Source organism: Marinimicrobium sp., assembly GCF_002695945.1.
Taxonomy (GTDB): domain Bacteria; phylum Pseudomonadota; class Gammaproteobacteria; order Pseudomonadales; family Cellvibrionaceae; genus Marinimicrobium; species Marinimicrobium koreense.
Genome location: NZ_NZQP01000033.1, coordinates 1 through 57,671, shown reverse-complemented (window position 1 = coordinate 57,671; position 57,671 = coordinate 1). Strand labels below are relative to the sequence as shown.

31 protein-coding genes and 2 pseudogenes (1 of these 33 running past the window's edge) are annotated in these 57,671 nt (G+C 57.4%); 17 read left to right on the top strand and 16 right to left on the bottom strand.

The window, feature by feature from the left end; translation table 11 throughout:
* Positions 1 to 352: the final stretch of a YbgF trimerization domain-containing protein gene (locus CMG77_RS08130; RefSeq protein ID WP_123638816.1), read on the top strand. It extends 395 nt beyond the left edge of the window; 352 of the gene's 747 nt are visible here — the last part of the coding sequence; its start codon lies off the left edge, out of view; its stop codon occupies positions 350 to 352.
* 369 nt (positions 353 to 721) lie between these two features.
* Here the strand turns inward: CMG77_RS08130 and ppnN are convergent, their stop codons facing one another.
* Positions 722 to 2,140 (bottom strand): nucleotide 5'-monophosphate nucleosidase PpnN, encoded by a 1,419-nt coding sequence (gene ppnN / locus CMG77_RS08125; RefSeq protein WP_123636971.1) that lies wholly within the window; start codon positions 2,138 to 2,140, stop codon positions 722 to 724.
* 415 nt (positions 2,141 to 2,555) lie between these two features.
* On the opposite strand from ppnN, the gene CMG77_RS08120 reads away from it, so the two are divergent.
* A complete protein-coding gene (locus CMG77_RS08120; protein ID WP_286806877.1) occupies positions 2,556 to 3,221 on the top strand; it encodes an alpha/beta hydrolase in 666 nt (221 codons plus the stop codon).
* Between the two features lie 13 nt (positions 3,222 to 3,234).
* On the opposite strand, the gene mgrA is transcribed toward CMG77_RS08120, so the two are convergent.
* The 4 genes from mgrA to dkgB form a co-directional block, all read right to left on the bottom strand.
* Positions 3,235 to 4,251, bottom strand: coding sequence for an L-glyceraldehyde 3-phosphate reductase (gene mgrA, locus CMG77_RS08115; RefSeq protein WP_286806878.1), 1,017 nt, complete (start codon positions 4,249 to 4,251; stop codon positions 3,235 to 3,237).
* 176 nt (positions 4,252 to 4,427) lie between these two features.
* Positions 4,428 to 4,706, bottom strand: a complete 279-nt coding sequence (locus CMG77_RS08110; protein ID WP_024459695.1) for a high-potential iron-sulfur protein — start codon at positions 4,704 to 4,706, stop codon at positions 4,428 to 4,430.
* Between the two features lie 131 nt (positions 4,707 to 4,837).
* Entirely contained in the window at positions 4,838 to 6,421 is a 1,584-nt protein-coding gene (locus CMG77_RS08105; RefSeq protein ID WP_286876325.1) for an enolase C-terminal domain-like protein, read from the bottom strand.
* 178 nt (positions 6,422 to 6,599) lie between these two features.
* On the bottom strand, positions 6,600 to 7,415 hold the full coding sequence (gene dkgB, locus CMG77_RS08100) for a 2,5-didehydrogluconate reductase DkgB (RefSeq protein WP_286806883.1): 816 nt from the start codon (positions 7,413 to 7,415) through the stop codon (positions 6,600 to 6,602).
* A 323-nt stretch (positions 7,416 to 7,738) separates the two neighbouring features.
* On the opposite strand from dkgB, the gene CMG77_RS08095 reads away from it, so the two are divergent.
* Both CMG77_RS08095 and CMG77_RS08090 read left to right on the top strand, forming a co-directional pair.
* Complete coding sequence (locus CMG77_RS08095) at positions 7,739 to 9,943, top strand: alpha-amylase family glycosyl hydrolase (protein ID WP_286904036.1); 2,205 nt, start codon at positions 7,739 to 7,741, stop codon at positions 9,941 to 9,943.
* Positions 9,944 to 10,093: 150 nt separating this feature from the next.
* Complete coding sequence (locus CMG77_RS08090; RefSeq protein WP_502691795.1) at positions 10,094 to 10,930, top strand: glycoside hydrolase family 43 protein; 837 nt, start codon at positions 10,094 to 10,096, stop codon at positions 10,928 to 10,930.
* A gap of 161 nt (positions 10,931 to 11,091) precedes the next feature.
* Here the strand turns inward: CMG77_RS08090 and CMG77_RS08085 are convergent, their stop codons facing one another.
* The 7 genes from CMG77_RS08085 to CMG77_RS08055 form a co-directional block, all read right to left on the bottom strand.
* Entirely contained in the window at positions 11,092 to 11,889 is a 798-nt protein-coding gene (locus tag CMG77_RS08085) for a DeoR/GlpR family DNA-binding transcription regulator (RefSeq protein WP_286904032.1), read from the bottom strand.
* Positions 11,890 to 11,991: 102 nt separating this feature from the next.
* Positions 11,992 to 12,786: a triose-phosphate isomerase gene (gene tpiA / locus CMG77_RS08080; RefSeq protein ID WP_502691797.1), complete on the bottom strand. Its 795-nt coding sequence runs from the start codon at positions 12,784 to 12,786 to the stop codon at positions 11,992 to 11,994.
* Positions 12,787 to 12,852: 66 nt separating this feature from the next.
* Positions 12,853 to 13,509 carry a LutC/YkgG family protein gene (locus CMG77_RS08075; RefSeq protein WP_286904028.1) on the bottom strand — a complete coding sequence of 219 codons (657 nt, stop codon included), beginning with the start codon at positions 13,507 to 13,509 and terminating at the stop codon, positions 12,853 to 12,855.
* A complete protein-coding gene (locus CMG77_RS08070; RefSeq protein WP_286904027.1) occupies positions 13,502 to 14,950 on the bottom strand; it encodes a LutB/LldF family L-lactate oxidation iron-sulfur protein in 1,449 nt (482 codons plus the stop codon). Before CMG77_RS08070 ends, CMG77_RS08075 begins: the two co-directional genes overlap by 8 nt.
* Complete coding sequence (locus CMG77_RS08065) at positions 14,947 to 15,765, bottom strand: (Fe-S)-binding protein (protein WP_286904026.1); 819 nt, start codon at positions 15,763 to 15,765, stop codon at positions 14,947 to 14,949. Before CMG77_RS08065 ends, CMG77_RS08070 begins: the two co-directional genes overlap by 4 nt.
* A gap of 78 nt (positions 15,766 to 15,843) precedes the next feature.
* Positions 15,844 to 17,136, bottom strand: a complete 1,293-nt coding sequence (rhaI, locus tag CMG77_RS08060) for an L-rhamnose catabolism isomerase (RefSeq protein ID WP_286904024.1) — start codon at positions 17,134 to 17,136, stop codon at positions 15,844 to 15,846.
* A gap of 23 nt (positions 17,137 to 17,159) precedes the next feature.
* Positions 17,160 to 19,259 (bottom strand): bifunctional rhamnulose-1-phosphate aldolase/short-chain dehydrogenase, encoded by a 2,100-nt coding sequence (locus tag CMG77_RS08055; protein ID WP_286904022.1) that lies wholly within the window; start codon positions 19,257 to 19,259, stop codon positions 17,160 to 17,162.
* 1,986 nt (positions 19,260 to 21,245) lie between these two features.
* On the opposite strand from CMG77_RS08055, the gene CMG77_RS08050 reads away from it, so the two are divergent.
* From CMG77_RS08050 to CMG77_RS08040, 3 genes are all read left to right on the top strand, one after another.
* The gene (locus tag CMG77_RS08050; RefSeq protein WP_286904020.1) at positions 21,246 to 22,655 is read left to right on the top strand and encodes an FGGY-family carbohydrate kinase; all 1,410 of its coding nucleotides are present in this window, start codon (positions 21,246 to 21,248) and stop codon (positions 22,653 to 22,655) included.
* Positions 22,656 to 22,713: 58 nt separating this feature from the next.
* Complete coding sequence (locus CMG77_RS08045; RefSeq protein WP_286904018.1) at positions 22,714 to 24,714, top strand: rhamnogalacturonan lyase; 2,001 nt, start codon at positions 22,714 to 22,716, stop codon at positions 24,712 to 24,714.
* Between the two features lie 38 nt (positions 24,715 to 24,752).
* On the top strand, positions 24,753 to 26,072 hold the full coding sequence (locus CMG77_RS08040) for a BNR repeat-containing protein (RefSeq protein ID WP_502691794.1): 1,320 nt from the start codon (positions 24,753 to 24,755) through the stop codon (positions 26,070 to 26,072).
* A gap of 416 nt (positions 26,073 to 26,488) precedes the next feature.
* Here the strand turns inward: CMG77_RS08040 and CMG77_RS08035 are convergent, their stop codons facing one another.
* Positions 26,489 to 29,401, bottom strand: a complete 2,913-nt coding sequence (locus CMG77_RS08035; RefSeq protein WP_502691796.1) for a TonB-dependent receptor — start codon at positions 29,399 to 29,401, stop codon at positions 26,489 to 26,491.
* 788 nt (positions 29,402 to 30,189) lie between these two features.
* On the opposite strand from CMG77_RS08035, the gene CMG77_RS08030 reads away from it, so the two are divergent.
* Positions 30,190 to 34,083 (top strand): rhamnogalacturonan lyase family protein, encoded by a 3,894-nt coding sequence (locus tag CMG77_RS08030; RefSeq protein WP_286904013.1) that lies wholly within the window; start codon positions 30,190 to 30,192, stop codon positions 34,081 to 34,083.
* 124 nt (positions 34,084 to 34,207) lie between these two features.
* Here the strand turns inward: CMG77_RS08030 and CMG77_RS15860 are convergent, their stop codons facing one another.
* Positions 34,208 to 35,461 (bottom strand): class II aldolase/adducin family protein, encoded by a 1,254-nt coding sequence (locus CMG77_RS15860; protein ID WP_353743466.1) that lies wholly within the window; start codon positions 35,459 to 35,461, stop codon positions 34,208 to 34,210.
* A gap of 187 nt (positions 35,462 to 35,648) precedes the next feature.
* On the opposite strand from CMG77_RS15860, the gene CMG77_RS08025 reads away from it, so the two are divergent.
* The 7 genes and pseudogenes from CMG77_RS08025 (at position 35,649) to CMG77_RS15855 (ending at position 49,880) form a co-directional block, all read left to right on the top strand.
* Positions 35,649 to 38,354, top strand: coding sequence for an exo-rhamnogalacturonan lyase family protein (locus CMG77_RS08025; protein WP_502691793.1), 2,706 nt, complete (start codon positions 35,649 to 35,651; stop codon positions 38,352 to 38,354).
* A 48-nt stretch (positions 38,355 to 38,402) separates the two neighbouring features.
* The gene (gene bglB / locus CMG77_RS08020) at positions 38,403 to 39,509 is read left to right on the top strand and encodes a beta-galactosidase BglB (RefSeq protein WP_286904009.1); all 1,107 of its coding nucleotides are present in this window, start codon (positions 38,403 to 38,405) and stop codon (positions 39,507 to 39,509) included.
* A gap of 65 nt (positions 39,510 to 39,574) precedes the next feature.
* Positions 39,575 to 39,889 (top strand): L-rhamnose mutarotase, encoded by a 315-nt coding sequence (gene rhaM, locus CMG77_RS08015; RefSeq protein ID WP_286904007.1) that lies wholly within the window; start codon positions 39,575 to 39,577, stop codon positions 39,887 to 39,889.
* Between the two features lie 10 nt (positions 39,890 to 39,899).
* A pseudogene (locus CMG77_RS08010) lies at positions 39,900 to 40,679 on the top strand (DUF1961 family protein).
* Between the two features lie 52 nt (positions 40,680 to 40,731).
* Positions 40,732 to 43,239 (top strand): annotated as a pseudogene (locus CMG77_RS08005) (glycoside hydrolase family 31 protein).
* 61 nt (positions 43,240 to 43,300) lie between these two features.
* Complete coding sequence (locus CMG77_RS08000; protein WP_286904006.1) at positions 43,301 to 46,006, top strand: exo-rhamnogalacturonan lyase family protein; 2,706 nt, start codon at positions 43,301 to 43,303, stop codon at positions 46,004 to 46,006.
* 1 nt (position 46,007) lies between these two features.
* Positions 46,008 to 49,880, top strand: a complete 3,873-nt coding sequence (locus CMG77_RS15855; protein ID WP_353743465.1) for a glycosyl hydrolase 115 family protein — start codon at positions 46,008 to 46,010, stop codon at positions 49,878 to 49,880.
* A gap of 33 nt (positions 49,881 to 49,913) precedes the next feature.
* On the opposite strand, the gene CMG77_RS07990 is transcribed toward CMG77_RS15855, so the two are convergent.
* Together CMG77_RS07990 and CMG77_RS07985 are read right to left on the bottom strand one after the other, a co-directional pair.
* A complete protein-coding gene (locus CMG77_RS07990; RefSeq protein ID WP_286904004.1) occupies positions 49,914 to 50,774 on the bottom strand; it encodes a sugar phosphate isomerase/epimerase family protein in 861 nt (286 codons plus the stop codon).
* A gap of 46 nt (positions 50,775 to 50,820) precedes the next feature.
* Positions 50,821 to 52,350 (bottom strand): rhamnogalacturonan acetylesterase, encoded by a 1,530-nt coding sequence (locus CMG77_RS07985; protein WP_286904002.1) that lies wholly within the window; start codon positions 52,348 to 52,350, stop codon positions 50,821 to 50,823.
* A gap of 253 nt (positions 52,351 to 52,603) precedes the next feature.
* On the opposite strand from CMG77_RS07985, the gene CMG77_RS07980 reads away from it, so the two are divergent.
* Together CMG77_RS07980 and CMG77_RS07975 are read left to right on the top strand one after the other, a co-directional pair.
* Positions 52,604 to 54,481: a DEAD/DEAH box helicase gene (locus CMG77_RS07980; RefSeq protein WP_286904000.1), complete on the top strand. Its 1,878-nt coding sequence runs from the start codon at positions 52,604 to 52,606 to the stop codon at positions 54,479 to 54,481.
* 159 nt (positions 54,482 to 54,640) lie between these two features.
* Positions 54,641 to 56,797, top strand: a complete 2,157-nt coding sequence (locus CMG77_RS07975; RefSeq protein ID WP_286876313.1) for a glycoside hydrolase family 20 zincin-like fold domain-containing protein — start codon at positions 54,641 to 54,643, stop codon at positions 56,795 to 56,797.
* Positions 56,798 to 57,671 lie beyond the last annotated feature (874 nt).

Below are 57,671 nucleotides of genomic sequence, written 5' to 3'. Positions count from 1 at the left end.
TCGCGACGCTTACCAGCTGTTACGCGATCGGGAAATCGAGCAGTCCATCGAGGCGTTCAACGCTTACCTCGACGCCTATCCCCAAGGTAATTTCGCTGGCAACAGCCATTACTGGCTGGGTGAGATCTACCTGCTGAACGAGGATCTGGATGCTGCACAGGAGTGGTTTGAAAAACTGTTGCGCGAGTTTCCGGACGATCGAAAACGTGCCGATGCCCAGTACAAGCTGGGCCGCGTTTACCATCAGCAAGGTGATGAGCAACGAGCCCAGCAGCTGCTGCAGGATGTTGCCTCGGGTACCAGCGATGCGGCCCGTCTTGCTCGCCAGTACCTGCAGGACAATTTTCAGTAGGCAAAGCAGCGACAGACAGCCGGGTTGATTGTCTTTCGAGGCATCATAAAAACGGGGGTCAGTGCATGGCACTGACCCCCGTCCGGCTCGTCCTGAGCAAGCTCCCTTGACGCTCGAAGAGCGCTCCCTGGCCGGCGCTCCGCGCCGATATCCCTGACGTCCTGTCCCGAGCCCTCCCGGCCCGGTGAAAATAGGCGCTTCCCTTGACCCTTCCTGGTCGACGTCACGTCACTGTGTACCTCCCTGTTGATGAGTATTCTCTCGAATCACCCGCTCTGGCGATAGTCGCCATCGTCGGCAATGTTTGTGAGACATTGACCATGGTTTGCGGCGGCTCTTTCGGACACGCGACGGCAATCGGCGGCGTAATCAGATGATCCGGTAACAGGGGCGATAGGTCCGTCCCGGCAGTTTCATACGGTTTTGCGCCACGAAGGAGGCCAGCAGTTCGTCCACCGGGAGCATCACCTCCGGGTCGCCGTGAATTTCAAAATGCCCGTGTTGCTCAATCGCGCGGATGCCTTCATCCTTCACATTGCCGGCGACGATGCCGGAAAAGACCCGCCGCAAATTGGCCGCCAGTTCGTGGGGGGCCTGATTTTTATGCAACGCCAGTGAGCGCATGTTCTCGTGGTTGGGCACGAAAGGACGCTGGAAGTCCGGATCAATTTTCAGTTGCCAGTTGAAATAAAAGGCGTCATCGGTGTGCCGGCGGAACTCGCGCACATGCTTGACGCCCTCAAGCATCTCCCGGGCGACTTTAGGCGGATCATCCACAATAATCTGGTAGCGTTGCTGGGCCTCTTCTCCCAGGGTGGTGCCAATGAACTCATGGATGCGCTCGAAGTAGGCGGCCGAGTCTTCCGGTCCTGTAAATATGACCGGAAAGGGAATGTCACGATTGTCCGGGTGCAACAGAATCCCCAGCAAATACAGGATTTCTTCCGCCGTACCTGCGCCGCCCGGAAATACCACGATGCCGTGGCCAGAGCGAACGAAGGCCTCCAGACGCTTTTCGATATCGGGAAGAATGACCAGCTCATTGACCATGGGATTGGGCGCTTCGGCCGCGATAATGCCCGGCTCGGTAATACCCAAGTAACGGCCGGCCTTGATGCGCTGCTTGGCATGACCGATATTGGCGCCCTTCATGGGGCCCTTCATCGCACCAGGTCCGCAGCCGGTGCAGATATCCAACCCGCGCAGGCCCATCTGGTAGCCCACCTCCTTGGTGTAATCATACTCCTCGCGACTGATGGAGTGGCCGCCCCAGCACACGATCAGCTTGGGTTCCACGCCGGATTGCAGCGCCATGGCGTTGCGTAACATATGGAACACGGCATCGGTGGTGCCCTCCTGGGTGTCCAGGTCGAACTTTGGATTATTCTGAATCTCCGCGCTGGCGTAGAGTACATCGCGCAATACGGCAAACAGGTGCTCGGTAATCCCGCGAATCATCTTCCCGTCGACAAATGCGCTGGCCGGCGCCCCTTTGATATCAAGTTTTATGCCCCGCTCTTCCTGCAGCACACGGATGGAAAAATTCTTGTAGCGCTCCAGCAACTCCTTGCCGTCATCCATGTAGTTGCCGCTGTTCAGTACCGCGAGGGCGCAGCTGCGAAACAGGGAATACAGGCCGCTCTGACTGGCGTCCAGGAGTTTGGCCATTTCCACTTTGGATAGCACCTTCAGTGGCCCCACCGGGGACACGACGGCATCAATGGTCTGGTACTTTCTCTGCGAGTGGTCCAATACGGACCCCTGATACGGCTGCTGAGAATGAGTCATAAAATTGTGTATTCCTTGTTATCCATGGTTACCCTGAGTGTAGCGGGATTTGGCGGCGTGTGGGTAGGGCTTATTCTGTTTTTGCCAGACGCGTATACTAGTGTACCCCGTCACTAATACTGTGACATTCAGAGCGAGCCTAAAACGTCAGGGCTAGACGCGTTCCGCAGTGAAGGGTGGTTCCCTTTGCAAGGGACGCAACGACGCCCTGGCGATTTAGGCCCGCTCCCTGCGGGCGGGCCGGAAAGGGGCCATCCGCCGCGTTATGCCTTTTGGAAAGGGAGCCACCCTTCCCTGCAAGGCATGCCTTGCGGCTAGCCCCTTTCCGGCCCGCTGAATGTCACAGTATTAGTGACGGGGTACACTAGGCGCTTTGTCTGAAACCCTGCGCCGTCAAAGAATCAGGAACTGTTTTATGAGCTATTTACCCTGTGTGGAAATTGAACCCAACGCGCCCGCCAACAGCGCGGTCATCTGGCTGCATGGACTGGGGGCCGACGGTAATGATTTCGCGCCGCTGGTCCCGCAACTGCAGCTGCCGGATTCGTGTCATACCCGGTTTGTATTTCCCCACGCGCCGCAGATACCGGTGACCATCAACGGCGGCATGGTCATGCGTGCCTGGTACGATATTCGTGAAATGAGCATCGACCGGAAAGTGGATGTCGAAACGCTGAAGGCGTCGGCGGGCGACGTCCATCGCCTGATTGAGCGGGAGTTGGAGCGTGGCATTGCGGCCGAGCGCATTGTGCTCGCCGGCTTTTCCCAGGGCGGTGCGGTGGCCTATGAAGCGGCGCTCAGCTATGAACAACGGCTGGGAGGGCTGTTGGTTCTATCGTCTTATCTGGCCACAGCGGACTCACTGGTGCGGGCGCCGGCCAACCAGACCCTTCCGGTACTGATTCAGCATGGTGTCCACGATCCGGTGGTGCCTGAGGTGTTGGGGGAGCGCGCGGAGGTGCAGCTTGAAACCTGGGGCTATCCGGTCCGCTATGAGCGCTACTCGGTGGAGCATGGTGTCTGTGCGGAGCAGATTCCGGTAATCAGCCGCTGGCTGGGCCAGCGGCTGTGTGGGGAGTGAGGGGTACACTGTCTCAGGCGCCCAGAATGCCCTCAATGGTGGTTAGTTCGTCATCGGAGAGTTCCAGGTTGTCCAGAGCCGCCACCGAGTTTTCAATCTGCTCGGGCCGACTGGCGCCAATGATGGCACTGGTCACGGCGTCGTTGTTCAACACCCAGGCCAACGCCAACTGGGCCAGGGACTGGCCTCGGGCCTGCGCCACCTCGTTGAGTGCCTGGACCTTGCTCAGGTTCTCGGCGCTGATGTCGTCCTCACTGAAGTAAATCTGTTCGCTGCGCGAGGCCCGCGAGCCCTCGGGGATGCCGTTCAGGTATTTGTCGGTGAGCATTCCCTGAGACAGCGGTGAGAACACGATAGAGCCAACGCCCTCGTGTTTGAGCACATCGGTCAGGCCGTCTTCAATCCAGCGGTCGAGCATGTTGTAGCGCGGCTGGTGAATCAGCAGCGGGGTGCCCAGGGATTTCAGGATGGCCACCGCTTCACGGGTCTTCTCCGGCGAATAGTTGGAGATACCAGCATAGAGGGCTCGACCGGAGCGGACAATGGTGTCCAGGGCACCCATGGTCTCCTCAAGTGGGGTGTCCGGGTCCATACAGTGGGAGTAGAAAATATCAAAGTACTCCAGGCCGGTACGCTTCAGGCTCTGATCGCAACTGGCGATCAGGTACTTGCGCGAGCCGCCGATTCCGTAGGGCCCGGGCCACATGTCATAGCCGGCCTTACTGGAAATGATCAGTTCGTCGCGATAGGGCGCCAGGTCCTGCTTCATGATCTGGCCAAACGTGGTTTCTGCGGAACCGTAGGGGGGGCCATAGTTGTTGGCCAGATCGAAGTGGGTGATGCCCAGGTCGAACGCCCGCTGAACCATGGCTCGGGCATTGCTCAGTGAGTCCACGCCGCCAAAATTCTGCCACAGGCCCAGAGACAGGGCCGATAACCGCACTCCACTGCGCCCGCAGCGCGGGTAGGGCATGTTCTGGTAGCGTTCGGGGTTGGGGCGGTAGACCGGATTGGGTTCTGTTGTCAGCATAATATCGCTCTTTTTTGGTGTTGACCGAGCGGACTATGGTAACGCAAAAGCAAATTCGTAGGGTAACGAGCGGGTGGGCTGGTTATACCCGGTAAGCGAGTTGAAGTGGGGCGAGTTGAAGCAGGAAAGTACAGAGGGACGGCCGGAGCAAGCAGGCTCCGGCCTTCGGAACGACCTCAGCCGCGAGCGGCCCAGACATTACACCAGCCGCTGGCCTTGACCTGTTTGCCCGGGAACAGGTTGCACCCCACCCATTCGGCCTCCAGATCACCCTTGGCGTGGATGCAGTTATTACAGCGCTGGCCCTCGGTTTCGCTGGTCTCCATGTAGTTCAGCGCCTTGGCCTGCGCATCATCCGGAGATAGCTTTTCGTCCTGAGCCGACACGGTGTGTACGGGGATCAGGGTGGCACCGGCTGTCGCTGCCGACAGCTTCAGAAAGTCTCTGCGCTTCATGGTCTTCTCCTGTTAGTACGGTTAATCACGGTTTTGTTTGATATTGTCTGGCGAACTTTAGCACAGTTAATGTATTCAGGTTCTACGTGACGCGGATGTCTTTGGATCCGTTGCGCCCCTGAAAAGGCGGCTTACCGGGGCTCTTGCATAAATTTCCGTGCCAACTGTGCAAAGTGATCGCTGGCGAGCCAGGCATCGCCGCCGGGCAGGGTGTAGTCCTGCTTGCCTCGGGCGCTGTAATCCACACCCACACCGGGCTCCCGACCCATCTGGTAGTAGCCATTTTTGACGATCGCCGGATTGGTAAAGACGCCCTCGTGGACACTGCGCTCCTCCTCGGCCACAAACTCCAGAATATCCGGCACCCCGGCCAGGTTGTCGGGCCCGAACCAGGCCTGCTTGATCGCCTGGACGTTGCGCATCCCCTCGCACAGGCCGATACCGCCGGTGTGAGGGCAAATGCGCACATCTCGCCCCTCCTCCCGGGCTTTCTGGGCCATCAGCAGAATCGCCAGGTTGTCGCCGATACCGCCCACCCGGGAGTAGTCCATCTGGATCACGTCGATGGCGTATTTTTCCCGGGTTTTACCGCTCAGATCCGGGGCGTGCAACAGGTCTTTGAAGGTGGTGGGGGAGGCGCCCTGCTCGCCGGTGGAAATGGGCATTCGCAGGGGCGGGGCGTAGTCCTCGAAGGCGCGGTCCAGCGCCTGTTGGAGCTCCACATGGGCCATGGGGCTGTGCTGGTTGCAGGGCTCCTCAAACCACTCTACCCGGTAGTCCGGGCTGGCCTGGTAGAGTTCCAGGCCAAGCTGATGCGCGAAAATGAAGGCCGAGCGGGTATCGAACACCTGATTGCTGTCGATGGCCACTTTCATTTTATCTGCTCGAGGGTCTTCCCGCTCAATGGTCTGGTACACCAGAATCATCCGCTCGGCATCCTCGTTGGCCGCTTCCAGGGCCATACGATCGATATCCTCCCGGGTCAGCAGGGTGCGGGCCTCGTCGGCCTTCATCCGCGCGGCGGAATAGCTGGCGCCCACCTTGATTTTGATCTGGGGCCAGCCCGCCTGCAGCATTTTGCGGGTCTGATCGACCAGGCCTTCCTTGCTGATTCCGCTCCAGCCGGCGGTGTTGTATGCCAGCAGCCCCTGTTGATAGATCGTGTGAACCCGCTCCTGTTTGCCGCCCTGGGCCCGCTGGAGCAGGTCCAGGGCCTCGGCCGGGCTTAACACATCGCCAATGGGTTCGAAATCGATGAATTCGAGCAGGTCCCGTGGCTCCATATCCACAATCAGTTGCCAGGCCGGTACCTGCTGGATTTTCGCGCTCAGGTCCCAGAGGGCGTTGGCAACGGCCCCGATGGCCATGCGTGAGACGCCCACACCGCCCAGCCAGCTGTAGTCGGAGTCCTGCAGCATACGCTTGCAGAAGCGGCCCAGATTGCCGTTTTTATGCAGCTCGGTGGGCGCCGGTAGCCAGTCTTCCTGGAGCAGGAAGCGGTTGGCCACCATCCGGGTGACTTCGCACATTTCCTTGAGGCCATGGCCGTTGGTGAAAATCACGCTGGTACCGCGCAACTCCGGGTGGTCGGTGAGAATCTCCAGTACCGCATTGGCGTAGGTGGGGCCACCCTGGGCAATATTGCGGGCGTCACCGCCAAAACCGGTGGGTGGAGCGCCGATGGGCTGAACGTCGATGCCAGTGATAGCAACCATGCGATTCATCTCCTGGTTTGGTTGATTGATGGAAGTATTGTCGTTGTCCGTTTCAGTATAGTCCGGGAGGCGGGGCTTGCGGGTAGCCGGGTGCTCGGACCCCAGCAGGGGGTAAAGGGAGTGAATAAAAAAGGCACCGCCGGGGTGCCTTTTTGAGTGTGGTCACAATACTGTGGGGTTACTGGTCCCACTGGGGAGCGAAATCCGGGTTGGCAATCCGCTCACCGGCGTCCAGGGCATTGATTTTTTCCATCTCACTGTCACTCAAGCGGACATCCAAGGCGGCCAGATTGGCTTTCTGGTGCGCCGGCTTGGTGGAGGAGGGGATGACCACGATGTTCTGTTGGGCCACCCATGCCAAAGCGACCTGAGCCGGTGTCACACCGTGGGCCTTGCCGATGTCTTCCAGTACCGGGTCCTTCATCACTTTACCTACCGCCAGGGGCATATAGCCGGTGACCTGCAGTCCTTTGTCCTGACAATGTTTGACCAGCTTTTTGTTCTGCAGGTAGGGGTGAACCTCAATCTGGTTGGTGACGATGTGTGCGCCACCGGGGGCTGACAGGGCCTCGTCCACCTGGGCGATGGTGAAATTGGATATCCCGATATGCTTGGTCAACCCCAGTTCCCGTGCTTCGTTTAGCTTGCCGATATAGTGCGCCATGGGGACCGCATTGTCGGGTGAGGGCCAGTGGATCAACGCAAGATCGACGTAGTCTGTGCCCAGTTTCTGCAGGCTTTCCTTGAGGCTTTCGACGGGTTTATCGCTGTCCAGGAAGTCGTGCCATACTTTGGTGGTAATGAACAGTTCGTGCCGGGGAATCCCACTCTCGCGAATGGCCTCGCCGACGGCTTCCTCGTTGTCGTAAAACTGGGCGGTATCGATGTGTCGATAGCCCAGATCCAGCGCGGATTTCACCGCGTCTTCCACCTCCTGATCTTTCAGACGGAATGTGCCCAGACCAATGGCGGGTAACACGGGTGCCTGACTCATGCAGATCTCCTCTCGATTCGTTTTGGGGTGTACTTGTCGCATGTCGCTTAAATGGTTTGAAAGACCTTATCTTGTGTCGTGGCGTCGGGATTTCAACCGGAGTTTGCCAATCATCTCCATAGCGTGAACTTATCGAACGATGGAGCCGTGTCTTCCCAGGCTGGGTCGCGGGGTGAGCAGTATGTGCACTGTCAGGAAGGACGGATTTGCTGCATACGTATTCATCCCTATGCATACGTATGCAATGTGTTGTTCGCCCCGAGCCGCCCACCTACCATCACTCCGGATAACAGCTCATAACATAAAATCCTGGAGTGAAAATAATGAAAACCCTATCAAGACAGTGGTACGCCCTGGTGCTCAGCGCCCTGGTGTTATCCTTTTCCGCATTGGTTGGCTGTGGTGGTTCCTCGTCGGGGGATTCCGGTCCCGATGTGGTCAATCCCGATCCTGACGACGACAACGACGATGATACTGGTGGCGATGACTCCGACGGGGATGATACCGACGGCGATGGTGACCACACCGCCGAGCCGCTCACCTGTGACAACCCCACCTACGCCGAGGCCATGAACCTGCGCATTTATCAGGTGATGACGGAGTCCTTCATTGATGGCGACCCGGGCATTGGTCATGGGGTGGGTTATGGAACCAGCCACCACAGCGGTGATATTCGCGGCATCATCGACAGTCTGGAGTACATCAAGGGCCTGGGCTTCAATGCCATCTGGTTGACGCCGGTTTTTGACAGTGTGCCCCTGTCCGGCCAGGATCTGGCCGCCGACCGACTGGATGCGACCGGCTACTACGCGACCAACTACTTTGCGATTGATCCGAACTTCGGCTCCATGGACGACGCCCGGGAGCTTGTCGAAACGGCCCATGAGCTGGGGTTGTATGTGTTCTTCGATGGTGTGTACGGTCACTTTAAAAATAACGCGGAAGACTATCCCTCCATTGACGGTCAAACCGTCAGTACCGGTGGTGCGAGTGTGGCCGGAACCGGTCGTATTGCCGAGTATCCGGATGATCTGGAATTTTTCAAAGAGGTCGCTACCTACTGGGTGGAGGAACTGAAAATCGACGGCTGGCGTCTGGACCAGGCCTATCAGGTGCCCCTGGATGCCTGGGTCGAGATTCGCCGCGCCGTGGAAGAAGCCTCGGCATCGGTCACCTATACCAACGCCGACGGTGAGGCAGTGAATCCACTCGGCTATATGGTCGCGGAAATCTGGAAAGGCGAAGCGGACATTGCGGCCGAGGCCTATGGGTCGGATGACAACCCTGCGCTNTGCTCGGCGTTTGATTTCCCNGTGCGGTACGCGCTGGTTCAGGCCCTGGCGGTGGAGGAGAGCGGGGCAAATAACCCGAGCGCCGCGCGNCTNAGAAGCGGCTTCAATTCNTACGACNCCTATCCCGATCACGCCATNCCCAATGGCTTTATGGGCAATCACGATCTGGTGCGCTTCGGGGATCTGTTNCAGCGCGGCGANATTGCCGANCCGCAAGANGATCTTTATTGGGCGCGTCACAAAGCGGCCTACAGTTTCCTGGCGGCGTATACCGGACCCATCACCCTCTACTACGGGGAAGAGATAGGTGAGGAGGTGCCGGATTACGCCGATCAGGTTACCGCTAACTGTGCCGACCAGGGGCTGTGCGATGACCACGTTGCCCGCACCAGCGGAAAGGTCGAAGGTCTGCCCAGCGGGACTGAGCGCGAGGTGTTTGTCGCCAATGAGAAACAAGCGGAGCTGCGCGATTATCTGACGGAGCTGATGGAACTGCGCGCGGCGCAACCGGCACTGTATCGCGGTGAACGCACGGCTATTGTTGCGCCCATTGACGTGGCCGGTGCGCTCTATGCGGATTACAAAACCTATGCAGACGATGCGATCCTCTACCTGCTGAATGTGAGTAATGAACCCATCGAGACGACTTTTGAAGCCTGCGCGCTGGGAAGCACCGGAACCTTGACCAACCTGCTCACCGACGAAACCATCAACGCTGACGAGGAAGGGCGTTATCAGATCCAGATTCCGGCCAGCGCTGCACTGTTTCTGAACGTTGAGTCACCTACTGAGGACGGACCGGGTTGTACCACCAGCGATGGGCCGGTCGGGTCTGGCCCCCTGGCAGCGTGCGATACGCCCGATGCGGACGGCACCGGCCCACTCGCATCCGACATGTACATTCGCGGTTCTTACGCGGGAGGCGACGGGTTTGGNGCAACCCCAAGCGATCGTCGCTTTGGCTACAAAGGCGATAACCTGTATCAGGTTGTGGTGAACGAACCCTCGGCAACCAGCTACGGCTTCAAGTTCGCGAACGCGGAGTGGACCTATGAATTCGCCGTTGCAGGCAGCGCCGATGTCGTTCTGGGGGCAGAGCAGGCCATGGCGGTTGCGTCCGGGCCCGGAACTGAATCGTCTATCGACATTCCCGAGTCGGGGGACTATGTGTTCAGTTTTCAGATCAACGACGCACTCGACGGNGGCACCATGATGGTCAGTCAGTGCGCTGAGTGACCGCCGTTCGAATCATGGCAAAAAGGGCGCTTCGGCGCCCTTTTTTGATTATTGACAGAGTCGAGNGAGTCATCGGGGTATCGGGGTAGACTTGCGAGTTGGATCGCGTAAAATTCAGATTCATACTACAAATAATTGCAAGGACCTTTCATGACTTTTCGACACGGTGGTATTACCCTCGGAATCTTGTTAGTCGTTTTACTGGCCGGCTGCGAATCAACCCCCACTTCTGATGATGCTTATGTCTTTTCCTCTTTTCGGGGCAACGGNGAGGGCGGTTTGCACCTGGCATACAGTCACGATGGGCTGACCTGGAAGGCGTTGAAAAACGATACGACGTTCCTCGAGCCNGAGGTCGGTCAGGGGCTGATGCGTGACCCCTGTATCATTCAGGGCCCCGAGGGNACTTTCCACATGGTGTGGACCACCGGTTGGTGGGATAAGGGGCTGGGGGTGGCTCACTCCGATGACCTTGTGAACTGGTCCGAACAACAGTTCGTNCCGGTAATGGCTCACGAACCAACGGNGAGAAATACCTGGGCGCCGGAAATCATCTGGGATGATCAGAATGCTCANTATGTGATTTATTGGGCCAGCACCATTCCGGGACAATTNCCNGAAACCGCCGATAGCGGCGACGACGGNCTGAACCACCGGATCTATTACACGACCACCAAAGATTTTCAGACCTACAGCGACACNGAGTTGTTCTATGAGCCCGGGTTCAANGTGATTGACTCCACCATCATTCCCGATGGGGATGGTTATGTCATGATCCTGAAAGATGAGACCCGTCACCCCGCCGAGAAAAATCTGCGGGTGGCTCGCAGTGACAGTCTNTATGGGCCCTGGACGGAGCCGTCCGAGCCNTTCACGCCCGAGGGNGTATGGGTGGAGGGGNCAACCCTGCTCGATCNGGGNGAAGACGGTTANCGTCTATTACGACGAGTACACCAACAAACGCTACGGCGCGATGCGCACCCGTGATTTCGATACNTGGACGGATATTTCAGACGAGATCAGTTTCCCGGAGGGAACCCGACACGGGACGGTACTGCCGATATCAAAAGCGACGTTGGAAGCGTTGTTGGAAGACGTAGAGTAAGGTTGGCGGCACCCCTGTGGTGCCGCCGCTTGTTGCTAACGTTTTATTCCGNCTGNCTCACATCAACCAGAATCACTTTGATGTTCTGATCTTCNAAAAAGCGCACGGTCTTCGGGTCGGCTTCACTGTCCGTGATCAGAATGTCCACATCCGAGAGCGGACACAGAATGAAGTTGCTNCGNTTGTTGAGCTTGGTNCTGTCCGCCAGGATGATCAGCTGATCCGCCTGCTTTTTCAGCTTCTGCTCGGTCTGGATCAACAGCGGGTCTGATTCCATGACCCCAAACTCGCCAATCCCCGGCGTTCCCATGAACATTTTGCTGGCGTGGTAATACTGGATGGTGTCGTTCTCAAANGCGCTCAGGATGATGCCCTGTTTCCGGTAGAGCTCCCCGCCGGGCANCGTAATCTGGTTGTCACTGACTTCCGACAGGTCCTGGGCNAGCACAAAGGAGTTNGTCAGCACGTTCAGGTGACGGTCGGCCAGAAACTCCTTCATCATGTANGTCGAGCTACCGCCGTTGATGATGATGAATTCNCCGTCCTCACACAACTTCACNGCTTCCTGTGCGATCAGCCGTTTGACGTCGGCCCGCTGTTCNTTGGCCGCGAGAAACGCCGAGCCTGAAATGTGCGGGCGACGGACTTTCCGGTCCTGGACTTTGAGCACCTCGGCCCCACCCCGGATTTTGCGCAGCTGGCCCTGATTGGACAGCTTGGTGATGTCCCGCCGGATAGTGGCTTCAGAGGCGTTCAGTTGCGTGGACAGGTCGTTGACACTGACAAACTGTTGTTCGTCGAGAATGTCCAGCAGCAGTTTGTGGCGTTGTTTTTCCAGCATGGAAGTCGAGGCCCCGAGATGAAATGATCATGTAAAGGAAATTTGACGAAAAACTAGCATAAAATTGCCGAAAAAACAAACAAAATCAGTCATAACCTTTCACTAAAAGTCTTGGTAGCGGACGTTATTCGTGGATTTCATTTCGGGCTTGGGCGGCCGGGTCTGAGCGGCCCAGCAGATGTCCAGAAAGTCGGCGGCTTTCAGGGAGGCACCGCCAATCAGACCGCCATCGACATTGGGCAATGAAAAGATCTCCTCACTATTGCCGGGTTTTAGACTGCCGCCATAAAGCAGGGTGACGTCATCAGCGTCCAGGCCGTTGTCGGATAATTGCGCTCTGATCACGGCGTGGGTGGACTGAATGTCCGCCAACTCCGCGGATACCCCGGTACCAATCGCCCACACCGGCTCATAGGCGATGACCGCGTTGCGCAATGCGTGCGCACCACAACGATCAATCACCGTCTGAATCTGGTGGGAAATGACCGATCGGGTCTGACCCTGTGCCCGCTCCTGTTCCGTTTCACCGACACACAACACCGGGGTCAGCCCCGCAAGGGAGACCAGCTTGAACTTCTCGGCAATATCCGCGTCTCGCTCTCCCATGCGGGCCCGTCGCTCGGAGTGGCCGACGATCACATAGCNGCACTGGAGCTCCTTGAGCATGTTGACACTGATTTCACCCGTGAAAGNGCCAATACACTCGGAGCTTACATCCTGGGCGCCAAGCTGTACGATATCGGGCAGTATTGAACGAATGGATTGCAGGTAAGGAAAGGGAGGGCAGACGGCGACCTCCACGTCCTGAAGNGTCTGGGATTTCANNCCGTGGCGAAAGTGGGTCGCCCAGAGAATATTGTCGGCCAGGCTGCCGTTCATCTTCCAGTTGCCAATCACCAGGCGTTGTTTCACGGTCTACTCCAAAATAATTCAACGGATTCGATATCAATCAATAGGGTTTGGTCACTGGGGCAGGGACTCAACAATCAGGTAATCGGTCCGGCGNGGTCCNTGGGCGCCAATCTGAATCTGNTGCTCGATATCGGCGGTCCGGGANGGGCCGGTNANCAGGTTGACNGTTCGCGGCAGNGGCTGACCNTCNTGCAGNCTCTCCCAGGCATCTTCNTGAAAGCGCACNATGTCCCGCTTGTCGATCAGCACGATCAGCCGTTCNACCAGAAACAACAGCCTGCTCGGGCAGTCCCGACTCAGGGACAGGATGGTCCCGGTTTCNGCCATCGCCGAGTGGGCNCGCACCAGNCCCCAACTCTGAANCGGCTGTGGTGTGTCNTCGGAAAGGGTCAGTGATCCCCAATCGGATTGGCTCGCGGCGATTTGGGGGGACAGCGACAGGGTGGGGGGAACGCTCTGACTGTCCGCTTCGCGCTCCAGCCAGNGCTGAACCTGCTCCAGACTTTCCAGCTCGGTCACCACAGCGCCGTTGCGCTGGGCTTCACTGATAAAGCGNGAGACGGTTTCCACATGGCTGAGTGCCGGTTGGGCCGGCGTGTCGGCCTGCGTCTCACACAGTGTTTTGAAGNCCGCTTCCAGGTCCTCGCCCGCGTGGTCGCTGCCGATGGACTGACGAATGCGCTCGATAATACGGGTGCGACTATCCATGACGACGGTTCTCCGGGTGTGATTGACGCTGCTGTTGCCGCCACTGAGTCTGGAAGCTGGACCCCTGCGGNGCAGAGAAATCCCGNTACCGGGTCCAGCCGGACATCATCGGCAGTGAGCGGAAGCGTCCCCGGCTGCCTGCCAACCANCGCAANACCNTNACNGCNGGACTGGTCAGCCGCCGGTAAAGTCCGGGGCGGCGGCTGAGTCGGCAAAACAGTTTAACGGCCATCGTTGATGCCTTGGAACGGGTCGCTTCACGCTGCTCTTTGTCCCGTAACTTGCGCATCAGGCCGGGCAGGGGAATGCGCACCGGGCANACCGATTCGCAGCGACCGCAGAAGGTACTGGCATTGGGCANCTGATAGTCATCNTTGCCGTGGCGCAGCAGGGGGGTGAGCACGGCGCCCATGGGNCCGGGGTAGACGCTGTTATAGGTGTGCCCGCCCACAGATTGGTAGACNGGGCAGTGATTCATNCAGGCACCGCAGCGAATGCAGTGCAGCATGTCCTGGAATTCCGTGCCCAGAATNTCCGTGCGNCGGTTGTCCATCAGGACAATATGAAAATTCTCCGGCCCGTCTTTATCCTGGGCGCCCTTGGGGCCGGTAAAAAAAGTGGTGTAGGTGGTAATGTCTTGCCCGGTGGCGCTGCGGGCCAGTACCCGGAGGATGGCGCTGGCGTCTTTCCAGGTGGGAATCACCTTGTCGATGGACGTGGTCACGATATGGGTTTTGGGCAGCGTCGCCGTCAGATCGCCATTGCCTTCATTGGTCACAATCGCGGCGGTGCCGGTCTCGGCAATCAGCATATTGGCGCCGGTGATACCCACATCCGCCTGCAGGAACCGCTCGCGGATCACGTCCCGGGCTTCGTTGACGATNGACTCGACNGCGTCAAGATCCCGCTCGCCCAGCGGATGATTGTCCCGGAACAAGGCCTGAACCTGNGCCTTGGTTTTGTGCAGTGCCGGGGCGACGATGTGGCTGGGGCGTTCATGTGCCAGTTGGATGACATATTCGCCCAGGTCNGTTTCCTGAGGTNCGATGCCCGCNTCTTCGAGCGCCTCATTCAGCTCGACCTCTTCGCCCACCATGGACTTGCCCTTGGTGACAGTTTTGGCCTCGTACTGACGACACAGTCCGACGACGGTCTCGCGCATCTGTTCGGGGGTTTCGACCCAATGGACCTGTCCGCCGGCNTCCTGCACTTTCTTTTCAAAGTGCAGCAGGTAAATATCCAGATTTTTCAGCGCACGCTGGCGTGCGCGCANGGCGCGATCGCGCATGGCNTCGAAGTTGGGNACGCGCTCGATCGCCGCCTGGCGTTTGTGCACAAAGCCTGAGCCGGCCTTTTCCAGGGCCTGCTGCAGGTTGTCATCATCCAGGGCGCCCCGGGAGCGGGCGATGAAGTCCGGTTCCTGTATCTGGACGCCGCTCATGATGTTTCCCCGGAGTCGNCGGCGGCTTCGCCGATAGCGGGCGCGGCGAGATCACCCGCCAGCACTTCGGCAATATGACGCACCTGAACCACAGAATTGCCGGAGGCCGGGTCGGCATCCCGTTGCAGCTTGCCGGCAATATTCAATAGGCAGGACAGATCCCCGCCCAGTACCATGGAGGCGCCGGATTGTTGAATGTTTCGGGTTTTGTCGCCGACCATGCGGTTGGAGACATCCGAGTACTTGACGCAGAAGGTGCCGCCAAAGCCGCAGCAGACATCGGTGTCGGCCATCTCGGTCACCTCGACCCCTGAGCACTGCTTCAACAGGCGACGCGGCTGCTGCTTGATGCCCAGCTCGCGCAGGCCCGCGCAGCTATCGTGATAGGTCACTTTCTGTGAGCTCAAATCGATGTTGGGTGTGTCCGGGGTGTAGTCCAGCACATCCGTGAGAAAACTGGTCAGCTCAAATACCTTGCGGCAGAAGGCCTCGACTTCGGCACTTCGGGGATCCCCGGCGAACAGTTCGGGGTAGTGCTCCCTGATCATGCCACCGCAGGAGCCGGAGGGCGCAACGACGTAATCAAAGTCTTTGAAACTCTGCACAATGTTCCAGGCCAATGCGCGGGTCTCGTCGGGAAGCCCGTTGTTGAACGCGACCTGTCCGCAGCAGCTCTGTTCCGGCACGCTGACGGTGCAACCGGCCTGCTCCAACAGCTTTACGGTCGCAAAGCCGATGCTGGGCCGTATCAGGTCCACCGGGCAGGTAATAAACAGGCCGACATGAGGGCCTTGTGATGACTGGTTATTCGACATAATTATCCGTCTGATTCACAGCGACCGGGAAGGGTAAAAACGGTGCCGACCGACACATTGAAGCCGGCACCCAATGCACTACACAATACCGGAACGGCTGCCACCGGTATCAGGGCGAGCCACCGCCGCCTGCTCGCGGTACTGGGAGGCCCGGTAGGTGGCGAGCGGATTGATCGCAGCGTTTTTCCGGAAACGGGCCATGGCCAGGATCGGAGACACGTCGACGTTGAACGCTTCTTTCAGTGTGTTGCTCGCCATCAGGGCATCATTGTCCTGCTGGTAACCTTCCAGTGCTGTGCGGTCAACCAGCAGGGCCTTAATGTAAGAGCGCTGCACCTCAATCGCGGAATTGATCAGACTTTCGATCGGGTCGGTGACATTGTGCGATTGATCGAGCATATAGGCCGGTGAAAAACCGGGCTGTTTGCGGTGCTCGGCATCCACCAGTTCGTTGAATATCAGGAACTGCTGGTAGGGATGAATGGAGCCGCTGTCCAGATCATCATCGCCGTACTTGCTGTCGTTGAAGTGGAAGCCGCCCAGCTTCTTGAACTGAATCAGGCGCGAGACGATCATCTCGATGTTGACGTTGGGTGCGTGATGGCCCAGGTCCACCAGAGACTTGCACCGCTCGCCGGTTTCCATGGCCGCCAGGATGTTGCTGCCCCAGTCCTGAATGACTGTAGAGTAGAAGGCCGGCTCGAACATCTTGTGTTCCAGGTGCATTTCCCAGTCACCGGGCAGGGCAGCGTAAATGGCCTTGGCGCTGTCCAGGTAGCGCTCAAACGCGCGCTGGAANTGTTGNTGNCCCGGATGGTTNGAGCCATCNCCNACCCAGACCGTCAGGGTGTCGGAGCCNAGCTTTTTNCCCCACTCAATCACCTGGATGTTGTGGGCGANGGCCTGCTCGCGTACCGCCGCACTGGTATGNGTGAGGCTGCCGTACTTGTAGGANTGCGCCTGGTCCGGCTGATCCTGNAAGGTATTGGAGTTCACTGAACTCCAGCTCAGGCCGTAGCTGTCGGAGTGGGCTTTCAGNTCACTGAAGTCATCCACCACGTCCCAGGGAAAGTGGGGCGAAATGGCGCTGGCACANCCCGAGAGCTGATGGATGACCGCGCAGTCTTCCACNTTCTCGAAAATGTTNCGCGGTTCACCGACGCCGGGAAAGCGGGCAAAGCGGGTGCCGCCGGTGCCGGTGCCCCAGGAGGGCACNGCGATGTCGAAGGCCTGNGCTTTTTCGGTCAGGGCNTTGATATCAACTCCCTTGCGGGAGAGCTGCTCNCCCAGAACCTCGAAATCCCGGTTGAGATNGGAGGCCAGTTTNTCGTTGTGCGCCGAGACGACGTCAGGCTGAATGGCGTATTTCATGATTATTTTCCTGCTGGCTCGGGTTATCGGGTAAAGGACGGCGCGTGACCGGCATCGACGTTGATAATATTGCCGGTGGACTTGGCCGACAGATCCGCNGCGAAGAAGTAGGCGGCCTCGGCGATGTCTTCCGGCAACACCGAACGCTTGAGCATACTGCGCTGGCGGTAATGCTCNTCCAGTTCTTCGTTACTGATATCGTACGCTGCGGCACGCTCCTGGCGCCACTCGCCGTCCCAGATTTTGGAACCGCGCAGTACCGCGTCGGGGTTGACCACATTGCAGCGAATACCCAGAGGGGCTCCCTCCANCGCGATNCAGCGGGCCAACTGGATTTCGGCGGCTTTGGCTGTGCAGTAGGCCGACGCNCCGGGNGAGGCCACCAGGCCATTCTTNCTNACGATAAAGACCACGGAGCCGCCGGTGNTCTGNCGTTTCATCAGTTTGAAGCCTTCGCGACCGACCAGGAANTAACCGGTGGCCAGGATGCTGATGTTCTTGTCCCACAGGTCCAGGCTGGTTTCATCCAGCGGGGCGGAGCTGGCAATGCCGGCGTTGGACACCAGAATGTCGATGCCGCCGAACTCCCGGGCAACNTCGGNCATGGCGCCGGCGACCGATTCGGGTTTGGTCACNTCGCAGTGCACCTGGCGAATGACNTCNTTCCCGAACGCCTGAGTCAATTCGCTCTGTGCGCGGTCGAGACCGGCCTGGTCAATGTCGGCCAACATGATNCAGGCGCCTTGCTCGGCCATACGGATGGCCGTGGACTTGCCGATACCNCCGGCGCCACCNGTGATGAAGGCGATGCGNCCGGCCAGAGACTTGGGCTTGGGCATGCGCTGCAATTTCGCTTCTTCAAGCAGCCAGTATTCAATATCAAACGCNTCCTGCTCCGGCAGGCCCACATACTCGCTGACGCCGTTGGCTTCGCGCATCACATTNATGGCGTTGACGTAGAACTCACCGGCAATGCGCGCGGTGGCCTTGTCTTTGGCAAAGGTGATCATGCCGACCCCCGGCACCAGGTAAACCACCGCATTGGGGTCGCGCATGGCCGGGCTGTTGNNCCGCTTGCAACGATCGTAATACGCCGCGTANTCCTCGCGATAGGCTTCAAGTTGCTGATCCANTCCNTTCACGCAGCGTGCCAGTTCAGCATCAAGGTCCTTGGCNGTGGGGTCGAAATCCAAAACCAGCGGGCGNATNTTGGTGCGCAGGAAGTGATCCGGGCAGGACGTGCCCAGGGCGGCCAGTGGCTCCAGGTCTTTGGAATTCACGAACTGCAGCACGGTATCGGAATCGTTGAAGTGGCCGATTTTGCGTTGNTCGTTGGTGATTTTGCCGCGAATCAGGGGCATCAGTTCGCTGATGACGGTTTGCCGACGGCTNTCATCCAGGGGGTTGTCATACTTGANNCCGCCGAAGGCGTCGGTTTTGTTGTTNGCTTCCAGCCAGTCCTGCGCGCGNTGAATGATGTTCAGCGTGGTCAGGTAACAGTCTTTGGNNGTGGGGCCCCAGGTAAAGATACCGTGACCTTCCAGCATGATGCCCTTCAGGTNGGGATTGTCTTTGGCNACTTTTTCCAGCTTCAGCCCCAGGTCGTAGCCCGGNCGCTGCCAGGGCAGCCAGCCCATTTCGCCTTCGAAAATCGTTTCGGTCANTTCTTTGCTGTTCTTGGTGCAGGCAATGGCGATGGCGGCATCCGGGTGCATGTGGTCNACATGCTTNTGGGGGATGTAGGCATGCAGCGGGGTATCGATGCTGGCGGCGCGGGGGTTNAGNTTGAANGTGCAGTGGGGCANGTAGCCCACCATNTCGTCTTCGTGCTCCAGGCCCCGGTACAGGTCNTTCAGTTGNTGCAGCTTCTCCATATAAAGGGTGGAGAAACCATCGAGNTTGATCGAGCCCAGATCACCNCCGGAGCCTTTTACCCAGAGCACCTCGGCNTCCTGACCGTTCAGTGGNTCCTTCATGGTGAGTTTGGCCGAGGTGTTGCCTCCGCCGAAGTTGGTGATGCGCAGGTCGGANCCGAGCAGGTTGGAGCGGTACTTCAACAGCTCGGGCTCGCTCATCTTGGCGGCTTCTTGATCATTCCAGAGGTTATCTAATTTCGAGGCCATGGTCGTCGCTCTTATTTCAGGTGAATAATGGATTCATAATCCGAATTTCTGATTGAGAGTGATTATAAATGAGCAAAAATGGAGGGTCAAGGTGAANNTGATCGAATCTTTATGGGTTTTGAGGTTGTTTAAATGCTATTTTGACGTTATTGTTCATAACTGATCATTAATGTTCAGTTNGAGCCTGCNTGTCGCGGCCCGAACCCTCGAATACCGTCAACAATACAAATAAGTATAGTGAACATGCCGTCCNACGATGAGTTTGAGCAGGCGCCCTTGCGGCCCGATCAGTTGAAGCCCGCCCGCCATTTTGCCGCCAGNTATGCCGGNGAGCATGTGGCGGGCACGGAATTTGTNATTGGCGCCAGCTTTGTGGCCTGGGGCGTTGGNGTTGCCGATGTGCTCTGGGGGCTGCTGTGGGGCAANCTGGCNGCGGTNCTGACCTGGGGCCTGGTGTGTGCACCNATCGCGGTGGACACGCGTCTGACGCTCTACGCCTACCTGAAGAAAATTGGCGGNAAGGGGCTGATCAACCTTTATAGCGTNGTGAANGGNCTNCTTTTCTGTGTGNTGGCGGGCGCCATGATCACGGTATCNGCNTCGGCGGCCCGANTTCTNTTCGGTATCGGCCCGCAGGTTGAGTGGTACCCGACCGATCCCGCCTTCGTGGCNGTGGCCCTGNTGGTGGGTGCTGTGGTGACCATTGTCTCTACCAAGGGGTTTCGNCGTCTGGCGGTGTTTGCGCAAGTCTGCGCACCNTGGATGATCATGATGTTTGTGGTGGGCGGCTTGACCATGCTCACCGTTCTGCGTGACGCGACTCCGCTCGCGCCCGAGTCCTCTTTNCTNCAGCGNCTGNTATTGATCGCCGANTCTCACATATGGCGCGGTGACGAAGACGGGCTCGGGCTCTGGCATGTGGCGGCTTTTGCCTGGGTGGCCAACCTGGCCATGCATGGCGGCCTGTCAGATATGACCATANTGCGCTATGCCAGAAAGTCGTCCTACGGGTTTCTGTCTGTGTTGGGGATGTTTATTGGCCACTATCTGGCCTGGGTGTGCGCCGGCGTGATGGGCGCCGGNGCGGCGCTCGTTCTCAATACCTCCATTGAGAAACTGGATGCGGGCTCGGTTGCCTATCAGGCCCTTGGCGCGACCGGGATATTGGTCGTCATCATCGCGGGTTGGACAACGTCCAATCCGACCATTTANCGGGCCGGGNTNGCGTTTCAGTCATTGCATCCNCGGTGGCGTCGCACCACGGTCACCGCCATTACCGGTGCNGTGACTACCGTCATCGCCTGTTTCCCGTTTGTGTTTACCCAGTTGATGAGTTTTGTGGGCCTGATGGGGCTGATCCTGGCGCCNATTGGNGCGGTCATTGTGACCGAACACTGGATCTTTCCCCGGATTGGCCTGACCCGATACTGGAACCATTATCGAAAGGCCTATCTCAANTGGCCCGCATGCCTGGCCTGGCTTCTGTCNCTGTGCGCGGCATGGGGTTTTCACCGNTTGGGCATTCATCTGTTTTTCCTGCTNATNCCGACCTGGGTTACCGCGACGGCCGTGTATACCGCCCTGGCGGCCTGGAGTGGGGCGGCCNGNTCCTANNNGCAATCNTCGGTGCACGAAGCGGAGGAGGCGCAGCGCAAGCAGGCCGAACAGCAGTATCTGCATGCGCCNCAGACGCGAGCTGGCGCTGACGNNGGCCGCTTCGGTTCGCCCGCCATGGCCGCATCCGCTGTGGTGGCGATCGGCTCGTTGTTGGTTTGCTTGGGGCTNGGGCTGTANAGCGTCGATTCGGGTAACATTGACCTGGTCAAACACTGGGTCTTTCTTCCAACGGCGACTTATCTGNTNTCGGCGACCCTNTGGTCCCACTTGAAAGAGAAGCACGCCCAACGTTAACCGGAACACTTGACTTGAACCGGGGTGAATCATGCAGCTATCCCGGCGACAACACGACATGGTGAATTTGTCTCAATGAGTAANATTCTGATTCTGGATATTGGTAAAACCAACATTAAAGTGCATGTTCTCGATGAGCATCTCGAGAGNCGGTTCGAGAAAACCAGGCGCAATGCCGTGGTAGAGAATCCGCTTTATCCCCACTTCGATGTGGATGCCATATGGGACTGGTTCTGCGAGGCGGTTCGCGAGGTGTCGGACGCGTTTTCCATCACCGCAATCAGTGTCACCACCCACGGCGCTACGGCGGCCCTCGTTGATAGGCAAGGCTCCGGTAATGGGCTGGTGCTTCCGATTCTGGATTATGAATACGCGGGCCCTGACGCAATAACTGGGGACTACACCGGCGTTCGACCGGATTTCTCCGAAACCCGCTCTCCCGATCTGTCGGCGGGCCTGAACCTGGGGCGGCAATTGTACTGGTTGCAGCAACGGTTTCCCCAGGCGTTCGGGCAAGCCACCGATATTCTGTTGTACCCCCAATACTGGGTGTGGCGGATGACCGGTGAGCGCTGCGCCGAAAGAACCTCGCTCGGTTGTCATACCGACCTTTGGGCTCCGGAGCGAAACGATTACTCATCGCTGGTTGATCGGATGGGGTGGCGAGCACTGTTTCCCGAGCTGAAAACCGCCGACAGTCTGGTGGGCCCGGTGTGTTCCGATTTCATCGCCCGAACCGGTTTGCCCGCTTCCTGTCAGGTTGCGGTGGGCATCCATGACAGCAACGCCAGTTACTTGCGGTATCTGCTCCAGAATGATGGCCAGCCTTTCTCTGTGATTTCTACCGGAACCTGGGCGATCACCATGACCAACAGCGGAGGTAACGCCGAACTCGACGAATCCCGGGACATGCTGATGAATGTCGATTGCCGGGGGACTCCGGTGCCCTGTGCCCGCTTTATGGGCGGGCGGGAGTACGAAGCCATCTGTTACCGCCTGGGATCCTATCCGGAGGAGCCTTTCAGTGTTGAGGATATCGACACCGTCCTGGCGGACGCCGTCTACGCGCTGCCTCAGTTCTGTGATACCTCGGGCCCGTTTTCCGGAACGCCGGGGCGAATTGTGGGGAGTATCGATCGCATAAACGGGGCCGCTCTGGCGTCGGTTTACAGTGCATTGATGCTGGACCTTGAGCTCGATCTTCTCAAGGCTCGGGGCGCGGTGTTTGTTGAGGGGGCCTTCCTGAAGAACAGCCTGCTGTGCCGAATGCTTGCAACGCTGCGCGGTGATAATCCGGTGTATCTGTCCAATGACTCGACGGGAACCGTCAAGGGCGCGGCGTCTCTGGCGCTTTCCGACCCGCAAAGTCCCGAAGGCGGAACCCTTTGTGAGCCATTGTCGATCGACGGTCTGGATCACTACAGGGCGCAATGGCGGAACTATTGTCAGGCGTTGGCAGTGGAGTCTTCGGCTGCATCGCTCTGAGAAAAGTCGCATCGTTTCTATAGCCAATCAACCTTATCGACCAAATGCAGGTTCAATCATGAAAATAACGTTGCATAACACCAAGCGCTCATTCCGCCGGGCCCCGCTGGGACTGCTGTTGCTCGTCACACTGCCCGGTTGTGGTACCGCATTGAATGACAGCGATCCATCGGTGGCGAAGGGAGCGGATCAGAAGGTAATAAAACTGGCCGACGTAAAATCCGGAAGCCAGGACGGCCGGTTCCTGGAGCACCTGAATCGCGGATTGGTGGCGATACCTTCTGATAAGGGTGTGCTTGTTTCCTGGCGACAGTTGTATCAGGACCCTGACGGTCTGTCATTTTCAGTGTATCGGAACGGCGAATTGATTTCGGAGCAGCCCATTAACGGGCGTTCCAACTTTATGGACCCGGAAGGAAAAGCCGGTGACGAGTATCAACTGAAAACCGATGGCCAGATCGTTGATGTGGCAACCACCTGGAGCGCCCCTTATCTTGAAATTCCGTTGGATGTGCCGGAAGACGGTGTGACGCCCGATGGTGATCGCTATCACTACACCGCCAACGATGCCAGCGTTGGCGACCTGGATGGCGATGGCCAGTATGAAATCATTCTCAAGTGGGATCCTTCAAACGCAAAAGATAACTCCCAGGGTGGCTATACGGGTAACGCCCTGATCGATGCCTATACTCTGGACGGTGAACGGCTCTGGCGGATCGATCTGGGCCGGAATATCCGCTCCGGTGCCCACTACACCCAGTTCATGGTGTATGACTTTGATGGCGATGGCCGCGCGGAGATCGCCATGAAAACCGCTGATGGAACCGTGGATGGAGAAGGCAATGTGATCGGGTCGGCGGACGCCGATTGGGTCTCTCACAGCGGGAATCCTGAGGTGAGAGACCGCACGGGATCAAAGGTTACCGAAGACGGGCGCTATCTGGGTGAACTCAAAGGACGAATTCTCAAAGGCCCGGAGTACTTCTCCGTGTTCGATGGCGAAACCGGTCGGGTTCTGGATACCAAGCCCTATATACCCCAGCGTGCTCCGGGCAACGATAACCCGACGATGGATGAGATGAAGTCGCTGTGGGGGGATGGCTATGGCAACCGGTCTGAGCGCTATCTTGCCGGTGTTGCCTTTCTGGACGGCGAGATGCCCAGTATCGTTATGGCCCGTGGCTACTACGAGCGCACCGTTATTGCCGCTTACGATTTCCGGGATGGCGAAATTTCTACCCGGTGGACCTTTGATACCCTGTCAGAGGAGATACCTGACGAGTACGCCGGGCAAGGCAATCATCAGCTGTCCGTAGCGGATATCGATGGCGACCGAAAAGATGAAATCATTTACGGTGCCATGGCCGTCGATCACGATGGTTCCCCGAAATGGAGCACTGGGTTCGGTCATGGCGATGCTCTGCACGTATCGGATCTGGACCCGGAAAACCCAGGCCTTGAAGTGTTTGGTGTTTATGAGGACATTCGCGGAAACGGTGGCATTGGCTCCGCACTGATTGATGCGCAGAGCGGCCGGGTCCTCTGGACGAAAAGCGCCCGGAAAGACAATGGCCGGGGGCTGGCCGCCAATATTGATCCGCGCTTCCCCGGCGCTGAGGTCTGGGCACTGAATGCGCCGGAGTTGTTCGATATCAACGGAAAATCCACCGGCGCCCAGCGTCCTGGTCCGGTCAATTTTGCCGTCTGGTGGGATGGTGACCTGCAGCGAGAGCTGCTCAATCACAATACCGTCTACAAGTGGAATTGGGAAACCGAGCAGGTCGATACTCTGATGGAGGCCAGTGGTATGACCTCCAATAACGGAACCAAAGCCACTCCGGCGCTATCGGGNGATATTTTTGGTGATTGGCGCGAGGAGATTATATTGCGCTCGGAGGATAATCGGTTTCTCCGGATCTACTCCACNCCTATTCCCAGCGAGCACGGATTCACCACGCTGATGCATGACCTGCAATACCGGCTCGCCATNGCCTGGCAGAACACGTCCTATAATCAGCCTCCCCATCCCAGNTTCTATATTGGAAGNGATNANGANTGANGANCNTCNCNGGGNNNCATAGNNTNGTCGGTGCCGCNATGCTGGTCGCGNTCGCACTGGGTGCCTGNAGTNNGCATTCGCNCNAGGNNGACTGGCNGNGGNCNCAGGCCGCNGGNGTCGATCAGATNCCGCTGGGGCCTGAGGCNTTCTCGGGAAGTTCGGTCAATGTGGTGGCCGGAACCCGCCAGATGCTCTTTACTCACGGCGGGCACCAGTACGCCGGGTACTACGACCCCGAAGGCCGGGTGATCCTGGCCAAGCGCCCATTGGGCTCGTCGCACTGGCAAAGGAGGGAGACCCCGTTTTTTGCCAATACGCGGGATGCGCACAACTCCATCAGTCTGATCGTGGACGGANGGGGTTATCTGCATCTCGCGTGGGGGCATCACGATTCGCCGTTGAGCTATAGCGTCGCTGAAGCCCCCGGCAGTCTAGAGATGACGGACCCTATGGAGATGGTCGGCTCTGAGGAGGATAAAGTCACCTATCCGCAATTCTTCCGGCTCAGCAACGGCAACCTGTTGTTTGTTTACCGGGATGGTGCGTCGGGTAGGGGGAAGGTGGTTCTGAACCACTACGATGCACAGCGCCAACGCTGGACCCGAAGACAGGATAACCTCATCGACGGAGACGGGGAGCGAAGCGCTTACTGGGACATGGTGGTTGGCCCCGACGATACGCTGCATCTGGCATGGGTGTGGCGAGAGTCGCCCGACGTCGCCACCAATCACGATCTGCTGTATGCAGAATCAGTGGATGGCGGGGATNCNTGGCGACGTCGCGACGGTACGCCGTACAGGCTCCCGATCACCCAACGTAGCGCAGAGGTTGCCCACGTCATCGAGCAGAACAGCAACCTGATGAACCCTCCCGCCGTTGCGGTTTCGGCAAACGGCGTTCCTTTTGTGACCTCCTACTGGTCTGAAAACCCGGGTGATAATCCGGGGTTCAACATTGTGTACCCCTCGTCAGANGGCTGGAATTTTATTGCCGGACCCAAGGCGGCGCAGCCGTTCACTCTGGCGGGAGGCGGTACCAAGAAGCCTCCGATCTCCCGGGCGGCGTTGCTGGTGGAGGAGANCGCGGAGCGAATTCACCTTGTGTATCGCAGTGACCANCACGGTGGACGCGTTNTNGGCGCNTCGTTANCGAATCTNTCCGGGGCTGAATGGCGTTACCGGTACCTGACTGAGAGTTCGGTTGGCGCNTGGGAGCCCTCCATCGATCCGGCGCAATGGTCNGGCAATCANCAAGCTCATATGTTGTTACAGCGTGTGGCGCAGGTTGATGGCGATGACACCGTTGGAAAACAGCAGGAAGCAACCGCCATTCATGTGTTGGAGTGGCGCCCTCGCTAAGAACTGACTCGCGGAAGTCCTGCCCGGCGAAACGAGACAGATAACGACCTTAAATGATTTATAACGATTGTTATTGATTTAAAATGATTGACGAGTTGGCTGAAAAAACCTACCATNGTGTGGAAGTTGGGATTCAGGTTGCTCCGTTGATAGTACACCCGGTGTCGCACAGAGAGCATTCTCTCACCCGGCCCCTCGAGTCCGCTCAATAGCTTTTCTCAGGTCCGGTGTTCTCCTGTCTCCTGGTTTACCAGCGCCGACTACCACCGAGCAATCACGACTTCTGATCTCCTCCTCGGCTTGCTGCTGATTCTCCAATCAGCAGCTTTTTTTTGTCTNACGTTTCCCCTCTCAGTCGAGCACAAAAAAAGGCACCCAAAGGGTGCCTTAAAGGGGGTGTTGCTTNAGGAGAGCACTTACATCCGGTAGGTGAAACCAGCGGANAACATGCGGCCAGACCACTGNANGTCATTGGTCCGTCCGACACCGGAGGTTTCCAGCTTCACTTCTTTACCCANGTTCCGCGCATCGACGTAGAACTTCAGGTTTTCATCATAGGTATAGGTGATCTTACCGTCGATGTAACCGCTGGCATCCACGAATACCGGCAGGCCGTCAAACACGCGCGAATAGTATTCATCGCGGTAGTTGTAGGCCAGCTTGAGGCTCCAGGTGTCGTCCTCGTAGAAGGCTTCGAGGTTGTAGGAGTTCTCTGACTGGCCACGCAACGGCATCTGCTCGCCGGTCAGCGGNTTGAANTCATCNACGTTNTCGGCGGTGATATAGGTGTAGTTGGCTTTCGCACCGGTGTTGTTGAANGGCTCGGGCAGGAAGTCAAAGAAAGTNGAGGCCTGAAATTCAAAGCCCTTGGTAGTGATACCCTCTTTGTTCACCTGCTGGCGAACATCCCANAGGGTGCCGTCGTTGAAGAAGTCCACGTCCTGCTGNGTTTCTGCACCGAAGATGTAGCTGGTGATGTCCTTAACGAAATAGGCACCGGACAGAATGGAGCTTTCATTCGGATACCAGGTCAAAGCCACCTCACCCTGAGTCGCGCGGTAGGGATCCAGGTCCGGGTTACCTGCGGTACAGGTGTTCGGGATCATCTGATCACGTGCGAGCGGATAATCGCGCAGAGTACAATCGGCGTTGATGTTCAGGTCGTTGATCTGCGGACGAGCCATTACTTTCGCCACGCCCAGATAGGCTTCCAGCCCTTCGATCATTTCCAGGGTCAGGTTCAGGCTGGGCAGGACATCCACGAAGTCTTCCTCGACGGTCTGGCGACCTTCGAAAGCGCGCGGATCATCCGGATCTTCGACACCGGCCAGGTCTTCGCCGTTGGGGCCGTAAATCGGGTTGCCATCTTCGTCGGTCTGCTCTACGAGCACCCGGATGCGAGTGAAGCCTTCCGATTCGGTCTGAGTGCGGGCGACCCGAACACCAAAGTTACCACGCAGTACCATGCTGCCGACATCGGTCTCGAAATCGGCCTGTACGTAGGCGGACTGGGTCTGGACATTGATGTCGTAACGGCTGTCGATGGGTTGCAGGTTACCGCGCGCCGCTTCGGCGGAACTGAAGCCGCTGCGTTCAAGCAGGGCCGCCAGGTAAGGCTCGGTATCAACGGCCATGTAACTCTCGATGATATCCACGCCAGGGTTGTAATCCCGGAAGAACTTGTCCGTCGCAAAACGGTTTCCAAGCAGCACCGCCTCGTGATCGTCCTGGGTCCAGATGCGGGTTTCACCATCGACGGTATAGGGGTTGCCTACGGTCTGCATCAGGTTGTAGCCCCAGGCGTTGTTGGCGAAGTCCTGGTCGGTGGCGATAAAACCGGTACGGTAGGCGGTGAAAAAGCTCTGCTCGGGACTGTAGGTCACATCAAATTTGGCAATATTCTCAGATGCTTCGCTCTGGGAAGGCGCGTACTTGAAGCGGTCCAGAGAGGTGTACTGAGTGCCGTCATTGTAGTTGAAAGTATTGAAGGTATCTTCAACGTCGTCCTGATTGATGATGTAGGCGTCGGTAAAGTCGATTTCCGGAAGGTCATTGACCTGAGTAACGACAATTCCCCCCACGTTGTTCTGGGCGGTCTGGGTATCCCGGGAATCGATGTCTTCAAAGGTGGTGGACCGAGCGATATAGCCATCGATCGCCAGGTTGTCGTTGATATAGTCGAACCCGGCACGCATCACCTTGCGCTCCTGGGTCCAGTCAAAGTTCAGGGTCCGGTTTCGGATGGTGGCACCAATAGGTGTGCCGGCCGCGTTCATACCATTGGTTACGAATTGGGTAACGTTCTTGTTGGCATCGACCACTGCGCTGTCGATATCAAAGGCCGAACCGACTTCTACCTGGAAGTTTCGGTCGGTCGCCAGTTTTTCACGCTCACCGTCGGTATAGGATAAGTCGAAAGACAGGTTGTCGGTTACCGCGTACTGCATTTCGACGTTGGCTGACAATCGGTTTTCCTCGCGACCCCAGATACTATAACGCGGGGTGCTTGGGCTGTATTCGTGCCACTGCTCCAGGCAAGCTGTTTCGCTGGCTGAATCGAGCCCCGCATCCATACACTCCTGTTGGGTGGAGTAGTCTGCATAAAGCTGGTCGACTGAGGTTTTGCTGGCGACCCCGTCAACATCGTGGTATTTCTGCCAGTTGGTGTTACGCAGGCCGTGCAGCATGGTGTGCACATCAGAGCCAGTAATATTCACCAGGAAGCCCAGACGATCGGATGCTTTGTAGACGCCGGTCAGGTTGTACTTGGGCATAACCTCATCAATCATGGAGTTATACTGGGCTTCGCCATTGATTGATAGGAAATTTTCTTCAAATTCGTTGGGTTTGCGCGTGTTGATCTGAATGGTACCGCCCACGCCACCTTCGGTGAGTCGTGCCTCAGAGCCCTTATAGACGTCAATTGACTTGACCAGCTCTGAGGCCATGTCCCGGAAGTCTACACTGCGGCTGCCGCCCATACCCATGGCGGTCACACCGTTCAGCTCAACTCGCACCAGGCCTGACTCAACGCCACGAACACTGACGGAGGTACCTTCACCCATATCGCGGTTGAGCTGAATGCCGGAAATTCGCTGCAGTGCTTCACCGATGTTCTTGTCGGGGAATTCACTGATGTCTTCGGCCACCAGGGAGTCCATCATGGTGCCGGCTTCGCGCTTCCGATCCAGAGCACTTGTGTAGCTCTGACGGATGCCGGTGACCAATACCTCTTCAAGCACGGTATCTTCGGACGACGCGTTGTCGTTCTGAGATTGGCTTTGCTGTTCGTCGTCCTGTTGCTCTTGCGCGTAGGCGTTGGTCACCATAAAGGTGCTGCATGCGGCCCCGGCCAGAACAATGGAAGCAATACGACTGGCTAGTGAATTCTTTTTAAAGAGTGGTGTTGTCTTGGTGCAATCAAGCTTTTCAGACTGATTGTAGTTATTCATTATTAAATCCCGCCTTAAATGTTAGTAAGTGGAAATTTTATGTAATGGTTACTTTGCTAACAGTCCCCATAGTATAACCAAAAAAAATCAAATTCAACAAAATGTAACCACAATAACCCTGCGTTGCAGTCACTAGCAGTCATTTCAATCTCAAATAGATTTTAAAACTGACTTTATTATTCCGTTTAAGAATAATATTCCGGTTTTAGGTGCATATATAGAAGTGCCTGGATGGCTGTGCCTGGTGGCGCTGGAGTAATTGGCCGTCAGTGCGATATCCGGCAGTGCGCTCAGTGGTTCCCCGGGGTGCCGCCCCATAGCGTGGGCCTGCATGACACCGTTCCCGGAAGGTATATGGTCAATAGAACCTTATGTGGCGTAGGCAGGATGGCCTCGTTTTCTTCGCAACCCTGCCTTGGCGGAGAGAGGGAGGTGTGGCTTTTAGAAGTTTGAAAACTATTGGAAAACAACGACGAAAAGCACTAGAATCGTGATTGAAGCTGATGTAATATGATCATTGATGGTTTTTTGTTAGCAGTTACATAATGATAAATGACTAATTCCGTTGGTCTTTTCACCCTAAATAAGAATTCAGTTTCATCGCCATGTAGTTTTAACCGCTAATTCTACATCTCTTTCGTAAGATCACTTTCGGAGATTGCATAATGAGAAAAGACGGAAGTTACTCCAAAGGCAAAATACGGGCACTGGCGGTACCGCTGGTACCTGTGTTGTTATCCACGATGCTGGTGGCCTGTGATGACGAGTACACACCGGCAGAGCCCTTCAACGCTCCACCATTGACCGACGCTGAGCGCGACACCAGCGGCAGCTCCAATGTCGAATACCTTGATCGCGGGTTGGTAGTAATGCCTGGCGAGGAAGAAGGCAATGTCCTCAGTTGGCGCTGGTCCGGCCTGGACGAGCAGCGAATCATCTTTGCCGTCTACAAAAACGACGAGTTCTTCCGGACGGTTCGCCCCGGAGAGCCCACTTTCTTGGAAGACCCCAACGGGATGCCGGGCGATACCTATCAGATCGAAGCTCTGGTTGACGATGAGCAGAAAGATGTCTCGGCGGTCGTTGCCGCACCAGAGACGCCTTATCTGAGTATCCCCCTGAACAAACCGGCCAATGGCTTTGTCGATGGAGAAGAGTACAGCTACTCAGCCAACGATGCCTCTGCCGCTGATTTGACCGGTGACGGCCAGTATGAACTGATCGTCAAGTGGAACCCCGACAACGCCAAAGACAATGCGCAGTCCGGCAAAACCGGTGATGTGCTCATTGATGCCTATACGATGGAAGGCGATTTCCTCTGGCGCATCAACCTGGGGCCGAATATTCGTGCCGGCGCTCACTATACCCAGTTTATTGCCTACGACTTTAATCAGGACGGCCGCGCCGAAGTGGCGATGAAGACCGCCGATGGCACTGTCGACGGTCGCGGTACCGTGATTGGCGACGCCGAAGCTGTTTATCGCAACGATGGCGGTTATATTCTGGATGGTCCCGAGTACCTGACCATGTTCGATGGCATTTCCGGTGAAGCCATCAGTACCGTTGATTATATTCCACCTCGCGGTGAGGATATCAACGCAATCTGGGGTGACGACTACGGCAACCGGGTTGACCGTTTCCTGGCGGGCGTTGCGTATCTGGATGGCCAGACGCCNAGTCTGGTNATGTCNCGNGGCTANTACACCCGTGCNGTNGTGGCGACGTTCAANTTCGATGGAAGCACCCTGACTCAAAACTGGGTCTATGACTCGGCTGAGGATGAGTCTGGNCCAAGTCTGGCNGGGCAGGGCGCNCACAGTCTGAGTGTGGCCGATGTCGACAGTGACGGTAAAGATGAGATNATNTTCGGGGCGGCGACCCTGGATGACAATGGTACTCCGCTNTACAGCACNGGNCTCGGACANGGNGACGCNNTNCACGTCACNGANATNATTCCGGANAANCCCGGTCTGGAAATNTTCATGGTTCACGAAAGTTCCAGCGCCTACATNACCGANGANGGNAATTTTGGTGTGGAAGTNCACGATGCCGNAACNGGNGANATNCTGATNTCNCAGCCNAGNAATGGCGANGGNGATGANGTNGGTCGCGGCGTNACCGGGGATATCGATCCGAANTATCCNGGNCTGGANAGNTGGGGTTCTCGCGGTGGTCTGATGGCNTCCGATGGTNCCGTCATTTCNGAGAANAAGCCGGCCATGAACTTTATGGTCTGGTGGGACGGCGANCTCAACCGCGAAATGCTGGATGGTACCGAAATCACCAANTGGAACCCTGAATCCATGCTGGTGGAAGAGCCNNTGCTGAATGCNGGTACNTTCGCCAATGGTCTGGCGGTGTCCAACAATGGNACCAAGGCGACCCCNGCNCTGTCCGCCGACCTGNTGGGCGACTGGCGTGAAGAGGTGGTGTTNGCNAATGAGGCCAGCACCCGGTTGATGGTNTACTCNAGCAATATTCCCACCGATGTCCGCTTGCCCACNCTGATGCATGATCGTCAGTATCGTACTGCCATTGCGTGGCAGAACGTTGGTTACAATCAGCCTCCGCACCCCAGCTTCTATATGGGTTCGGATATGAAGCTGTACGATCATATCGTGAAGGAACTTCCGCAGTTCAAAACCCANGCGGTCCCGGCCGAGCCTGTCAGTGCCGCTGTCGTCCAGGGCAATAATGACAATGTTCTGGTCAAGGTGATTCCCGGTGACGCGGAGCTCGACTCCTTTGAAGTGTTCCGGAGTGAATCCGATGCGCGCGATTCCGCGACCAGTGTGGGTGTGGCCGAAGGTGGTGAGACATCGTTCGTTGACGATTCAGCAAGCCCGGATGTGACCTACTANTACTGGGTTGAAGNCACCGATCTGGATGGCAATGCAATCGCCGGTATTGATGGTCCCTATCAGACACGACTGACATCCACGCAGATTCCCCGTGTCGAGGCGGCCAGTTCCAACAACTACGTCGACCTCACTTGGGTGACCGACCTCGAGTTGANCGATATTTANATTTATCGCGCTNAGACCGATGATGTCGAGAATGTGCCNGAAAAACCTTCTATGGCNTACGCAGAGGTTAANCCGGACGCAAAAACCTGGACCGATGGCGANACAGAAGAGGGTGGTAAGTACTACTACTGGGTCGAGCTGACCACGGTAGAGGGTAATATCATTGACGCGGCTCCAGCCTTNGGGGAAAACCTGGTGGTAGAAGCCTCCAACCTGAGCGCTACCTATGCCGANGGTGTCATGACAGTATGTTGGGACCTTGAGAACGTTGCGCCCGGTGCGACTTATAATGAGCTNTACCGCAACGATCAGAACCAGGCCAGTGGCCGCTCGCGGATCTACCCGATCAGCGATCCAGCGGTGATCTACGAGGGCTGCTTTGAAGATGCTGGGCCNGAGGGTGGCTTTATCGAAGGCCAGGGGTACTGGTATATGTTCAAGCAGGTCGCCAGTGCGGAGATCGTTGGTCCCTTCGGTTTTGGTCTGGAGAGCAATGTCACCAACCTGTCAGCCGAGCTTGACCCGGCGCTGGGCACCATCAATCTGACTTGGAANCTGTGGAACTTTGGNCAGNANATTGNCANTGTTGANCTGTACCGNAACACCAGTGNNTCGCTGACNGGAANNACNCTGGTGCGTGNAGANGTNAGAGCGCTTGANGGTCGCNTGCGCGANACCGGNGGNGANAANGGNTTTACNCAGAATGAAACCTANTGGTANTCCTTCGAGGTAACTCTGCAGGATGGCACNGTNNTCAATACNGATCCGGAAGGTGAAGTTTTGTTCGAGCTGCCNGAGCCGGAAACCAATATCCTCACGCGTCTGGAAGANGGTGGTATNCGCATCGANTGGAACCTGGAAAACTTCCAGGGNGANATCAGCCAGATCGAAATCCTGCGCAANACCNANGCGTCCGCNGAAGGTGCCACCGTGGTGGTGTCCGAAGGTCTGGAGCTGCGCGGTGTGTACGCCGAGTACGAGGGTCTGGTGGAACTGCAGTCCTACTGGTACTTCATGCGGGTCACCATGGCCAATGGCGATGTCATTGTCGGCGAGCCCTCCACGGAGCTGGTCTATGAGGAAAACCCGAGTACNACCAGCCTGACCATCAANGAGAACGAAGATGGTTACTGCGAGATGTCCAATGGGTTGATCGAGAGCAACTGGGCCGGNTTTGAGGGNGATGGTTTCTCCAATACCGATAANGCCGAAGGTGAGTNCATCACCTACAAGGTCAACATTCGGGATGCGGGCACCTACCGTCTGCTGGTTCGNTACGCCAACGGTGCGGGGGATAACCGNTTCGCCCGTGTNGATATCAACAGCCAGATNGGCGTGGCCCAGATCGATATGGAGTCCACCTCGGCCTGGGATACCTGGATGGAGTCCAGTGTTGATCTNGAGCTTGAGTCAGGCGAGACCGATATTACCCTGTACGCCGGCTCNGGCGGCGGTCTGGGCAATGTCGACTACCTGTACATCAATGCGCTGACCACGGAAAACGCTCCGCAAGCGATTGCTTGNACACCGTAATCGCGGAGCTCTGGGGCGTTTTCGNCCCAGTTCGTNAACACAAAAAAAGGGCCAGACGTCAGTCTGGCCCTTTTTTTGTGTTGCATTAGTTTCGTGCTCAAGCGGATCGATGAGCCGTGTCGCTTCAGAGGCTGTCCAGNAGTTGGGCTTCCTGCGNTGATAAGCCCACATAGGNGTCGATAGCCTCGGCACAGCGCATGACNTCAATGGCATTTTGATAGGCTTCCGCCGTCAGGCGAGAGCCCTTTTTGCTTTGACCCAAGGCAATCAATCCNACACCGGGTATCAGGCAGACCGCNGGCACTTCGCCTTGGGTGCTGGAACCGGCNCGGNCGCGACGCGTGTCCCGGTAGCGNGCAACGCCCTGTTCGAGCTTCTGCTTNAGNGTCTCCAGGGTATCGCCTTCAGGGTTCCAGGGAATGTACAGCGGTTTCAGTTTGGTGTGTCTGAGGTGATGCAGGCAGGCGACGCCTTTGGCTGCCAGGCGGGGAGCATCGACCGAGTTGACGAANCGCATCACNTCNGNCNCNGANTCNACGGTCCCGANCACCGGGTTNCCATCGGATANCAGATCGNTCANAAACGGCAGAATTCGCTTCAGGACATTCTGTCGCGTCGGNGCNCTCAGGTCNCTATGGCGCGGACCNCCGAAGGTTTTATCGCCCTTGTCCCGTGCGGCGATNTAGCGGGATGCCGCCTCAATGATGTCCAGCGTCTGTCGGTAGCAGAGTCTGTTNTCATCGGACCAGGTGGCGATGCCGTTACCNGCCAATAGNGCACCTTTCGCGTCGGGGTTACGATTCCAGGCCGCTTGCAAAGGGATGCCCTGCTCGAAGCCCGGGCGTGCCNGGGGTACCCAGAGCATAGTGTGACCCCAGATGCGTTGCGTCAGCGCCCTGGAGTTTTTACAGGCCCCCACGGCAATCGCCGCACANGGATGAATGTGGTTGACGTGGGCGTAGGGCATCAATGCGTGNAGNGGCGTGTCCACGGAAGGGGCCGGCGCGGCCCGGTTGAATGTGGCGGCCTTGAAGGGCTCGCTGGCCGTGGGCCGAGTGTTTGCGCGGCGTAACCGTTGATAGTGGTGCCTCAAGGCCATCAGCCTCTCTTGGTACAGAGGAGAGAACTGACTTCTGCGTGAGGTTTTCAGATCCGTCCCGGCACTTTTGATCCATATGACCTCCACGGGCTGACCGCTGACCGGGTCTTTTTCAATAACCTTCAGTGAGGTGCTGCCGCCGCCGGTCGGGGTGATCCGGTGATCCTCGCCAAGCCGGTTTGAGCGGTACACCAGTGCCTCCAGCGGCGAGAGCCGGTTGGCAAGCGCGTCGTCCCAGGTGTCATGAATGTGGGTGTAATGATTGTTGCGGTAGGACATGGTTAAACCCTGAATCTGGCATCATCATTGGGGGCAAAAGGGTAGCCCAGGAATCACAAAAAGTCATTATAAATCAAATATTGTCAATAATCGTCGGTTGTGATAACGTTTCGTGGATGAGAGGGTGGGGCCTGTGCGGCCTGACAACGATAAGACAAACGCAGATCAACGTTAGAGTGCTCCTGCAATGAATCGACGAGAGTTTCTTAAGAGAGGTGGTGTGGCCGCCTCTCTCCCCCTGACTTTGCAAGCCCTGTCCAGCGGTTGTGCCACCTCCGGTTCCTCCCTGGTGCCGACGCGCCAGGCGGGTCATTTAAGTTGGCTTGAAGGAGACGAACCGGCGGCCAAAGCCGGTACCACCTGGGGTCAGCCCTGGGCCGAGGGTGAACTCTCCGTCAACGACTCACTCTGTCTGAACACAGAAGATGGACGCCGGGTGCCCCTGCAGAGTTGGCCTACCGCTTACTGGCCGGATGGCAGTATCAAGTGGACGGCCCACGCCGTGCCGGCGGGCATCGCGCTCGGAAAGCAGTTCCAGGTCACCAAAGGTCGTAACGCTGCGCCGGAGTGGCCCGTTCGTGTGACCTCCGGAGCGGACGCCATTGAGATCGACACCGGTCGGGTCAAGGTATCGGTACCCACCTCGGGGGATTACCTGATTGGCTCAATGACTCGCGGTGATGCGATGGTCGCCCGGAACGCTCGTCTGGTGGGCCTCGTGCAGGATCAGGTAGACCCGAGTGAGCCGGTCTCCCGGGTGGAGACCTTCCAGTCCCGGACGGATCGGGTCACGATCGAACAGGAGGGCCCGGTGCGTGCCGTTGTCAAAATCGAGGGCAAGCACAAGGCGGAGTCCGGAAAAGAGTGGTTGCCCTTCACGGTCCGACTCTACTTTTATAGCGGCGCCGAGTCCCTTCGAATCAGTCATACCTTCATCTATGACCTGGATGATCAGAAAGATTTTATTCGCGGTCTGGGTTTACGCTTTGACGTGCTCCAGCGCGACGAGCTGTATGATCGCCATGTGCGCTTTGTGGGTGAGAATGACGGCCTCTGGGCCGAGTCACCCAAAGGCATTACCGGGCTTCGTCAGGACCCGGGCAAAGCCGTGCGGGAGGCACAGCTTGCCGGGCGCAAAACGCCGCCCTTGAGTGAATGGAACCCGAGGGTAACCGGCCTGCTGCACTATGTGCCGGTGTGGAATGATTTCACGCTGTCGCAACTGAATGCCAACGGCTTCACCATCAAAAAACGCACCCAGAGCGGCCACGCCTGGATCAATGCCGATCAGGGCCGGCGCGCCAGCGGCGTGGCCTATGTGGGTGGAGCCTCCGGGGGCGTACTGTTCGGGATGCGGGATTTCTGGCAACTGCACCCGGTTCAGGTGGATATCCGCAACGCCGGGCGCGACGTATCGCAAGCCACGCTCTGGTTCTGGTCGCCCGAGGCGCCACCAATGGATGTGCGCTTCTATCACGATGGCATGGGGCAAGAGACCTACGAGCAGCAGTTGGATGCGCTGAAAATCACTTACGAAGATTATGAACCCGGCTTCGATACCGCCTACGGTGTGGCGCGGACCACGGACTTTGTCCTGTGTGTGCTGTCCTCGACGCCCTCGCGCACGGAGACGGTGAACTGGGCGAAGGAAATCAGCAAGCCCGCGCAGGTGGTTGCCGCCCCGGAGGACTATTTGAAATCCGGTGTCTTTGGTGCTCTCTGGAGCCTGCCGGATCGTTCCTCGACCCGGAAAAAGCAGATCGAAGACCGCCTGGCCTGGCAGGTCGAGCATTACTGTCGACAGGTAGATCAGCACCACTGGTACGGATTCTGGGATTACGGCGATGTGATGCACACCTACGATGTCGACCGCCATGTCTGGCGCTACGACATTGGCGGGTACGCCTGGGACAACTCCGAGCTCTCGCCGGACCTGTGGCTCTGGTACTCNTTCNTGCGTAGCGGCGATCCCNACACCTTTCGGTTGGCCGAAGCGATGACCCGGCATACCCGGGATGTCGACATCTATCACCTCGGACGATTCCGNGGGNTGGGCACTCGACACAACGTTCANCACTGGGGCTGTAGCGCCAAGCAACTNCGGATCAGTACCGCCGCCTATCGACGGTTCCACTANTTCCTNACCGGGGATGACCGGACGGCGGATGTGCTTGATGAAGTNATTGATGCCGGTGAAGCCTTGCGCCGTGTCGATCCCACCCGAAAGCTTCCAAACCGCGAGCCGGTCCCCGGCCCGNATCGATTGCANGTGGGCACCGACTGGGGTTCGGTNGCGGCCAACTGGCTCACNGCCTGGGAANGGACCGGGGATGACCAGTATCGGGATCGACTGGTAAGCGCCATGCGCACNATCGGNNGTCATCCCGANGGCTTCTTTGCGGGNACCTATGGCTTTGATGCCGACACNAAAAANCTCCTGGCGCCCCCNGAGGGTGACATTGAGGTTTCGCATCTGAGCTCGGTGTTCGGGCTGGTGGAAATCAANGCNGAGCTGATTCAACTGCTCGATGTGCCCGAATACAAAGCGGCGTGGTTGCGCTACTGCCGCCTGTACAATGCCAGTGATGAACAGAAAGTGGCNGCGGTNGGGCGTGCCTTTGGCACGCATCTGGANGCACCGCATTCGCGNTTGACCGCCTACGCGGCCGCTCAGGAAGGNGNCGCCACNCTGGCGAAACGCGCCTGGCAGGANTTTCAGCTACCCCAGGAATTTGCTCGCCAGTGGACCGGTGANTTTCAGGCGATTCTGGAGGTGAAACCNCCTCAGGTGCTCAANCCGGTGGTGGAAGCGCCCTGGTTATCGACCAATGACGCGTCGCAATGGGGATTGGCGGCCATNCAGAACCTGGCGCTGATCGCNGACGAGCTATAATACCGNAAACGTTTTTTATTGATTCATACGCTAGAGGTTTTAAGAAGTATGCCAACTGTTGCACATAACATCGAATACGCCCAGGTCCGGAACACCATCGATAAGTTGATCGATAATCTGGTCAACATCAAAGATGAAACCGGTGAGTTNCTGCTCAAGCTCGACGATGGTCGNGTGATTGATACCAAAGGCTGGGCCGGCTGGGAGTGGACTCACGGCATTGGCCTCTATGGCTTGATGAAATACTGGGANATTACCGGCGACGAAAAGCCCAGGAAGATCATNGAAGACTGGTTCAGTGACCGGCTCAAGGAAGGTACGCCCACCAAGAACGTGAACACCATGTCCCCGTTCCTGACCCTGGCCTATATGCATGAGCGNACCGGAGAGCGCAGCCATCTNCCGTACCTGGATGTCTGGGCGGAGTGGGTCATGCGGGATATGCCCCGGACCACNGAAAATGGTCTTCAGCANATNGTCTACAACTCNGTGAACTATCAGCAGTTGTGGGACGATACGCTGATGATGAGCGTCATGCCGCTGGCCAAAATCGGATTNTTGNTGGANCGTCCNCACTATGTGGAAGAGGCCAAGCGGCAATTCATGTTGCACATCAAATATCTGGCGGANCGNAANACNGGNCTCTGGTTCCACGGCTGGACCTTTGANGGNAACCACAACTTTGCCGATGCCCTGTGGGCNCGNGGCAACAGCTGGGTNACCATTTCGATTCCNGAGTTTATTGAANTGCTNGANNTTCCNAAGACCGACGGTCTGCGNATGTTCCTGGAGGAAACCCTGGAAGCCCAGGTCAAAGCGCTGGAGGAAACCCAGCANNAAGACGGCCTGTGGCACACCCTGTTGGATGACCCCGANTCTTACCTCGAGGCCTCGGCCGCCGCCGGNTTTGCTTACGGNATTCTGAANGGCATTCGCAAAGGCTATCTCGACAAAAAGTACGAAGAAGTTGGCCTNAANGCNGTCAAAGCCGTGCTGGATAATATCAGTGCGGACGGCGAGCTCCAGCAGGTGTCGTTCGGCACGCCGGTCTTTGANGACCTNCAGGGTTACCGGGATATCCCNCTCACCTCCATGCCCTACGGTCAGTCCATGGCNATTNTGCTGTTGGTCGAATACATGAACTATTACATCTGATCGTCCTTCNCTCGGGCTGCTTCCGTCGGAGGCAGCCCAGAGTGCCATTCTGGAGTCACNNGACAATGGAAAAAATAGCNTTCGTCATGCAGCTNAAACCGGGCTGCGAGCANGAGTATGAGAANCGTCACGACGAAATCTGGCCCGAGCTGGTGGNCCAGCTNAAGGCCGCNGGTGTTTCGGACTACTCCATCTTTCTNCACCCGCAGACGCTNCAGTTGTTTGGGGTACTCAAGCGCACGGATGATCATGNTATGNACGAGTTACCCCAGACCGAGATCATGCANAAGTGGTGGGCTTACATGGCGGATATCATGGATNCCGAGGCCGACAACAGCCCGGTGTCTACNCCACTCAAGAACGTCTTNCACCTGGAATAGNGAGGCCTCTATGAGCAATAGATCATGGTCTTTATGGGTGAGNCTGCTGCTGGNGTGNNTGNTGGCNGGNTGTTCCNTGGTATCGCCGGAGCGCAANGCGAGTTCTACGGCGGACTNTCNGCCCGANCCGGGTCAATTGCTCTACCAGGCCAGCTTCGACAATCCCGAATCGGTAGCCGGNTGGGTGATGGAGGGCCCGGGTGAAATCGCCTTCGAGGANGGATGGATGGCAATGCACTCCCCGGACGAGCAGGGCCATCACGTNTTCTGGTGNCCCGAGGATTTCCCGGANANCTTTATCGCNCGCTGGGANGCNCAGAATCTGGATGACGAAGCGGGGCTGGTGATNGTTTTNTTTGCCGCAATCGGGGTTGATGGCCAGNACATCTTTTCGCCCGANTTGCCGNAACGGGATGGCACCTTTACCCAGTACACCGAAGGCGAGATCAANAGCTACCACATCTCCTACTANGCCAANGCCGCCCATAACCCGGGCCGGGGNCATGCCAACTTACGCAAGAACAATACCTTCAGTCTGTTGCAGAAAGGCGAGGTCGGNATTCCGACCGAATCCATGCAAGAGCATGAAATCACCCTGGTGAAANAGGGCGAGCGAATTCGACTGTATATCGACGATCGAAAGGTGATCGACTATACGGACAATGCCCCGNTGGTCGACGGTGTCGATACGGGCGATGCCCTGGGANGCGGAAAAATCGGNTTCCGGCAGATGAANTGGACCCAGTTNCGCTACAAAAACTTCCGCGTTTACGAATTNCCCCAGCAATAACGGGCAAAGCCCATCCCTCGATATAACCAGCGATAACGGACGAGGAAATCCCATGAAATACTGCTTACTGGCACTCCTGTGTCTGGCNGCCTTTGCNCANGCGACTGACAGNCAAGCTACTGAGTTGCCTGAATCCTCAAAAGCTCGGGACGCGCTCGGCCCGGGCACGGTTCAATCGTCGCCCGTCAGGGAGGGCAACAGAGTGCTCATCTCCGCCGAGCATGCGGATGTTCAGATCGAGTTCTGTACCGCCTCCATGGTGCGTGTGCGCAGCAGCTGGGATCGGGAGTTTGACGAGAACGCGGCGCTCGGACTTATGGTCACCNAGCGGGATTGGCCNCCGGTCNTAATCAANACCGCGGAGGAGNCTGATTTNTACGAGCTNGAATCAAAGCNGTTGCTCGTCCGTGTGTATAAATCGCCNTTGCGATTGGAGTTCTATGCCTCTGATGGAACCCTGCTGTCTACCGAGCGGATTGANGTAGGGGGTATGNCTCAGCAANCGGCAGGCGTTTCGGTCCATAAAAAGCTGCAGGANANTGANCANGTNTTTGGNTTTGGNCAGCGTATGGACTTTATCAACCAGCGGGGCAAACAGCTGGAGCTGACCGTCGGGCGTGGCATGGGCCGCCCCCATATCATCGGGGCCTACAATATTCTGGAGGCCAACTACAGCCCGGTGCCGTTTTTCATGAGCACGCGCGGCTACGGTATTTTTCTCCATACACCCTATACCTCCCACTGGGATATGGGGCACTCCACACCGGGTGTGTACTCATTTGAGGCGGAAGGCGGGGAGCTGGATTACTACTTCATGGCGGGCGCTGATTTTCCTTCGCTTCTGGACCAATATACCGCTGTGACCGGCAAGTCACCACTCTTACCCAAACCCGCTCATGGTCTGCACGTCGGGACTTACAGTGGCGGCACCTGGGGCTACGAGAAGCANACCTCNACCGATTACGTGGTCAATCTGGGGCGGACATTCCGTGAAAAGGAAATCCCGGTGGATATCATTCATCTGGATTCCACCTGGCGGATGTTCGGTGAGCAGGGCGGNAGTGGNGCNACNACNTTTGAATGGCGTGAAACCTTNGATGACCCGGANGCCATGTTCGATCAGCTCTACGACATGGNTTACAGCATGGTGGGCGTNCACGTNCGGCCACGCTATGACAATGGCAGACAGTACAANCTGTTGGATCAGGCACGGGATGCGGGGATGGTCTATCCCGAGCCCAATAATACCGGNGAGTTCGTCAACTTTTTTGACCCGGACGCGGTGGACTGGTGGTGGGAGAACGGCGCCNTGAAGGTGGCCTCNCAGGGCGCCATGTTCTTCAAGACNGATGAAGGCAGNGCCTTTGGNCGCAAGGCNAATGAGAGTGACAAGACCGGACCGACCGGGCCGGAAGCCGAGCGCCTGCACAACCTATTTCCATTGGCCTACGCCAAGGCGCCGTTTGAGAAATTCAGTGAACACAATCAGATGCGCGGTTTCAACNTGACGCGNGAAGGCTACGCCGGTATNCAACGCTACCCNTANCTCTGGGCGGGCGACTGGCCGAGCGAGTGGCAGTACTTCAAGCCGGTCATTCGCGCCGGGCTCAATATGGGCCTGTCGGGGGTNGGNTACTGGTCGCACAATATGGGNGGNTTCGAGCACGACCCGGATCCNGAGCTCTATATCCGCTGGACCCANTTTGGGCTTTTCAGNCCNATCGCGCATCTGTTCGGAATGGATCACCCCGGTTACAAGGAGCCNTGGCGTTATGGAGAAGAGGCCGAGCGGATTTTCANNCAGTACGATCGCATGCGTTACCGGTTTATTCCCTATNTCTACAGCGAAGCCTANCAGATGCACCGGACCGGTATGCCNATGATGCGGGCGTTGGTNCTGGAGTANCAGGAGGATGANAATACCCACGANATTGATGANCAGTATCTGTTTGGCCGNAATCTGTTGATTGCCCCGGTGACCACCAAGGGCGCGCAAACGCGGGTNGTCTATCTACCNGANGGNACCTGGTATGACTACTGGAGTGGTGAGCCCTATGAGGGCCAGCGCTATCACAACATTGTCACCCCGCTGGACCANTTGCCCATNTTCGTCAAGGCCGGNGGCATTCTTCCTCAACAGAGAGTGATGAACCTGGGCCAGGAAACAGCGGAAAACCTCACCCTGGAAATATTTCCCGGAGGCGAGTCCTCGTACCCGATNTACGATGATGATGGTAAAACCAAGGCGTACCTGTCCGGTGACTACGCNATCACNGACGTCACCGTAAAGGCTGAGNNGAATCGAACCCTGATCCGTATTGAGGCTCCTCGTGGCGACTACGACTTGGCGGAACGTTCCTACACACTGAAAGTTCGCCGNGACNNCCCCCCGGAGTCTGTTGTGGAAGGGNCCACTCCTCTTCGCGTCTTTGCCTCCTCCGTTGAGTACGAGNANAGCCAGTCACAAGCCGGTTGGTACTTCGATGATNAAGCGGGCGCACTGTACGTGAGGTTGGCCGGAACNAGNCTGAGCGATATTTCCGTGGCAATCAATCAGTAGCGTTGTTTGNGAATGNACTAAAAANATGTGAGAGAACACCAATAACAGGATCCCCGAGACCATGAAACACTCCAGACTNATTTCCCTNTTTGCCGCCGCCTTATTGTCGTCAGCCTGTTCCGTTCNGGCCGAGNCGGAGGTGCAGGTACAGTGGTTGAACGANGGCACGGACCGGGAACCGGTAGGTGCGACCTGGGGTACGCCCTGGCCGCAGGGCGAGGTGGACGCCGCCAGCGAATTCACTCTTGAATCCGAATCCGGAACATCGTTGCCCGTACAGAGTTGGCCNNTGGCCTATTGGCCCGATGGCTCCGTGAAATGGACCGGACATGCGATTGCCCCGCTTGAGTTGAATGTCGGTGCNCTGACCTTGACGCCCGGNGANGCGNTNANGTCCGAACAGTCCNTACGGATTGTAGAGAACAACNGNTCCATCCGTGTGGACACCGGCGTGATTCAGGCGGTGATTGCCAAATCCGGTGATCGTCTGATTCAGTCCATTACCCGCGATAACCGGCAGACATTGAACGANGGTCGTCTTGTCATTCTGTCTCAGAATCAGGCCGAACCTGAAGTNGGGNAGCCGTTAACNGTAGAGTCCTTCACCGGACAGCTCGACCAGGTGACCCTTGAGCAGAGTGGNCCGGTGCGCGCGGTGGTCAAACTGGAAGGTAAGCATGTCGGAGANAACGGCCGTGCCTGGATTCCCTTTGTGGTGCGNCTTTANTTCTACGCCGGCGATGACTCGGTGCGCATGGTGCACACCATGATTTACGACGGTGACCAGAANACCGATTTTATACGGGGTGTGGGCGTCCGCTTTGATGCGCCGCTGGACGGCCCGCTGCATGANCGGCACGTGCGCTTTTCCGGTGAAGGCGATGGCCTTTTCGGTGAAGCGGTTCGCGGTATCACCGGCTTGCGTCGCGACCCGGGCAAGGCGGTTCGCGAGGCACAGATTGAAGGGCGCGCAACTCCGCCCTTGAGTGAATGGGCGACCAGTGTGTCGGATCGTCTCGAGATGATTCCCGCCTTTGGTGATTACACCCTCTCTCANNTGAGCGCCGATGCGTTTGAAATCCGCAAACGTACCCAGCCCGGCCTGTCCTGGCTGGATTCCGCCGAGGGCACCCGNTCCANCGGGTTGGGTTATATTGGTAGCCCGAAGGGCGGCGTGGCGTTTGGTATCCGGGATTTCTGGCAGAGTCATTCGTCTCAGCTCGATATTCGCAACGCGCGTTCNGACGAGGCCGNAGTNACCCTATGGTTGTGGGCTCCCGAAGGTCGGGCCATGGATATGCGCTTCTATCACGATGGTATGGGGCTGGATACGCACGAGAAGCAGCTCGATGCTNTGAACGTGACCTACGAGGATTACGAGCCGGGCTTTGACCATGCCACCGGCGTGGCCCGCACCAGCGAGCTGCGNCTTTGGGCCTTACCGGCCACACCGGANCGCNANACCACGGTTGAGNTGGCCCGAACCCTNGCCCAGCCACCGCAGATGGTTGCCCGTCCCCAGGACTATGAAGCGGCCGGCGTGTTCGGTGCCGCCCTCTGGGATCTGCCGGATCGCTCCACCCCCGCCAANNCCGCGATTGAAGATCAGGTGGATTTTTATCTGGANCANTATCTGACNCAGGTGGAAGANCANAACTGGTACGGCTTCTGGGANTACGGNGATGTGATGCATACCTATGATCANGACCGGCATACCTGGCGTTACGACGTGGGNGGNTNTGCCTGGGCCAACTCCGANCTCTCNCCCGACATCTGGCTATGGTATTCCTTTNTGCGCACNGGCCGTGCCGANGTNTTCCAGATGGCCGAGGCGATGACCCGCCACACCGGAGAGGTCGACGTGTACCATCTGGGACGNTTTGAGGGGCTCGGCTCCCGCCACAACGTCAAGCACTGGGGCGACAGCGCCAAACAACTGCGCATCAGNACGCCCGCCAACCGTCGCTTCTATTACTTCCTGACGGCGGATGAGCGCACCGGTGACCTGATGCGTTCTCTGCTCGGGGCTGAACGGCGCCTGCTGGACGTGCCTCCGCTGCGCAAACTGAATCGTCCGACGCCCGACTTTTCGGGAAAACCCTATTCCATGATGATGGGCCTGGGGACCGACTGGAGTTCGGTGGCCGCCGCNTGGCTGACCGAGTGGGAGCGCACCGGTGAGNCNNCCTATCGNGACAAACTGGTCACCGCGATGCGCAGCGTTGGCAACTTTGACCATGGANTGCTGGTCGGCAGTGCGGCNCTGNANCCNGANACCGGGCAGTTTTANCGGATNGGGGAGGGCGTGTCCGTNTCCCATTTGTCCATGGTGTTNGGCGGTGTCGAAATCAACGCAGANCTGATNCAACTGCTCGATGTGCCNGANTATGAGCAGGCGTTTATTCAATATGGACGCTTTTATAATGCNCNTCGGGANGAGAAGGCCGAGATCATCGGCCAGCCTTATGAACGAAACCTGAACCTGGGGCAGGCGCATTCGCGAATGACCGCCTACTCNGCCTGGAAGCTCAATGATGAGGCGCTGGCCGAACGTGCCTGGGAGGAATTCTTCAGCGGCNGNGCCGGTATCCCGGTGTTCGGATTACCCTATCCGACCAAAACGGTCATGCCCCCCGAGGTGCTATCCCCGGTGACCGAAGCGCGCGGGGTNTCCACCAACGCGGTGTCCCAGTTCGGTCTTGCCGCGATTCAGNTGATGGCATTGGTCGGAGAGGAGGCGCCGGAGCAGGTTCCGGAGCGGGATTAATATGGATGATCGAAAGATGACTACGCGTTCAACGGGNACGACCANNGGGCTGNGACTCATACTGNTGTCNCTACTGTTTCCTTTGATNGTGCAGGCNGCCGAGATTCGGCCGCTTCCTCCNGAGGGGGCNGAAACNTTGCAATCCACCGCGTTTCCGCTGGTGGTGGATGATCATGCCGCGCCATTGGTGGTGGCCAGTGACGCGCCCGAAGTGATCCGGATTGCGGTTCAGGATTTCGCCGACGATGTTGAGCGTGTGACTGGGCATCGCCCGGCCATTCGCCACCGGCCGCCGGGTGGCGGTGCGCCCTATGTCCGGGTGGGTATTCATCCGGCGTTGGAGAATCGATGGGAAGCGTTCCNGCTGTCCTCCAGTGCCCAGGTGTTGGCCGTAGANGGGGCGGACCCNCGCGGTGTGGCCTATGGCGTGTATGAGCTGTCCCGTCGTATCGGCGTTTCGCCCTGGTANTGGTGGGCCGATGTGCCGGTTCAACCTCNGGACGAACTGTATCTGAGCGCCGCTCGCGAACCGATCGATGAGCCGGCGGTGCGCTATCGCGGAATATTCATCAATGATGAATGTTGGGGCCTCGGTGCCTGGGCCCGCAAGACCTTTGATCCNGATNCCGGCACTCTCGGCCCGAAAATCTATGAGCGGGTGTTCGAGTTGCTGCTGCGCCTGCGGGCCAACGCTCTCTGGCCCGGCATGCACCCCTGCACCACGCCGTTCCATCAAGTGNANGGNAACAGNGAACTGGCCGACGACTACGCGATTGTGGTCGGCTCGAGTCACGCCGAGCCCATGTTGCGCAACAACGTNGGNGAGTGGGATCANCCCAAAGATCATTACAACTTCCTGACGCACCGTGACACCGTCATGAATTACTGGGAAGAGCGGGTGAAGGAGCGCCGTTCGGGCGAAAGCCTCTGGACCCTGGGCATGCGCGGCATTCACGACAGCGGCATTNTNGGCCCGGAATCCCAGGAAGAACGTNTGGANGTGTTGGAAACGCTGTTNGANGCGCAGCGCGGNCTTCTGGCCAAACATCTNGGCGATGGTGATCCCACCNAGGCGGCACAGATNTTTGTGCCCTATAAAGAAGTGNTNAAGGATTACAACGCNGGCCTGGACGTGCCGGACGATGTNATNATCGTCTGGCCGGANGACAACTTTGGTTATGTGCGCCGCTACGCCACNCCCGAGGAGCGGGNNCGGCCCGGCGGTCTGGGCGTCTATTACCATCAGTCNTANCTGGGCTCACCCTTGTCCTGGCTCTGGTTCGATTCCCAATCGGTATCGTTGGTCTGGTCNGAGATGACNCGCGCTTANGAACAGGGGGCCGAGTCCTTCTGGGTGACCAACGTGGGCGACCTCAAAGCGCACGAACTGAGTGCGGAATTTTTTCTCGACCTCGCCTGGAACGCGGATCGGACCAGCCCCGAGGCACCCATGCAATTTCTGCAGGATATGGCNGCCCGGGACTTCGGGCCCGAATACGCTCATGNGATTGCCGGNATCTGGAANCGCCACCAGCACCTGGCCTTTGCGCGCAAACCGGAACATCTGCAGTGGCATTTGTCCCTGGAGCCCTACCAACCCACCGAGCTGACCGACGCTGAGATTTATCATCGCCTGAAAGCCTATCAGGATCTGGTGGNGGAGACGGCGCGGGTCGCGAACGACCTGCCGGGCACCGCCCGGGATGCCTTNTACCAACTGGTGGAGTATCCNGTNCGGGCGGCGGCTGCGGCCAACGAGCGCTANTTNCTGNTGGAGTTGGCGCGTCGCCAGAATGTCCGGGGNGCGGAGATCGCGGAAACGACCTTTGCCANAGCCGAAGAGGCCGCNCAGCGGATCGAGGCNCTGACGCAGCGATACAATGACGCGATGGCCAATGGCAANTGGCGGCATATTNTCACCGCCGGNGGGGTNTCCCCGGACGATTGGCNNCGCTTCCANCCCGANCCCATTCCACCNCTGGGCTCGCAAAAGGATGCAGTGNGGNAGTCNCTGTCGGAGTCGGACGACANNCNGTTTGAAGCCAATGACGNACCGNCGGNTGCGCAAGCGGGCGATTTCNTTGAATCGNAAGGNGTNGTGTCCATCAACGCCGGACACTTTACCGGCCGNGAAGATCAGGCCGACGGTGGCTGGCGTTCGGTGGAAGGNCTGGGCCGTACCGGTTCAGCCGTCACCCTGTTGCCCTCCACTCTGAATATCGAANCCGGCAGTGCGCCNCGACTGAGCTACCGTTTNCACGTNGCNACCGGCGGNAAAGCGACNGTNCATGTNCGACTGCTGCCCACGCANCCGATTGATCCCGGCAATGATCTGCGCCTNGCGCTGGCTGTGGATGANGGTGAACCNCNGCCGCTCGCGGTGACCNAGGGCTTCGATACCTATAGCGAAGAGTGGAAAATGCGAGTCNTGTCCAACGCCACCGAAGCGACGCTTGAGCTGCCGGAGNCACTGGAGCCNGGCTGGCATACNCTNCANCTGGTGGCGGTNGANGCNGGNGTNGTAGTGGATAAAATCGTGNTCGATTTCGGAGGGCTCCAACCTTCCTATGACGGNCCTCCCGAAACACGGGTAACGAANCCCGCCGCATCTTCTTACANATTCGATTTTGGCNCCGGCGCTGTGGCTGAAGNTTACGTCGGNATTGGCCCGGATACGCGCTACTCCCCCGAACGGGGCTACGGCNTTGCCAGCGCCAAGACGCCCGAGTGTACAGTGACAGAGCCAGCGGACGAGGCGCTGCGAGGNGATNCCTGTGTGTCTGACGAGGCATTTATGTTTGCGGTCGACGTGCCCGAAGGGAACTATGAGGTAACCCTCCTNCTAGGCTCGCCCGATTCCGCNGCGCAGACGACCGTAAAAGCCGAGGCACGCCGCTTGATGTTGCGTTCGGTTTCGACCAANGCGGGNGAGCAGGCGAGGGNGACCTTCACCGTCAATCGAAGGAGCCCGNCACTGGGAGATGATCGCCGTGTTGCATTGAACTCGCGCGAACAAGGCCCACCAATAATCGCGCACTGGGATGAGCATTTGACCATCGAATTTCTGGGTANACCGGCGGCGGTGTCGGCAATGACGATTGANCCGGCGCCGGAGGCGACTACCGTCTTTGTGGCGGGGGACTCGACCGTAACGGATCAACGNNANGAGCCCTGGGCCGGCTGGGGGCAGATGTTGCCCGCTTTNTTCAAGCCGGGTATCGCCATTGCCAACCACGCNGAGTCGGGGCGNGCTCTGTTCAGCTTCGAAGCGGAAAACCGTCTCGAGAAAATCNTTCGNACCATGNAGCGCGGGGATTACCTNTTGATTCAGTTNGGCCACAATGATCAGAAAGACCANAGCGAGGGCGCAGGCCCCTNTACCACCTACGCCGATGATTTNCGCGAGTACATTCAGGCGGTACGTGCCAAGGGCGGTATTCCCGTGCTGGTCACACCCATGGAGCGTCGCCGCTGGNGTGAAGGAAAGCCCGCTGAAACTCTCACCGATTTCGCCATCGCGGTGCGTCAGGTCGGAGAAGAGCAGGGCGTACCGGTTATCGATCTGCACGAGATGAGCCTGGCGCTTTACGCCGCTCTGGGAGAGTCAGGTTCCANAAAGGCCTTTGTGCATTATCCGGCCAATACCTTTCCCGGTCAGGAGCAGGCGCTGAAAGACGATACACANCACAATCCCTACGGCGCTTACCAGNTGGCTCGCGCTGTCGTNGAAGNGATTCGNNAAAAGGTGCCGGGACTGGCCGATCACTTGCGTGACGATGTGCTCTCGTTTGATCCCGCGGAGCCGGACTTCTCGAGTGCTGTCAGCATACCGGCAAGTCCGGTGTTTCAGCTCGAGAAGCCGGAAGGCAATTGACGGCTCACAATCGGTTGGCCACTCCCAGGGGCGTCACGCTCTCCGGGGAGTGGTTNACCGTGCGCACTCTNGCAGGTGCTCAAGAATACCCTGANCATTNTCAGGGTTGGTGCTCTCGAGAATGGTATGAATGCCGGGCTTGAGTTTCTNAATCAATGACATCAGATAACGGTGATCCATTTCGCCGGTGCCGGAGGGCAGGTCTCCNTCCTTCATTCCATCCTTGATCACGAAGTCTTTACTGTGTATCGCGACGATACGGTCTCCGAACAGCCTGAAGGCTTCGTCCATCAGTTCCTGTTGTCGATGGCACTGGTCCAGNGGGAAAAAGTTCACCGGGTCGTAAATGACCTGNACATTGGGTGAGNCCACCAGCTCCAGCATGCGTACCATCTTCTCGTAGCTGTGTACCGTATGGTGGTGTGCCACGCCTTCAATACCCACAATGGTGCCGTATTTCTCGNCGGTATCGGCCANGCGTCGGACGGAATCGACCAACTCCAGAAACGAGGTTTCTTTCTGGCTGTCGGGGTGATAGCTACAATCGCCGTTCTTGGAGCCGGTCTCGGTACCGACAATAGCGCAGCCGAAGTCACGGGCGAAGCGCAGGTGCTCTTCAAAGCGCTGCAGCGCCTGTTCTTTGGTGTCCGGGTCCGGGTGGATCGGATTGATATAGCAGCCCAGCACGGCGATGTTGATCCCCTGTGCGGCAAAGACATCGCGCACATGGTTGGCGAACCCCGGGGTCAGCTGTCCGGGTTGTTCTGCCAGGACCGGAAACGACTTGGCGGGTGCGAGCTGCACGCAGGATACATCGTATTGCCCGAGCTTTGCCNCAATCTCCGCGGGTGTACCCTGACCATAGTCGTGTGCTCTCANGCCCAAATTCAGCATAAAACGTNTTCCTGTGGTTGATCCGTTCGGTGTNTTGGTGATGCCGTTACAGAATGCCTTCGANCCCCTGGGCGACNATTTTGGCATTCAGCTCGGCNCCGTCGCGGGACGTGTGGGTGTGTTTGTCGGCAAAAAAGGCTTCGACCTTTTCCGGCCCCAGCTCGTCATAANGGTCGGCGACCAGCTCGTGCAGATCGATCAGCGCGACGCCGCTTTCCGCCGCGACCTGTCGAGCCCACTGGGGATAACTGTCGTCCGGGCGGGCAATCTGCTCTCCGCTGTCGTCCCAGATTTTCCGGGGCACCGGGGTGGCGAGAATGGGCGTTACACCTCGGGCATAGGCATCGCCAATCATTTTGCGCAGATACCAACCGTATGTGTGAACCGTTTCCGGCTGGCCGGTCAGAAGGTTGTCGATGTCCTGCTCGGCGGCGCCGACCCCCTTGATGGTGCCCCGGGCACGCTCTTCATCATTGAGGGGAGCGGAGTCATTGTGACCAAACTGGATCACCACATAATCGCCCGGGCGCGCCATATTAAGGGCTCGCTCCCAGTGGCCGCCGGTCACAAAGGTCCGGCTACTGAAACCGCCGATGGCGCGATTGACAAAGTTGTAGTCCTCGGCGCTCAGGTACTCGTCAATAAAATCACCCCAACCCCATTGACCACCGGCACCGTCGCCCCAACCGTTGCGCACGGTGGAGTCGCCGACCATAAAAAGGCTGGTCTTCTCGGGGTGGGCGATCACCGGCAGGCGCAGAAACGTCCAATCGTAGGCGGTCACTTCGCGGCCTTTAGCGGAGTACAGGTCTGAAGCGAGGGTGGGGCGCAGCCCCTTCAACGCCGAAACAACAGTCTCGGCATGAAGCTCGGCGCCGGCATCGTTAAAGTGGGTATGGTCTTTCGGGTAAAGCCCGGCCACTTTCTCAGCACCCAGGCGGTCCAGCTTGTCCGCCACCGGGTTGGTCACATCGATAAACGGGGTGTCCAGTTCCCAGGCGAGCTGGTGCATCCAGTAACCGTAGCGGCCGTGGCGACGCTCAACACGGTCATGTTCCCACCGGTTACGGACCGTCATCGACAAAAGGATCGGCGTGGCGTCCTTGGCTTTTACGTCCGCCACCATCTGACGAATATAGTGTCCAAAGGTATACACCGTTTCGTCCTTACCGGTCACCTGGTTGGCGATGTCGGTCTGCTCATCACCCAGACCGGGCAGAGAGCCCCGCGCCCGGCTGTCGTCATTGATCGCCCCGGCATCGTTGTGTCCGAACTGGATCAACACCAGATCCCCGGCCTCGACGTCCTCGATCAGAGACTGCCACAAACCCTCGGTAATAAACGTCCGGCTGCTCCGACCGCCCCGCGCCCGGTTATCCACGACCACTTTGTCCTCATCCAGAAAGCTCTGTAGGGTGGCGCCCCAGCCCTGGTGGTCCTTGTTCTGGTAGGACGCCGCAGTGGAGTCCCCGGCAATAAAGAGGGTCTGGGGGCGCAGCTCTTCGGCGAAGCAGGAAAATGACAGGAGCAGCAGTGCAATCTGGGCGAATCGGAGGGGTATTCCCGGTTTGGTCATAGTGGTGTATCTCTCTATTGGCATGCCTGCCTTGCTGGGTTCAAGGCGCATTCTAAAATCGGGTGACCACTATAGACTCAAAATGATTAATTATGCAATATTGTTATTGATTATGCTGGCTATCGGCAGCGGTTGTTCAATAGAAATACTATTGCCTTTCAACGGCTGAAATAGCCGGACTTTCCAATCTGGGCTAAGCTCTCAAGCTAGAGAGAGGAGGGGATGGGCCCTTCAGGATCAGTATGGAGGCAGCATGGCAGCAATCATTCCAAGCCTGAGCACCATAAGAGGTATGACAACGGGAGAGCGTCGCTTCGGACGTCGCCTGGAGGCGCTTCTCGAAGATGATTATACCGTCTGGTACGACATCCCTGTTGGCCGTCAGAGACGATACCCGGATTTCATTATTCTTCACCCGTCCCGAGGACTGCTGTTTCTTGAGATCAAAGACTGGAAGTTGGCGACCCTGAAGAAGATCAGCAAAGACCGGGTGACGCTGCAGACTCAAAATGGTCTGGATGTGGTGAGCAATCCCCTGGAGCAGGCCAGGCAGTATGCCCAGACGACCGTTAATGTACTGAAAACTGACCCTCAGCTTCGACAATCCGAGGGCCGTTATCAAGGCCGACTGTGTTGCCCCTATGGTTACGGCGTGGTCCTGACCAATATCACTCGACAGCAGTGGAACAAAGCGTTGCCGGAAGATCATCAGGAGCTGGTGCTGCCGGCTCACAGAGTGATCTGTAAGGATGAGATGACCGAGTCCGTTGAGGCGGAAGCATTTCAGAGTCGGCTCTGGGGCATGTTTGAGTACAGTTTTGGTGAAAAGCTTTCCCTTCCTCAGGTTGACCGAATCCGCTGGCACCTCTTTCCCGAAGTGCGCATCAATGCGCCGCAACAGGACCTGTTCGGAGACTCTGATGACGATCCGGATGACGAGCATGATAGTGCGTCGAACGTTAGTCAGACTCTCGTCCCGGAAATTGTCCGGGTGATGGATATTCAACAGGAGCAATTGGCAAAAAGTCTTGGGGACGGACATCGAGTCATTCACGGTGTCGCGGGCTCCGGAAAAACCCTGATTCTCGGCTATCGTTGTCTGCATTTGTCTCAAGCGACCCGCAAGCCCATTCTCGTGCTCTGTTTCAATATTGCGTTGGCGGCGCGGCTCAGGTCGTTTATGTCAGAGCGGGGTATTGATGAACAGGTTCAGGTTTATCACTTTCACGAGTGGTGCGGCCTTCAGTTGAAAACGTACCATGTGGATACCGAACAAGGCGCCAGACCCCTTTGGGAGCGGCAGGTAACCAGCGTGATCGCCGGGGTGGAGAGGGGGGATATTCCTCGTGCGCAGTACGGTGCTCTGATGATTGATGAGGGCCATGACTTTGAGCCGGAGTGGTTAAAGCTGGTGGTTCAGATGATCGATCCCGATACCAATTCATTGCTCCTGCTGTACGACGATGCGCAGGCGATTTACAGCCGACGACAACTCGGATTTCCGTTATCCAGTGCGGGCATCCAGGCACGCGGCCGCACTACGATCCTCAAGCTCAACTACCGAAACACCCGAGAAATACTGACCTTTGCCTATGATTTCTCCAAAGAGTATCTGCAGGCCCAAGACGCCGATGACGATCATGTACCGCTAATTCAGCCAGAGGTGGCGGGTGCAAGTGGACCTCAGCCGGTTTACAGACCATTCAAGAGCGCTGCGGATGAATATCAGTACATCGTTCGCTGCGTCGACAAATGGCGTAGCGGCGGGAAACCACTAAGTAGTATCGCCATTATCTACGCACACCATCACCAAGGTGAAGCGCTCAAATCGGCGTTGGACCAAGCTGGGGTTCCCGCCGCTTGGCTAAAATCGTCCGTTCACAAGAAAACTTACAATCCGGCGGATGAGAAGGTGACGCTATTGACTCGTCAGAGCAGTAAAGGCCTGGAGTTTGATACGGTCATTTTAAGTGGGGTCGGGGCATTGAAAGACGGAGAGGATGATATGCCCCGAGAGACACGGTTGCTATATGTCGGTATGACGCGCGCCAAGCAACAACTTCTGGTCACTAGTGGATCAACCAACTTGTTCACGGACCGTCTTCAGGAACTGGCTCACCAAGCTGTCTGAGAGCAGTCTTTACGTAGTGTCGGACTGATTAATACCCCGAAAATGGCCGGGCGCTTGTTCTTTTGGTGGAGGCGGGCGGAATGCGTCACCCAAGTGGTTCTATTGACTATATGTTTCGGGCTGGGTAACGTAGAGCCATGTTCTGCAGGGTTGAAACTTATGACAATAAAACGCTTGTTCCCTTCGTTTGTGCTCCTCTTTCTTTTGAACGCTACTGCAGCCTGTGCTCAGGAGGTGACGCTCGTCTACGACGAGACGGTGCCGCAGGAGGCCTATGCCGCCCGCAAGCTGGGTGAGGCCCTGGAAGAGCAGGGCTATGAGCTCGGCTCGGATCGGAGCGGTTACGATCATCTGATCAGTCTGTCGGTGCATGAAGAGAGGCTGGGTTCTGAAGCCTTTGCTATTGTGCCCGAGGACAGGGTCACGAGCGTCTATGGAGGCGACCACCGGGGGCTGATCTATGGCGCGCTGGCCCTGGCCGAAACGCTGCGCAATGGCACGCCGCTGACAGCGGTGGAATCCACCGAACAGAGCCCGAATCTGGCGTTTCGCGGGATCAAATACAATCTGCCCTGGGAAACCTACCGGCCCAGTTCGGCGCTGGACCAGCATTACGAGACTGCACGGGATCTCGATTATTGGGAGTCGTTTCTGGATATGATGGTGGCGAACCGTTTCAACGCCATCAGCCTGTGGAATCTGCATCCTTTTACGTTCATGATCCAGCCGAAAAACTTCCCCGAAGCGAGCCCATGGTCGGATAAAGAATTCGCCCAGTGGCAGCGTCTTTACCGCGAGATCTTCCGGATGGCGAAAGAGCGCGGGTTGGACACCTATCTGGTCCACTGGAGCATTTTTGTCAGCCGGGAATTTGCCGAGGCCCACTCCGTCGCGGAGCAGAACTTTTATCCGCACTACTATGTGGAAGGCGATACCTCGGAGATCGTGCGGCGTTATCTGCGCGAAAGCGTTACCCAGGTGCTCGAGGAGTATCCCAACCTGGATGGGTTTGGTATTTCCCACGGCGAAGGCATGGCTGGCATGACGCCCCTTGAGCGGCAGAAGTGGATGGATGATGTGTTGATCGCGGGGATGCTGGACGCTGATCGCCCCGTGAAACTCATTCACCGCGTCCCTTTTTCCTCGGGAACCGGTTCGGAGCCGGGCGTCAGCAAGAGTGTGGAAGTGGTGACCCGCGATGCGATGGAGAAGCTGGAGGATCGCTTTGACGGTCCGATCTGGGTGGAAATGAAGTTCAATTGGTCCCATGCCCATTCCACACCAGAGTTGGTGAAGGTCCACGGCGGCAAGCTGGGCGACACTTATTTCAAACCGACGCCCAAAAACTACAAGGTCACCTGGCAGGCACGCAACGAAGACTTCTTTGCCCTGCGCTGGGGTGTGCCCGATTTCATTCGTCAGCATATCGCTCTGAATGGCGCGGCGGACTATGTGGGCGGATACTTTGTCGGCTCGGAAACCTACATCCCGGCGCTCGATTACTTCACCGCAGTGGACGAGCCGGTCGACTGGAACTGGGCCTTCGAGCGCCAGTGGTTGTTCTACCAGCTTTGGGGGCGCCTCCTTTACGATCCTGAAACACCCGACTCGGTGTTTCAGGCGGCATTCAACCGCCGGTACGGGGCCAAGGGTAATAACCTGTTGAACGCTTACTCTCTGGCCTCATCCACCCAACTGCGGCTGGCCTCGTTGTATGATTCGCGCTGGGATTTCACCCTCTACAGCGAGGGCTTTCTGGCGCTGCAGGGCGACTACACCCGTTATATTTCGGTTGACCACCTTATCGACCATCCCACCATGGACCCGGATTATGTTTCGGTGGCGGATTTCGTAGAGACAATGCACGAAGGCGGCTCTTTCGGCGTTGACCGCATTACTCCGCCGATTCTGGCCGAGCAGCTTGAGCGCGACAATCGCGAGGCGCTTCGGCTGGTAGAAGGTATTGATACCGAGGGCAATGCCTCGCTCATGTACGAAGTGGCCGACGTCAAAGCCTGGGCCCATCTCGGTCTTCATCTTGCGGAGAAGCTGAAAGGCGCCGTGGCGCTACACCGGTACCGTCTGTACGGTGATGAGGAACAGCAGCAGGTGGCTATCCGGCATTTACAGCAGGCTCTGGCGCACTGGGATCAAGTGGTGGAGATCACCCGGCCGATTTACCGCGACATGCCGCTGACCCACTATAACCACAACTTCTTCGAGGCCAATGACGAGAATCTTTTTCATTGGGCGCTGGTTCGAGATGAGGTGGCGCAAGACGTGGACATTGCCCGCAGCGCCGAGCCGGAAGGTTAGGCAAGATGAGGGGCTCCCGTTACAGACCGTCCTTTCGGCGCCCATGGGGTGCCGAAATTTTCCTGTAGGTGGACAATAGAGTTTGAGACTGCCCCCCTATTGATTTAGGGCACTACAGGACACCTAACTTACAATAAAGTTTGAGACTTGATGGTTTTTAAGATTATAGCGTAATAACTTAGGGATTTGGGTCAATCGGGAGGGGGAGGTCAGGCCGGTAGGGCGGTTTTGGCTGGGAGTCAGCGACTACTTTGAGGTTGATACTATCCAAGTCATGGTTTCTTGATGCAGTTTCTCTTAAGTTCCCGAGGAATTTCGGGGGGCAATAGTTCATACAATAAATGAGAATTATTCTTGTAAAGCCAGAGATAGGCTGCCGGTAGGTCCTTCCGAATGTCATTTCGTATACAATCCGGATGACTTTCTATGTAATCCGATAGAATTCGTTTGTAGTGGCACTGTTTCTTATATAAGCGAATTCGGCCTCTTAGAGGAATAAGGTAACTATGCGTTGTAAGTACTTGCTCTATGAGACCAACTGATACGTTTAAGGGCTTCGCTATCTCGTTGGTACTTTTTCCAATATGGAGCTTTCTCCACACAGCTCTTCTCTCAGCGTTGTATAACAGCTTGGGTCGAAGCTTTATATCGACCTTCAAATTGGGGTAAAGATAACCCATACATGAGAATTAACTCGATAGTCAAAGCGACAGAAAATTTGACCGATAAAGGTAGTCTAAAATCCTTAACATTGCTTAAGTTTTATGGTCATCAATGTAGTGGTCAAGTGTTTTAGGCCACCGTCTTTTGAGTTTTCCAGTAGGTCTGCTCTGCCACATTAGGCGGCAGACCGTCGTTGTGCTTATGCGGCCGA

Coding starts and splice junctions, on each gene's coding strand:
- ppnN (WP_123636971.1), bottom strand. CDS start 2,140: ATGACTCATTCTCAGCAGCCGTATCAGGGGTCCGTATTGGACCACTCG.
- CMG77_RS08120 (WP_286806877.1), top strand. CDS start 2,556: ATGAGCTATTTACCCTGTGTGGAAATTGAACCCAACGCGCCCGCCAAC.
- mgrA (WP_286806878.1), bottom strand. CDS start 4,251: ATGCTGACAACAGAACCCAATCCGGTCTACCGCCCCAACCCCGAACGC.
- CMG77_RS08110 (WP_024459695.1), bottom strand. CDS start 4,706: ATGAAGCGCAGAGACTTTCTGAAGCTGTCGGCAGCGACAGCCGGTGCC.
- CMG77_RS08105 (WP_286876325.1), bottom strand. CDS start 6,421: ATGGTTGCTATCACTGGCATCGACGTTCAGCCCATCGGCGCTCCACCC.
- dkgB (WP_286806883.1), bottom strand. CDS start 7,415: ATGAGTCAGGCACCCGTGTTACCCGCCATTGGTCTGGGCACATTCCGT.
- CMG77_RS07980 (WP_286904000.1), top strand. CDS start 52,604: ATGGCAGCAATCATTCCAAGCCTGAGCACCATAAGAGGTATGACAACG.
- CMG77_RS07975 (WP_286876313.1), top strand. CDS start 54,641: ATGACAATAAAACGCTTGTTCCCTTCGTTTGTGCTCCTCTTTCTTTTG.